Below are 47,228 nucleotides of genomic sequence, written 5' to 3'. Positions count from 1 at the left end.
CTAAAAATTATCCCGAAACTTCGGGACAACAATCATAAACTCCAATGGCAAATCCATTAATTAAAATCACTAATATTAAACGAAATTTTGTACTTGGAAACGAAATTGTTTATGTCTTAAAAGGAATTGATTTAGAAATAAATAAAGGGGAATATGTTGCTTTAATGGGACCGTCGGGTTCAGGAAAATCAACATTAATGAACTTATTGGGATGTTTAGACACTCCGACTTCTGGAACTTATATCCTTAACGGAAAAGATGTAAGCCAGATGAAAGATGATGAATTGGCAGAAATTAGAAATAAAGAAATTGGATTTGTTTTCCAAACTTTCAACCTTTTACCAAGAACTACCGCACTAGACAATGTTGCCTTACCTATGATTTATGCTGGCTACTCAAAATCCGAACGAGTTGTTCGCGCTACCCAAGTATTAAAACAAGTAAATCTTGCCGATAGAATGGACCATCAGCCGAATCAGCTTTCGGGAGGACAACGACAACGTGTAGCAATTGCAAGAGCATTGGTTAACAAACCATCTATCATTCTTGCCGATGAACCAACCGGAAATTTAGATAGTAAAACCTCTGTAGAAATCATGAAACTTTTTGATGATATTCATGCACAAGGAAATACTGTAATTCTGGTTACCCACGAAGAGGATATTGCTGCCTACGCACACCGCATCATTCGTTTGCGCGATGGTGTTGTTGAAAGCGACGCTACTATTAAAAAATAGTTTAACTGTTTATTTGGTTAATTGTTTAATCGAATAAAAAGTAAAAACTTAGTATCTCAGAATCTTAGAAACTCAGCACCTAAAAATAATGAAAGTATATACAAAAACAGGAGACAAAGGAACTACCGCACTTTTTGGCGGAACCCGCGTTCCTAAAGACCATATCCGTATTGACAGTTACGGAACCGTTGATGAACTTAACTCTTATATAGGTCTCATACGTGATCAGGAAATGAATGTGCATTATAAGAACATTTTAATCGAAATTCAAGACCGCTTATTTACCGTTGGAGCAATTCTAGCCACTCCGGTAGAAAAAGAAGTACTAAAAAACGGAGAATTACGTCTTAAAAATCTTGGCATTGTACCTTCGGATATCGAATTACTTGAAAATGAAATCGATACCATGGAAGAATCGCTTCCGCAAATGACCCACTTTGTTTTACCAGGCGGACATCAAACCGTGTCATATTGTCACATCGCGCGTTGCGTTTGTCGTCGTGCCGAACGATTGGCAGTACATTTAAGTCATAATGAGACTGTTCCGGAAATAGCAATACAGTACTTAAACCGACTTTCTGACTACCTTTTTGTCTTGGCACGAAAGTTGTCTTCTGACTTAAAAGCGGATGAAGTGAAATGGATTCCGAGAAAGTAAACTTTCTTAAATTCCAATTTTTTAAAATCCCAAATTCCAAAGAAATAATTTAAAAATTATGCGAATTTAAATCATATACAAAGTTCCAAAATATTGGAAATTTTAGATTCCTTTTGGAATTTTTAATTTAATTTTTGGGGTTTAAAAATTCAAAATATTGCGATTTTACCTTCCCTTTTTGGGATTTGGAATTTAAATATTGGATTATAACAAGAGACGTTCTTAAATTTTACTAAAATAAATCGTTTTTTACTTGTCTTTCTCAGTAAAAAAATTATTTTTGCACAAACTAAATTGACAAAACATGTATTGGACATTAGAATTAGCATCATATTTAAGTGATGCACCGTGGCCTGCTAACAAAGACGAACTTATAGACTACGCTATTAGAGCAGGAGCTCCATTAGAAGTAGTAGAAAACCTGCAGTCAATTGAAGACGAGGGTGAGATATATGAATCAATGGAAGAAATATGGCCGGATTATCCAACAGACGAAGATTATCTTTGGAACGAGGATGAATATTAAAAAGTAACCCCAAAGAAAAAGTCTCAAAAAAGAGGCTTTTTTTTTGTTTAAATTTACACATTTAGATAAATTATAGAAATACCAACAGATCATGAGTTTCATTAACAGTATTATTAAAGTCTTTGTAGGTGATAAATCACAAAAAGATGTCAAAGCTTTACAACCTTATTTAAACAAAATTAAAACTTTCGAAACTAGCCTTATCGCTTTGTCTCATGACGAGCTAAGAGCCAGGACCGTATTTTTTAAACAAAAGATAAAGGACGCAAGAGCCGAAAAAGATGCTAAAATCGCTTCTCTAAAAACAGAAGTAGAAAGCATTGAAGATATCGACAAAAGAGAAGACATTTACGAAGCTATAGATACTTTAGAAAAAGAAGCTTACGAAATCTCAGAGAAAACATTATTGGAAATTCTTCCAGAAGCGTTTTCTGTAGTAAAAGAAACAGCACGTCGTTTTAAAGACAATTCTTTTATCGAGGTTACTGCAACTCCAAAAGACCGCGAATTTTCAGGTTCAAAAACTTATGTTACTATTGAAGGTGATAAAGCTACTTGGGCTAACAAATGGAATGCTGCTGGTAAAGAAATTACATGGGACATGATTCATTATGATGTTCAGTTAATTGGTGGTATGGTATTGCACGAAGGTAAAGTTGCCGAAATGCAAACAGGTGAAGGTAAAACATTAGTTGCTACACTTCCGCTTTACTTAAATGCTTTGACAGGAAACGGAGTTCACTTAGTAACGGTGAATGATTACCTTGCAAAACGTGATAGTACATGGAAAGCGCCTTTATTCGAATTTCACGGTTTAACTGTTGATTGTATCGATAACCACCAACCAAGTACAGAACAAAGAAAGAAAGCGTATGATGCAGACATTACTTACGGAACAAATAACGAATTCGGATTTGACTACCTAAGAGATAATATGGCGCATTCGCCAAATGACTTGGTACAAAGAAAACACAATTATGCAATTGTCGATGAGGTCGATTCTGTATTAATTGATGATGCAAGAACACCACTTATCATTTCTGGTCCAGTTCCTCAAGGAGACCGTCATGAATTTAATGAATTGAAGCCAAAAATTGAAAACTTAGTAAGTTTACAACGTCAATTGGCAAATGGATTCTTAGCTGAAGCTAAAAAATTAATAAAAGAAGGAAACACTAAAGATGGTGGTTTCTTATTATTAAGAGCTTACAGAAGTTTACCTAGAAATAAAGCTTTAATTAAATTTTTGAGTGAAGAAGGAATTAAACAATTACTTCAGAAAACCGAAAATCAATACATGCAGGACAACAACCGTGAAATGCATAAAGTTGATGAGGCTTTATACTTCGTAATTGAAGAAAAAAACAATCAAGTTGAATTAACTGATAACGGGATCAAATTCCTTTCAGGAGATACAGATGCAGACTTTTTCGTATTACCAGATATCGGAACTGAAATCGCTGCAATTGAAAAACAAAAATTAGATAAAGACGCTGAAGCTGAAGCCAAAGAAAGATTATTCCAGGATTTTGGTGTAAAAAGCGAGCGTATCCACACTTTAACTCAACTGTTAAAAGCGTATGCACTTTTTGAAAAAGATGTAGAATACGTTATCATGGACAACAAAATTATGATTGTTGATGAGCAAACAGGTCGTATCATGGATGGTCGACGTTATTCTGACGGATTACACCAAGCGATAGAGGCTAAAGAAAATGTAAAAATCGAAGCTGCAACTCAAACTTTTGCAACTGTTACTTTACAGAACTACTTTAGAATGTACAGCAAATTAGGCGGTATGACGGGTACTGCAGTAACAGAAGCTGGTGAGTTATGGCAAATATATAAATTAGATGTAGTTGAGATTCCTACGAATCGTCCAATGTCAAGAATAGACAAAGAAGATTACATTTACAAAACTACACGTGAAAAATTCAATGCTGTAATCGAAGATGTAACTGAATTATCTAAAGCTGGAAGACCAGTTTTAATTGGAACAACATCTGTAGAAATCTCTGAGTTATTAAGCCGTATGCTTAAAATGAGAGGTGTTACACACAATGTATTGAATGCTAAAATGCACAAGCAGGAGGCACAAATCGTAGAAGAAGCAGGAAAACCTGGAGTAGTAACCATTGCAACCAATATGGCTGGTCGTGGTACCGATATTAAATTATCTCCAGAGGTTAAAGCTGCCGGAGGTTTAGCAATCGTTGGTACAGAACGTCATGATTCTCGTCGCGTAGACAGACAGTTACGTGGTCGTGCTGGTCGTCAGGGTGACCCAGGAAGTTCTCAATTCTATGTTTCTCTAGAAGATAACTTAATGCGTTTATTTGGTTCTGAAAGAGTTGCCAAAGTAATGGATAGAATGGGATTACAAGAAGGTGAAGTTATTCAGCATTCTATGATGACTAAATCTATCGAGCGTGCTCAGAAAAAAGTAGAAGAAAACAACTTTGGTGTTCGTAAGCGTTTATTAGAATATGATGACGTTATGAACTCACAACGTGAAGTAGTTTACAAACGTCGTCGTCACGCATTGTTTGGAGAGCGTTTAAAACTAGATATCGCAAACATGCTTTACGATACTTGCGAATTAATCGTAAGCAACAATAAAGTAACAAATGATTTCAAAACTTTTGAGTTTGATTTGATTCGTTATTTCGGAATCACTTCTCCAATTTCTGATGCAGATTTCAACAAATTATCAGATATTGAAATCACAGGAAAAGTATACAAAGAAGCTTTATCATTCTATACAGAGAAAACAGAACGTAGTGCTAGAGAAGCTTTCCCTATCATTAAAGGAGTTTATGAAGAGAAAAACAATCAATTTGAGCGTATCGTAGTTCCGTTTACAGATGGTATCAAAACATTAAATGTTGTTACTGATCTTAAAAAAGCATACGAAACTGAAGGTGCTCAACTAATTGCTGATTTCGAGAAAAACATCACTTTATCTATCGTTGACGAAGCTTGGAAAAAACACTTACGTAAAATGGACGAATTGAAACAATCTGTTCAATTAGCCGTTCACGAGCAAAAAGATCCATTGCTTATCTATAAATTAGAAGCTTTTAATTTATTCCGTGCAATGCTAGATAACGTAAACAGAGAAGTAATTTCATTCTTATTTAAAGGTGATTTACCAGCTCAAAACGTTCCGGAAATTCATGAAGCAAGAGAAGTTCGTCAGAAAGAAAATTATAAATTAAGTAAAGACGAAATCGAAAATAGTGAAGATATCAACCGCGAAGCTGGAGAAACTCAGCAACGTCAAGTTACAGAAACTATTACTAGGGATATGCCTAAAATAAATCGTAATGATAACGTTACAGTACAACAAGTTGCTACTGGAACAGTTGAAACGATGAAATTTAAAAAAGCAGAAAGCTTAATCGCTTCAGGCGAATGGGTTATCGTTAAATAATCTAGAGTCTCAGTATATTCAGTCTCAATTAACATTTTGAGACTGAAAACTGAAACTGAAAACTCAAAAAAAATCCCCCAATTATACTAATTAATTGGGGGATTTTTTATTCAGGATTCTCTTCAAAATATCGGGCTTCGATGCGCTTGATATCTTTAATTGAGTTTTTGGCCCAAGCCAAACGTTTCTCCAGGATTTCATCATCCGATAAATGCCAATCGATATCTGTATTTCGCAATCTGTTTGTTAGATTCTGAATAATTATCGCTGCCGAAACTGAGATATTCAGGCTTTCTGTAAAACCTACCATCGGAATTTTAAGAAATCCATCTGCTTTTCGCAAAATCTCCTCAGATAAGCCATCTCTTTCTGTACCAAAAAACAAAGCACTAGGTTTTGTAACATCAAAATCTTCCAGCAAACAATCATTTTCATGAGGTGTGGTAGCAATAATTTGATATCCTTTGCTTTTTAATGTATCTACACAATTGGTAATACTATCAAATGTATTAATATCAACCCATTTTTGAGCTCCCATCGCTATTTCCTTATCGATTCTTTTACCATAACGTTGCTCGATAACATTAAGCTCCTGGATTCCAAAAACTTCACAACTACGCATTACAGCACTTGTATTATGCATCTGAAAAATATCTTCGACAACAACAGTAAAATGCTTAGTACGGTTTTCGAGAACTTTTAAAAATTTATTTTTTCGATTTTCGGTTAGGATATTTTCAAGAAAATTGAGGTAATCTATATTAATCATTTCAGTAGTATTTGTGGCAAAAATACTAAAAAAGAGCACAATTAAGGCTATGAAAAACAGTTAGCTTTAAAATCTTATCTATCGAAAGATTTAAAAATAATCTAATTTTTATGAGCTAGTTCTACTAAACTCTCGTCTAATTTTTCATACAAGACATTAGCCTTGGTAAAATCGATTGCCAAAGTATCATTTACATAGGAATCACCTTTAAAATCAACATTTCCATTTTTAGAATGCCTATTTAAACGTTCGCACATTAAATCAATCTCTTCAATAAAATAATCTGCATCAATAAAAGACAAAAACCTTTCTAGAATAGATTTCATTCCTTCTTTATAATTATACATCGAAACATTTTTGTCTGTTGCATAAAAATCAAGGTACGCCTGAAAATATTTCTCCAGAACAACTGCTCCATACTGATGAAAAGAAATTTCCTCAATCTCTTGAGCGCTAATTCCAAAAATAGACAATGGCAACAAATTAGGTACCATATGCATTCCCTTTAATTGTGCATGAGATTTTAATACTTCTGTTGGGTTTCTGTAAAGCAATACAAAAGGTAATTCTGGAAAAATTAATCGCAACTGATTAACTTCGAATATGTGCCAGGAATCTAATTTTACAATTAAATTCTTTTCTTCAGGAAAACGTTTTTGTCCCAATAAAGAAATTACCGCTTTAATAAGAGCTCTTTTTTTATCAAAATCAAAAAGATTGTTTCTTAGGATTTGATCAATAATTGGTGCTTCAGAAATTACAATATTTTGTGGAGAAACAGATAAAGACTGACTCATCATTGTAGAACCACAGCGGGAAACATGAAACAATAATGATTTTAACTCTGTTGTGGCTAATCCTGCAGACCATTCAATAAGATTTTCGGCACTACTCACCACTTTATACCTTGTTGAATTGTTATAATGAACTTTACATTTTATAATGGTTTCTTCAAAAAAAGGATCTACATACCTTTTATCTCCCAGATAAATCCATTCAAAATATACATCATTATCTGTTTCGACTAATTTATAGGGAATCCAATTTAAAAGGGGATGATCTGCGTTTTCCATTTTTATAAAATCTATTATTAAGTTTCCAAAGTATTGCAACGTAAATATATACATTTTACAAAAAACAATCTACATAACAACCTGATAGAAAAATGAGTAATACTTAAATAGTGGCATTAGGTATATTTTCTATTATAAAATAATAAAGCTTATCGGTAGAAACTGATACCGATTCAGAGTCCGTTTTAAGCGTCAAATCTGCTTTCAAAGGAGTTTCAAAAACATCGCTTATTCCTGTAAAATTGCTGATTTTATTACTATCATTATCTGGCAATAATGCTTTTTTATACAATCCTTTTGGATCTCGTTTAATCAGATTATCAATCGAACAATTTAGGAATACTGTTTTTACAAACTCATACTGACCAATTTCATTTCTTAAATCTTCGTAAGGGTTTATTACCGACATTAAAACGATAATTTCTGATTTAACAAAATCCTGCCCGACACTAAACAACCGACGGACATTTTCGCATCTGTCGTCTTTAGAAAATCCTAAGTCTTTGCAAAGGCTTTTTCGATAAACATCACCGTCAATTATTTCGACTTTGTAGCCCTTTTTCAATAATAATTGTCCAACGTTTTCTGCCAATGTGGTTTTGCCTGAACCCGACAAACCTGTAAATTGTATTAATATCATCTAAAATTATCATTATTTAAACTTTCGTCCACAAAACAGCAGTAACCTAAATCCCTATCTTGGTTATTGTTACTTGTAAAAATACTAAAAAAGACTCACTTTAATAAAATCATTTTAACAAGTATTCAAAGCTAGTTTTTAAGCTAAAATTGACTATTTTTATTTTTTTAGAAATAAATCAAAATGAAAAAGAAACTGGTAGTTTTAACTGGTGCAGGAATTAGTGCCGAAAGCGGAATAAAAACTTTTCGCGACAGCGATGGTCTTTGGGAAGGACATGATGTAATGGAAGTAGCTACACCCGAAGGCTGGTACAAAAACCCTGAATTGGTTCTTGATTTTTATAATCAAAGACGTAAACAACTCAAAGAAGTGACTCCTAATTTAGGACACCAGATTTTAGCTGAATTAGAAAAAGATTTTGATGTATATATTATAACTCAAAATGTTGATGATTTACACGAACGTGCCGGAAGCACTAAGGTTTTACATTTGCATGGCGAATTACTAAAAGTGCGTAGTTCTCAAAACCCAAACTACATTTTAGACTGGAATGATGATTTATTCATGAATCACTTGGATGAAAACGGAAATCAACTACGCCCTCATATTGTTTGGTTTGGCGAAGAGGTTCCCGCATTAGAAGAAGCAATAGATATTGCTGAACAAGCCGATTATTTTGCCGTAATAGGAACTTCGTTGCAAGTATATCCAGCAGCAGGATTAATTTCTTATACTCCTGCTAGCGCTCCACTTTTTTATATTGATCCGAAACCTATTAAAATTCCGAATCTGAGAAATAAAATTGAAGTCATTCCTGAAGTGGCTTCTAAAGGAATGGAAATATTAAAAACAAAACTAGCCGAAATAACTACAAAATAATAAAAAGAAAACTATAAAATGATTGTACAGAAATGGCTTGAGCTACTGTCTTATTATAATCTATTTACGGTAACAATATTTTTTCTTATCGAAAATTTATTACTTATGCTTTTAGCTATTCTTATTGGGAAATTAATTGACAGAGAAGCCACAAAAATTAAAAAATCAGATATAAAATGGGTTATTAGCACCTTATTATGTAATACGTTAGTAACTTTAATAGGCTATAAATTATATCAATATCAAATTATTAGAATAGATTTTTCTGTTTCGTTTTTCACAATTGTACTGGATACGCTGTTATTGATTTTCCTGATGGATTTCTTTATGTTTTGCTTTCATTTTTTGGCCCACAAATTAACTTGGTTTCACCCTATCCATAAGCTACATCACACTCATATTGACACAAATGTGTACAGTTTATTTGTTCTTAACCCTATCGAAACTTTGGGTTTTGGTGCTATATGGCTTATTATAATTTCAGTATTAGAGTTTAATTACATTAGTATTATAGTGTATTTAATCCTGAATTTATCTTATGGAATATTAGGTCATTTAAATAATGATATTTTTCCGAATTTCTGGAATAAGAATGTTTTCACAAAATGGATTTCGACCACACAATTTCATTCGAACCATCATAAAAACGAATCCCATAATTTTGGCTTTTATTTTACTATTTGGGACAAAATTTTTAAAACAATCATTTAAAATTGTAATGTTTAACTATAATAACTTGCAACTAACTTTCAGAAGTTTTAACAATAACTTACATTTGCATCTTTCAAAATTAACAACACAACAATGACTACTTTAAACGAATTGAATGCCATATCGCCAATTGACGGAAGATATAGAAACAAAACCCTTTCATTAGCTCCATTTTTTTCTGAAGAAGCGCTAATTAAATACCGGGTATTGATTGAAGTTGAATACTTTATTGCTTTATGCGAAGTGCCATTGCCACAGCTTGCAACCGTAAATTCAGACCTTTTTGAGAGTTTACGTAACATTTATAAAAATTTCTCTACCGAAGATGCTCTTTGGATTAAAGAAACTGAAAAAGTAACCAACCACGATGTAAAAGCGGTTGAGTATTTTATCAAAGATGCTTTCGAGAAACTAGGTTTATCAGAATATAAAGAATTCATCCACTTTGGGTTGACTTCTCAAGATATCAACAATACAGCTATTCCACTTTCTACAAAAGAAGCTTTTGAGAGAGTATATATGCCATCATTAATTACACTTACATCTAAACTAAAAGATTTAAGCGTAGAATGGAAAGACATCCCGATGCTTGCACGTACTCACGGACAACCAGCCTCTCCTACTCGTTTGGGTAAAGAAATTGGTGTTTTTGTAGAACGTATCGAGGAACAAATGCGTTTGTTATTTAATATCCCGTTTGCTGCAAAATTTGGTGGAGCAACAGGAAATTACAATGCTCACCATGTTGCTTACCCACAAATTGACTGGAAAAAATTCGGTGGTAATTTTGTAGAAAACATTCTTGGATTACACCACTCTTTTCCTACTACTCAAATAGAACATTACGATCATTTTGCAGCATTTTTTGATGCTTTAAAAAGAATCAACAATATAATCATTGATTTAGACAGAGATATTTGGACGTACGTTTCAATGGAATATTTCAAACAAAAAATCAAAGCAGGAGAAATTGGTTCATCAGCTATGCCACATAAAGTTAACCCAATTGATTTTGAAAATTCTGAAGGAAATTTAGGAATTGCAAATGCAATATTCGAACACCTTTCGGCTAAATTACCAATTTCTAGATTACAACGTGATTTAACAGATAGTACTGTTTTAAGAAACGTTGGAGTTCCTATAGGACATACTATTATTGCTTTTGAAGCGACATTAAAAGGATTGAATAAATTACTTTTAAACGAATCTAAGTTCCATGAAGATTTAGAGAAAAACTGGGCGGTTGTTGCTGAAGCAATCCAAACAATTTTACGTCGTGAAGCATATCCAAATCCTTACGAAGCTTTAAAAGGTTTAACAAGAACGAACGAGGCAATTGATAAAAATGCTATTCATAGTTTTATTGCAACGCTAGATGTTTCTGAAGAAATCAAGGCTGAGCTAATGAAGATTACTCCAAGCAACTTTTTAGGTATCTAAAAAGTTGGTTTTCAGATAAAAATCCCGTTATTTATAAGTACATTTACTATAAATAACGGGATTTTATTATTATAATATTATCTTAAATTTCACATTAAGGAATCGCATTACTTTCATTTTTTTTTATTTTTTTATATCTTACAACAATTCAAAAATAAATACAAAAAAGTATACGCCTATGAGTCCAAATGAGACTGTAACACATGCCGCTCAACATTTAGAACCATTAATTAGCGACTTAGGATTAATCCTAATGACAGCTGGAATAGCTGTGCTAATCTTTAAAAAATTAAAACAGCCTTTGGTTTTGGGCTACTTAATCGCAGGATTCTTAGCAGGAAATCATATTGAATTTTTTCCTTCTGTAACCGATAATAAAAGCGTAGAAGTTTGGGCCGAAATTGGTGTGATTATTTTACTTTTTAGCTTAGGTCTCGAATTTAGCTTTAAAAAATTAATGAAAGTCGGCGGAACCGCCTCCATAACTGCAATTACACAAATTATAACAATGGTCGCCGTAGGTTATCTGGTCGGCCGATGGATGGATTGGTCCCAAATGGATAGTATCTTTCTGGGTGTAATTTTATCAATTTCCTCTACCACCATTATCCTCAAAACGTTTGATGAATTGGGCGTTAAGGCGCAAAAGTTTGCCGGCATAGTAATTGGCTCTCTAATTGTACAAGATATTATTGCGATTTTAATGATGGTTTTACTATCGACTATTGCAGTAAGTCAGCAATTTTCTGGAAGTGCGTTATTACTTTCGGTATTAAAATTAGTATTTTTCCTTACCGCATGGTTCGTTGGAGGAATCTTCTTTATCCCTACTTTATTAAAAAAAGCCAAGCATTTATTAACCGACGAAATGTTACTTATCATTTCACTTGCTTTGTGTTTAATGATGGTAATCTTAGCTTCAAATGTTGGTTTTTCTCCTGCTTTGGGTGCCTTTATCATGGGATCTATTATTGCCGAAACTACACAAGCGGAACATATTGAACATTTAGTAAAACCTGTTAAAGATTTATTTGGTGCTATTTTCTTTGTATCGGTTGGAATGTTGATTAATCCTGAGATGCTTATCACACATGCTATTCCTGTAGCAATTTTAACTCTTGTTACCATTTTTGGTCAATCGATAAGCTCTACAATTGGAGCTTTGCTCTCTGGACAACCCTTAAAACAATCGGTGCAAACCGGGATGAGTTTATCTCAAATCGGGGAATTCTCCTTTATTATAGCTACGCTGGGAATGTCACTTAATGTAACGAGTGCTTTTTTATATCCTATAGTTGTTGCAGTATCGGCTGTAACTACATTTACAACCCCATTTATGGTGAAATTTGCAGGGCCATTCTCTGAGTACTTAGAACAGAAATTACCTCGCAAATGGATTAAAAACATTAATCGTTACAGTCTTAATACCCAAGCCATAAAATCTGTAAGCACATGGCAAATTGTGTTACGCTCTTATATAACTCAGATTGTAATACACACTATTATTATAACTGCGGTTATATTATTGTCTTCTAAGTTTGTTGCTCCATTAGTAGAGGACACTAGATTTGGAAATACAATCGCTGCGCTTATTACGCTTATCGTGATTGCTCCGTTTTTATGGGCACTTTCATTAAGACGAGTTGCTGTAAAAGAGGTTGAGCTTTTATGGGAAGAAAGAAAATATCGTGGTCCGATTATGATGATGATATTAATACGCATCGGGTTAGGATTGTTTTATGTAGGATTCCTATTAAACATCTTCTTCTCTCCTTTGGTAGCTTTTGTTGCCTTAGTTATTGCGGTTGCCGCTTATCAATTTTTCCCTAAAAAACTAAACGAACAATATCACAGAATAGAGAACCACTTCCTTAAAAACCTTAATGATCGTGAAACAACTAAAATAGATAGAAAGTATGCCAACTTAACTCCTTGGGATGGGCATATGTCTATATTTGAGATTGCCAAAGAATCTAATCTTGCAGGTAAAACTCTTGAAGAATTAAAAATTAGAGAAGAAATGGGAATCAATATCGCTTTTATAAGACGTGGTGATATTACAATACAAATTCCAACCAAAAACGAACGTTTGTTTCCTGGTGATGAAATATGCGTTATTGGTACTGATGCACAGGTTAGTGAGTTTACCAATTATCTGAATAAAAACGAAATTGAAGCTCCTAAAACTACCGAAGAATCGGAGATTGTTTTAAACCAACTAGAACTTTCTGATAACGAGTTTATCAAGAAAAGCATTAGTGAATTTAGACATAAAACAAATGCCTTGGTAGTAGGAATTGAAAGAAACGGAAAACGAATCCTAAATCCAGAGTCTCAATTAATTTTAGAAAAGGACGATATTATTTGGGTCGTTGGAGACAAAAAACGAATGAAGCAATTCGTAAAAAAAGTATAACACACAAAAAAAGGTATAATTTTCATTATACCTTTTTTTATTTAATAGCTAAACCTATTTATTAGGCTGAGGAGTCATTCTTAAATATGGTTTTATAGGATTATATCCTTTAGGAAACTTAGCTGCGATATCGCTATCAGGAATCGATGGAGATATTACAACATCATCACCATCTTTCCAGTTTGCTGGGGTTGCCACACTATAATTTGCTGTTAATTGCAAACTATCAATAACACGAAGCAATTCATCAAAATTTCTTCCTGTAGATGCTGGATAAGTCAATGTTAGTTTTATTTTTTTATCATTTCCGATAATAAAAACTGAACGTACCGTAAATTTATCACTTGCATTTGGGTGTAACATATCATATAAATTTGCCACTTTTTTATCTTCGTCGGCAATAATAGGATAATTTACAGTAGTATTTTGAGTCTCGTTAATATCTTTAATCCATTCTAGATGCGAGGCTAAACCATCTACACTTAGAGCGATAACTTTAGTATTTCTTTTTACAAATTCTGGGTAATAGTTAGCCACAGTTCCTAACTCCGTTGTACAAACAGGTGTAAAATCTGAGGGGTGAGAAAATAACACCCCCCAAGAATCTCCCAACCATTCATGAAATTTTATTGGGCCTTGAGTTGTATCTGCTTCAAAATCTGGAGCTATATCTCCTAATCGTAGTGTTGCCATGAGTATTTATTTAAAATTTTATTTAAAAATAAGTAAAAAAAGTACAAGGAAAACATCGACCCTTATAAAAAAATCATAAAGTTGATAGACTTGATAGGATTATGCTTTCTTTTTGATATTTGGCAAGAAATAAGTAAGAACTCCGATTAAAGGTAAGTATGAACTTATTTTAAAAACATATTCAATCGTTGTTTGATCTGCAACATATCCTAAAATTGCCGAACCTAATCCTCCCATTCCAAAAGCAAACCCAAAGAACAATCCAGATATCATCCCTACTTTACTTGGTTTTAATTCTTGCGCAAAAACTAAAATAGCCGAAAATGCAGAAGCAATTACAACTCCAATTATTACAGCCAGCACTCCTGTCCAAAACAAGTTAGCATAAGGCAACAACAAAGTAAATGGTGCTGCTCCTAGTATTGAGATCCAGATAATATATTTTCGCCCAAAACGGTCGCCTAATGGCCCTCCAATTAATGTTCCAGCTGCTACTGAAGCTAAGAAAACGAATAAATAAAATTGTGAATCCTGAATACTCATTCCGAATTTGTCTATTAAATAGAAAGTAAAATAACTAGACATACTTGCCATATAGAAAAACTTCGAAAAAATAAGAAATAGCAAGACGATAATCGAAATAGTGATTTTTTTATTAGATAAAGGAACCGTAGTCTCTTCTGCACCTATTTTTTTGGCAGCTCGCAAGCTCATATGATTTTCATACCAAACAGCAATTCTTGATAAAATGATAATACCTAATATCCCTGCAATAACAAACCAAACTACGTGTGATTGCCCATAAGGAGCAACTACCAAAGCTACTAATAATGGTCCTATCGCACTACCAGCATTTCCTCCTAATTGAAAAATAGACTGCGCCAAACCTCGTTTTCCTCCTGAACCTAAAAAAGCAACTCTCGAAGCTTCTGGATGAAATATAGACGAGCCAACACCAACTAAACCAACTGCCACCAACAACATCCAGAATGCATTGGATACAGATAACAGGCATAATCCTGAAATAGTAAATATCATACCAAATACTAATGAATATGGCATAGGTTTTTTATCCGTATAAAAACCAATAAAAGGTTGCAGTAAAGATGCTGTAAGCTGAAAAACAAATGTAATTAATCCGACCTGGGTAAAATTTAAATTGAAGTTATCCTTTAAAATAGGATATGTAGCAGGGATTACTGCTTGCATTAAATCATTAAGTAAATGAGCAAATGCTATTGAAAATAATACGGAATAAACTGTTTTTTGAACCAAAACCGAACCATCGATTGTAGCTGAATTACTAGAGGAACTCATAATAAATTTGAACTAAAAAATTAATATATAAACTAAATAAAACTCATAATAAAATACCAAACAATAAGCGTGATGAACGAAATTGGGATTCCAAAACCAATCATCATACTACTTAAGCGGGGTTTTAAACCGTAGGTTGAAGCCAAAATACTTCCTGTAATCATAGGTGCCATAGCCATTTCCATAATTGTGACTTTAATTACTGAGGAATTTTGTTTTAGGATAAAAACGTACAATACCAAAAATAATAGTGGTGTGATAATGAGTTTAAAAACTAATCCTAAGGTTAAAAACTTCCAATGTTTACTATTCTTTTCAAAACGAAGTTGCAACCCAACAGAAAGTAATGCAAGCGGCGTAACCAAACTGCCTAACTTTTGAAATCCAATCTGGAGGTTTTCATCAAAATCATAATTAAAAACGTTCATAAGACAGGCTATAACAAAGGTGATAAAAGGTGGAAAAGTCAATATCTTCTTTGCAATTGCGAGTGAATTAGGGCTTCCTTTAGAATAAAATGCCGCAACAAAAACACCCAATGTCGAAATTACCACGAATGATCCTGGCTGATCTACCAAAATTGCGGTTTCCAACCCTGATTTCCCATATAAAGCCTCTATTATAGGAAAACCAAGAAATGAGGTATTACTTAATCCCGCGGTGAGAATCAAGCATCCTATCAACTTATTTGACCAACCATACTTTTTACCTAATATAGAAAAAAGAAGAAATGCAACTATAAAAGCAATCCATGCCGCACCGATAGGAAATAACAATTCGGTACTCCATTTTATTTTTGGAATAAAATACAACGCCAAAGCTGGAAGACATAAATAAACTACAAGTTTGTTTAACGTTTTGTAGATATGCACTGGGAAACCCTTGATATTTTGCAATATAAGCCCCGCACTAATAAAAACGAAAATTAAAATAAAGTTGCTCATCTTTGAAAAAAAACAAAAATAGCACTTAAAATCTTCTTAAATAGCTTAATTTTAAAGTAAATTATTTTGTCAGTTCAATATAAACCTATAAATTTGTAACATATTTTATTACAGTATGATTTCAGGTAAGTTTGCCATAACAACACATATTCTTACGTTACTCTCTAAATCCCCGAATGATTATTTATCATCGGAATACATTGCGGGTAGTATAAATTTGAATCCTGTTTTGGTACGAAAGGAAATTTCGAACCTGAAAAAAAATCATATTGTAGAAAGTAAAGAAGGCAAAAACGGAGGCACAAGATTATTAAAACCTGCATCAGAAATCAGTTTACTTGATATTTTTAAAATGACTTTTGATACCGTAAATCTTGGTTACGCCAAGAATCAGCCTAATCCTGATTGTCCTGTTGGAAAAAAAATAAACGAAAATCTAGACTTATTATATGCTGATATCAACGAGAAAATAAATGCGCAATTAAGCACAATCACGTTAGAAAATTTTTCAAATCAGTTCTAATCTATTTTTTTACACTAAACTGTAACATTTTTTATTACTAATTAAATTATATATTATGAAAATCGCAATTATCGGAGCTACAGGTTTTGTAGGCTCAACTATCTTAAACGAATTAGCAAATCGCAATCATGAAATTACTGCAATAGCAAGAAATCCAAAAGATTCTGCTAATGTAAATTGGGTAAAAGCAGATATCTTAAACATAGCTGAATTAGCAACTATACTAAAAGGAAACGATGTTGTAATTAGCGCTTATAATGCGGGCTGGACAAACCCTAATCTTTATGATGATTTTATAGCTGGTTCAAAATCTATTCAGGAAGCCGTAAAACAATCGGGAATAAAACGTTTTATCACGATTGGTGGAGCAGGAAGCTTATTTGTAGCTCCTAATTTGCAAGCTGTAGATACACCAGATTTCCCAAAAGAATATCATGCAGGAGCATCAGCTGCAAGAGATTATTTGAATATACTTAAAGAAGAAAAAGATTTGGATTGGGCATTTTTTAGTCCAGCTTTTGAAATGCATCCCGGAATTACAACAGGAAGAACTACTAAATATCGTTTAGGATTAGACAATCCTGTTTTTGATGAAAACCAAAGAAGTATTTTATCTGTAGAAGATTTGGCAGTAGTAATTGCCGATGAAGCAGAAACTCCAAAACATCATCAGGTTCGTTTTACTGCAGCGTATTAATTTGCAGCTACAAAACAAATTCACAAAAAACAGTTTCGAAAGCACTTTTCTACTTTTGAAACTGTTTTTGTTTTGATTACTTTTACCTTTTAAAAAGCAAAGAGTTTGTCAGCACATAAAAAACAAAAAAGCAGTTTAAATGAAAAGCCTGGAATTTCGCAACCTGAAATTACCAGCGGAACTTCAATTGAGCAAATTCAGCGTTTTAGACGAATTCAACCTTCTGCACAAGAATTAGTTTCTGGTATTTTATCTGGAAACATTACTGCACTAAGTAGAGCAATTACTCTTATAGAAAGCACTAATCCGAATCATTTGGCTAAAGCAAATGAAATAATTAATGCCTGTTTGCCTCATGCCAATCAATCGGTTCGAATAGGAATTACTGGTGTTCCCGGAGTTGGGAAAAGTACTTTTATTGAAGCCTTTGGCAAACAACTCACCGGATTAGGAAAAAAACTAGCCGTCTTGGCAGTTGATCCAAGTAGTTCTTTCTCTCACGGAAGTATCTTAGGTGATAAAACCCGAATGGAAGAATTGGTAAAAGACGAAAATGCCTTTATAAGACCTAGTGCATCTGGAGAAACTCTTGGTGGTGTTGCCCGCAAAACAAGGGAGGCTATTATACTTTGTGAAGCGGCTGGATTTGACACCATATTAATAGAAACCGTGGGCGTTGGACAAAGCGAAACCGCCGTTCATAGTATGGTCGATTTTTTCTTATTGCTAAAAATTGCTGGTGCTGGCGATGAACTACAAGGTATAAAAAGAGGTATTATGGAAATGGCTGATGCAATTATCATAAACAAAGCCGATGGGGACAACATAAAAAAAGCAAGATTAGCTAAAACTGAATTTAATAGGGCTTTGCATTTATTTCCTCTAAAAAAATCGGGATGGCAACCTACTGTAAACACTTGTAGCGCCATTACTCATGAAGGAATTCCTGAAGTATGGCAAACTATTCTTGATTATTTTGAAATGGCAAAAGCTAGTCTTTATTTTCAAGAAAAAAGAAAAGAACAAAACCAGTTCTGGATGATGGAAACAATTAATGAGCAATTAAAAACAAACTTCTACAATCACCCAGAAATCATAGCCGAACTTGATAAAAACAAAAAAGCAGTGCAAAATGATGAAATTTCACCTTTTGCAGCTGCTACTATTTTGTTGGAATTATACAAGGAAGGTACAAAGCCACAAAGCAACAAAGGGACTAAGTAGGAAAACCTATGAACCTTTGCTACTTTGTGGCTTTGAACCTATTTCTTCTTAATATCTCTTAATTTATATTTATTCTCTTTATATAAATTCCCCGCGGTTACAACATGTGCCAAAGCATCTTTTGCAAGTTCTTCGTCTAGTTTAACAGGAACTAAAGTAGTGTCGTTTTTAATTTCAAACTGCAATGGTTTTAAATTTGGTTGCATGATTACAACCTTATTATCTACTCTAAATGCGTTGATGTCATTAAATTGCATAATTGACCTTCCTTTTACATCTGGTCCTATTTTAGTTAGATTTCTTCCTATCATCGGCGTTTCAAACTGTGAACCTATATAACTTAATAATGTAGGCGGAATATCAATTTGGCTAGCCAATTTATCATATGCTTTACCTTTAGGAACCCCTGGCCCCATGATTAAAGCTGGAATATGAAACTTGTTTATTGGTACTAAATTTTTTCCGTATGTTCTTGTGTTGTGATCTGCAATTACGATAAAAATAGTATTCTTAAAATACGCTTCTTTTTTAGCCATTTCGAAGAACTTCCCAATCGAAAAATCGGCATATTTCATTGCGTTATTAACCGTTGCAGCTTTCTTATCGTAAGGTTTAATTCTTCCTTCCGGATACTCGAATGGTTCGTGATTAGAAGTAGAAAACATTAATGAGAAGAACGGTTTATCTCCTTTGCCTTTAAAGTAATTGTTTGCTTTTACAACCAAGTCTTCATCCGAATATCCCCAAGTTCCTTTAAATGCATATTTATGTCCATCGGAATCAAAATCTTCCTGATCTACAATATCCTGAAATCCATTTCCGTTAAAAAAGGAAGCCATATTATCAAAATTGGCCATTCCTCCATAAATGAAACTCGTCTCGTATCCTTTTCTTTTTAAAGCATCTGCCAAAGTAAAAAATCCTTGTTGTGAGTTTCCTAATTTCACTACACTTTCTGAAGGCGAAGGCAGGAATCCTGTAACAACAGCTTCGATTCCGCGTACGCTACGTGTTCCTGTACAATATAAGTTCGTAAAAAGTAATCCCTCTTTAGAAAGTTTATCAAACTCTGGAGTTAATGGTTTGCCACCTAAAATCCCAACATACTCTGCTCCTAGACTTTCTTGTAAAAATATAACCAAATTATAAGGTCTTTTTAAAAGTGTATCTGGGTTTTGAATATGAAGAAACGGAATTTCCGGATCGGTAAAATCAGCAGGATTCACTGTCATGTATTTTTTTACACGAGCAATTGCTTCTGCTTCTTCCATTTTACCATACATCTTGGTATTTCCTTCATTCTTGATAGAATAAGCTGCAAAAGCAACTGTGTAAAATGAATTTAATCCTAAACAGTTTGTTAACTGATCTGTAGAAAAAACGGCATTACTTGCATTTATTGGTCGCTTTGAAGTAAGACTTGAACGTGCTCCAAAAAACAACAGAAAAGCTACAAATGGAAACGCAATTAATTTGATTTTATAATTGGCTGGATGTGTATGAAAATATTTTTTTCCTTTTTTGAAAGCAAAATATATTACAACTCCTAAAATTAAGAAGGTTACGATTATAGAAACCAAATAACTTTTAAGAAGCATTCCTACTACTTCTCTCGGGTATATTAAATAATCTAAAAAGATTTTGTTCGGACGTGTATCATATTGTTTTACAAAATCTGGCGTTGCTAATTCTACAAAAAGAATCAGAAACAGAAATAGGAAACTATAAAATACCAGAAATTTGTTTGTGAATTTGATGCAGTTATTAGGCAAAAAAGTCACTAATAATGCTGGTAGAAATGACATATAACAAAGCAATATCAAATCCATTCGCAAACCTATCGGGAATATGTACCAATAGTCCTGAGTCTCAACTACTCGCTCCTTAAATAAAAAAAATAAAAATATTCGACTTAATGTAGTTATCAGTAATCCAATTGCTATAAAATTAAATATAGGTTTTAAAAAAGCGAATTTTTTCATTTAATAAGGAATTTCTAAAGTGTTGAAAAAAATATTTTAAATTAAATTGTGAGCGTTTATTCTTCGTAACGTTTTATCTCACGATCATAAAACTCATTGGCAAGAACAATTAATCCTTCCATTTCGGCATTCAATTCGCCTTCGTCAAGATCTTCAGCTTCTTCCATAAATTCAACCTCATCATCTTTTAAATTGATGATAAACCTTGGATAATCAAGATGTATAATGAAGATATCTTCTGGAAAATCAGTATTGTCGCCGAGTAAAAATTTAGGTAATTCCATTTTTATTTTAGATTTTATGTGTCAAATTTAAGAATTTGAAACTGAATTATTGATTAATTTTTTTGTGAGGTAATGAAAACGAATATACAAAAATATAGCTGCTGCTGTTAGTCCGGCCAAAAGACCTATCCAAACTCCTTCTGCTTTTAACTCTGTATATTCGGCTAAATAGTATGAAATAGGAAATCCTATAATCCAATAAGCTACAAATGTAATATACATAGGTACTTTTACATCTTGCAATCCGCGTAAAGCGCCTAAAACAACAACCTGAATTCCATCAGAAATTTGGAAAACTGCTGCTATTAAAAGTAATTTTGATGCAATAGCAATTACTTCGTTATTGTCTAAAAGTTGTCCTCCGTTTTCCATATTCAAAAAGATATGCGGTAAGAAATCGTGGAAAGCTATAAATAGAATCGCAAAAACAGTTTCGATTATAATTGCAAGTAAAAAGATGGAACGTGCAACTACAACTAGGTTTTTAAAATCATTTAATCCTCGCTGATTACTAACTCTAATCATCGAAGTAACGCTTAAACCCATGGCAAACATAAAGGTCATCGAAGCTAAACTCAACGCAATTTGGTTTGCTGCCTGGCTAGTTTTACCAATATTACCACAAAGCCAGATTGATGCTGTAAACAACACTACTTCGAAAAGCATTTGCATCGCTGAAGGAAATCCTATGCTTATAATTTTTTTAATAGTTTCTTTTTTGATTTCTGAAAAGCTAAAATTCTGAAAATGATGCTTTAATTCTTCTCTCCTAGATATCATAATATGCATGAACATTACTAAGAATATCCTTGAAATTACTGTTCCAAGTGCTGCTCCAACAATTCCCATTTTAGGAAAAATCCAGATACCATATATCAATAGATAATTTATTCCTACGTGTAATACATTTGCCATAACCATAGCATACATAGAATATTTTGTAAGCGAAAGTCCATCGGCAAATTGCTTATATCCCTGATACATGATTAGAGGAATCAATGAAAAAGCTACCCAATCAAGATACGGTTTTGCAAGTGCAATTACATCGGCTGGTTGCTCTAGTAATTCCATTATTGGCTTTGCCAAAACAATTACTCCAAAAAGCATTAATCCTAGAATAGTACACAAGAATAATCCGTGATGAAATGCGTTGCGAATTTTTTTGTCATTCTTCTCAGCATCGCCTTCGGCAACTATAGGAGTAATTGCTGTCGAAAACCCGATTCCTAATGACATTGCAATAAAAATCATACTGTTTCCTAATGAAACGGCTGCCAGTTCTGTGCTTCCTAGTTTTCCAACCATAATATTATCGACAATACCGATAAGGGTATGCCCTACCATTCCTAGTATTATGGGGTATGCTAATTTTAAATTATAAGAAAATTCTTTTGTATATTGAGAAAAGTTCACTCTATATTTTTTTAAGTCTGCAAAGATAATTAGAACCTTTCAATTCTTTCCCTATTATTCAATTTATAACCCTATTTATTATTCATTTTATCAGGAACCTCAATATTATATAATAAAAGCTAATAATTATATAACATGCTCCTTGTACCCAAAATATACTTTTACATCATTAATAAACTAAAACATCTGATACTATGAAAAAGGGATTCAACTTAAAAATGCTATTAATTGCAGTTTTTGCAATTATATACACATCTGCAACGGCACAAAGCACCGAAATAAAAAACTATGACCAAGGTTTCCGTTTAGGTTTTGGTTTAAATGGTGGTATTCCAACAAATAAAGTATATAGCTGGTCGTTGGGTGGAGATGTTAGGTTACAGTATGATTTGTCTATGAAAACATCATTAACCTTAACAACAGGTTTTACTAATTTGTTTGTTAACAAACAGGATCTAAAAGACATCGGATTCATTCCTGCAAAAGCTGGTTTTAAAGCCTTTGTTTGGGAAGATCAATTTTATGTGTTAGGAGAAGTTGGTGCAGGTTTTGCAGTGACAAACGGATACAATGACACCACTTTTTTATGGGCTCCAGGTATTGGGTATGCTAATAAATATGTTGACATAAGTGTACGATATGAAGATTACACAAAATTTAATACCAATCAGGTTGCATTGCGATTGGCATACGGGTTTAGATTGTAAACCAAAATATAAAACATTCATAAAAAGCCTTTCGAAAGAGAGGCTTTTTTAGTTATATACAATTTGACATACATCATATTTTACCATTGGTCAACAGATAATAACCATTAGTCAAACGTTTTTTTAGGATTGGAGAGGAACATGGTACTTCGTGGAAAATTTAATTTAAATCATGAAAAAATCTGTTTTTTACCTATCACTACTGTTCTTATTTCTATTGATTTCCGTTTCGGTAAGAGCACAATCTGGCATATCTGGAGAAGCCAAAATTGATTATGTTCCTTTTTCTAATTACGTTCGACCAATAGACAGTTCTAAAACTGACGCACAGAGCAATTTTAAAAGAGCTCAACTTACTCTGGAGGTTCCTATTTCTTTAAAAATGGACAAATACAATCATCCTAGATTATGGTCGATTGGCGTTCAGGGAGCTTATGCTAAAATGGAAAATAAAAATTATGACATCCCTTCTCTCCCAGAAGCATTACCAAATGGATTTCCTACAGAGATTTTAAATGCACAAATCGGAGTCAAACACTTACGATCAATTTCTCAATCATGGTCTTTATTAGCAATGGCTTCGGTAGGTGTTTATACCGATATGGAAGAAATTAACAAAGATGATGTGTTGATTCAAGGAGGTGTTCTTTTCATTAAACAATTCAATCCAAATTTAGCACTTGGTTTAGGGCCTGTCCTTACTAATAGTTTTGGTGTTCCGATGGTACTTCCTGGAATTTATTTTAATTGGGAATCACGAGGTGCTTTTCACTTTAAAGTTAATTTCCCAGAAGGACTGGAATTAGGCTACCGAATGTCTGACAATTTTGACCTAAAAGCTGTTTTGGAGTTAGGCGGAATGACAGCAGAAACCAACGTAGGCGGCAAATCGATATTATTGGGATATCAACAAATTATTGCTGGTATAAAACCTCAAATAAAACTGGGCAAGCACTGGATATTTGAACCTACTGTGGGATCAACTCTCGTTCGTTCGTTCTCGACTAATAACCGAAAAATAAAAGATATATTTAAAGAAAAAGATTTAGCCGACCCAAGATTTACAACTACTTTTTACGGAGCTCTAGCTCTTAAATGGAAGTTTTAAAATTATCGGCTTAACAAATTCTTATATACTACCTCTTTCAATAATGCTTCGCGGCGTGTTCTTGAAATAGGTAGTTCTTGTCCTTTTATAAACAAACGACCTCCAGAAACAGAATCGATGTGGGTAATGTTTACCAAAAAAGATTTATGAATCCTAAAGAAAATTTCAGCTGGAAGCGTTTCTTCTAATGAAATCATGGTTTGATGAATTACAAGAACCTTATCTTTAAAGTGAAGCTTGGCATAATTTTGCATTCCTTCTATATATAAAATATCTACCCAGGAAATCTTTTGGAATCCTTCTTCCTGGCGTACATAAAGATATGGATCTAGTTGTGATTGTTTAGGAGAACCAATCATTTGATGCCATTGTTTCGCTTTTAGAGAAGCTTGATAAAACCGCTGGAATGCTATAGGTTTTAGCAAATAATCGACCACTTGTAAACGGTATCCATCCAGAGCATGCTCGGAATAAGCTGTGGTAAAAATAACCAACGGCGGATTGTCCAAAGACTCCAAGAATTCTAATCCTGAGAGATAAGGCATATTAATATCCAAAAACAACAAGTCTACCTGTTTTTCCTGAATGTACGAAGTGGCCTCTAGTGCCGAAGCACAAGTACCTATTACTTCCAGAAAATCTATCTTAGAAATAAAATCTACAATTCCATTTCTAGCTATAGGCTCATCATCTATTACAAGGCATTTCATGGTCATATCTTATATTTTTTTATTTTAAAATTAGGTACGTGGACTAAATAGTCGAAAATTAACCGCAGAGTTTGCAAAGATTTACGCAAAGTTCGCAAAGCTTATCTGCAATCTTGCCAGATAATCTGAATCACTTAATGATAATTTGCACGCAGATTTTGCAGATTAAGCAGATTTACCACTTCTACAGCTTGTAAAATCCTTTCAATCCTTTTAATCTGTGGCAGAAAATTAACCGCAGAGTTCTTTCAACACAAAGCTTTGCTCCCGAAGCCTCGGGATTGCGTTTTTATAAAACCATCAGTATGTAAAAACTTTGCGCCCTTTGCGGTAAAAACCTACTTGATGTTTATCACTTTAAATCCAGAACAACCTCAACTGTAAAATCCGAATCGGTTTTATTTATTTTTAATTCATGTCGATTTGGGTATTGTATTGCCAGTCTTTTACGTACGTTTTCAAGTCCCAATCCCTGACTTTTGGATGGGATTTTATATTGCTCTGTATAGGAGTTTTCTATTTTAAAAACCAATTGCTTATTCACTTGTTCGCAAGATAAATGCACATATCCTTTTTGGTTTGGCAATCTCGAAACGTGTTTAAAAGCATTTTCTATTAAAGGAACCAAAAGCAATGGTACAATTTGTAGCTGTCCGTCTTCGATATTCCAATTAGTCTTTACATCTAGCTCATCTCCCCATCGGGTTTTTTCAACCGAAACCAAATCTTTTAGATACTTGATTTCGAGATACAACGCAACATATTCTTTATTACATTCATACAATTGATATCGTAAAATATCCGAAAACTGTATCAACAAATCCGAAGCTAATTTCACATTGCTTTGCATCAAAATATGAATGTGATTAAGCACATTAAACATTAGGTGCGGATTAATTTGATCCTGTAAAATCTTTATCTGTGCTTCCAAATGCACTTGTTGCAATTGCGCATGATTTTTTTCGATAACATTATGTTCCTGATAAAATCGAATACCACAAGCTGTACCATTAATTAAAATCGCTGCTGGAACGCTGCCACAAAACCTTGACCATAAAAAATGAAGTGTAGTCATATTAACCTCATCAGGATATAATCTTGCTCTAAAAGACACATCTGAAAAAGTTGTATATATTAATGCCAAACAAAAAGACAAAAGCAAAACTATAAACAAGCCTTGCATTGCAAATAAGCGCATTTTATTTTTACGCAACGCATTAGGAAGTAAAACATCACTGAGGAAATGTGCTAAAAGAATGGAACATAACAAAACCAAAACAACTTGATAAGTAGCATCCAGGAAATCATAATCTTCAATCATTTGTGCCCAAATAGTAGTACCTAGTATACACCAAAAAAAGACTATAAAAATCCAATGGTATTGATCTTTATTTTTTATTTTCATCTAAAAAAGAATAAGTAATATGAGAAAATTAGTATTCAAAAGTAACTCGATATTTCTAAAAAGAGCAGCAAAGTACCGAAAAGATTCTTTGCTGCTGCTTCTGAGTTAACTATAAAAAGAGGTTATAAAATAAAATATCCGATACTTACATTAAAGGAACTTACTTTGGAGTCAAAGTCTTTGCTTATATTATTTAAGCCGCCTTGATAAGTAAAATCAAGCGTAAACTTCCACATCTCTACTCCTGCTCCAACCTGATATCCGATATTCGACTTATCAAATTTCTTGTATGAATCTTTTAATTGGTTTAATGATGTAATATTATCATCGATAACATAAGAGTAAACTCCTCCTCCAAAAACTCTCACATTAAGAGCGTCAAGATTTACTACTTTATAACCAATAACCAAGGGAACCTCAATACTTTTCCATTTTACATTTCGTGACCCCATTAAAGAAGTCTCAATTTTAGAAGATTTCTCACTATATAAGATTTCATTTTGAATATAAAACCTTCCAATATCAAATCTTGCCATTGCACCACCAAAATAACCTGATGCATATTTAGAACTAAAGCCATCCGAAACTGGCAATTCTGAATAATTTGCTCCACCTTTTATACCTATATGAATCGGTAACGGAGATTGAGCATTTGCTTTGCTAGAAATTAAACCTAATAAGAAAAGAGTAGTCAACAATACTAATTTGTAAATTTTCATGATAATAGTTTTTATTAATTTGATGCAAAGGAGCATAAACTATAATCCCTATTAAAATTAGTTTGATGAACGGCATTACTCTTTTGACCAACGGACAGAAATCTTTTTTTTAGCCACAAATTGCACAAATTAGCACAAGTTGTTTTTTCTCTAGCTCCACCATCTATCCACCTAGCTTCTTGCTTCTCTCATCTTGCTTCTTGCTTCTTCTAATCTATCATCTTACTTCTTACTCACCAAATACCTCTCATCCGTCAACGTCTTCATAAAGGCAATTAATTGTTTCTTTTCTTTTTCGGTTAAATTTAGTTTGTCTTCGGGTAACGTTTGGTTAGGAAGGTCAAATCCTAAACCTATACCACCACCATCATTATAAAAATCGACAACCTCTTCGAGTGTATTATAAACCCCATTATGCATATAAGGAGCTGTAAGTTCTATGTTTCTTATTGTAGGTGTCTTAAACGAAAACTTATGAATGGCTGCTTGCGTTAATACAAACTTCCCTAAATCACCATCAAGCGTTTTGTTTTTATTTGGTACCCCCAATACTTCACTTTCTGACTTGTCAAAATTTGGAGGAACTGTTCCATTTGTAAGCGGAATAAAATGACACGTAGCGCATTTGGCTTTGCCAGCAAATAAATTAAAACCTGCTTTTTCATCTGCTGTAAATGTTGTTTTATTTTGCATATACTTATCAAACTTAGAGTCATAATGACTCAAAGAACGAATGTAAGATCCTAAAGCATTTTTTATTTCAAATTCATTTATTTCACCTTTCGGAAATGCCTTTTTAAACTCCTTTACATAATTTGGATTTTTCTTAATCGCCAATGCAGATTTCTCTAAAGAACCATGCATTTCGTTTTCATTTTTTATAACAGCAACTGCCTGATCTTCTAGATACCCCACTCGGGAATCAGAGAAAAACACACGCTGAAAAGCAATATTAGCCAGTGTTGGTGTATTACGCTGAATCATCGATTTTCCGTCTAGCGAAACTGCTCGTTCCAAACCATCTGTAAATGCTTTCTCTTCATGATGACATGAAGCACAAGAGCGCGTATTGTTTCCGGATAAAATTGGGTCGTTAAATAACTTTTTCCCTAATGCAATTTTTTCTGGTGTTGTTTTATAATCTGGAAATCCCGAAAATGCTTCCGCATCAAATGCGTCCTTATCAAATATAGTTTGTGCCGTTGGTTTTAAACCTCTAGATTCAGTCATAAACGGAATCCCTAGTTCTGTTTGAGTTTTATAAAGTCCTCTGCTCAACGGATTCGTAATTTCTCTGATAAAAAAAGCACGATCAAAAGCATTGAAATTAGTATTTGCTTTTAAGTATTTCTTTCCTTTTTCAAAAACATCAAGCACTTCTTTGGCATTCGAAACCTTCTTATCCTCTATAAAAACGCGATAATATTTTTCGATAGTTTCTAAAGACACCAATGCTTCGGGAATGGAGTTGAAAACAACAGGCGAGTCAAATCCTGTAATTCCCAAAGTAATAATGCGATACACTTGCAATCGCATGGCGTCAAAAACATGCGCATCGGTTAATTCGTTTGTGCTCGAAACTTTTTCTAAACGAGTTAAATTAGCCGCAAGAACTCCCAGTTCCTGAACCAACTCTTTTTTGCTTTCTGCATTATATTTAGGAAAAACTAACTCTTCAATAACCTGAAATCCTTCGGGTGGAACTGTAATTTTATCATTTTCTTCAAACTCACTTATAGCAGGACCGTTAATCGCTTTAGAAACCGTTGGCGAATAATATTCGCTTATCATTTCAACTTTCTTATAGCTTTGGTGTGCTTCTAGAAACTGCCTCTGGATTTGTGCTTCGGTCGAATCCGATTGAACCGAATATTTAAGCTTGGCAACTTTTTGAATTAATAAAGTAATATCTGCTTTAAACAATTCATTTACTTCCTGATGTTTGTTTTTTTTCTGACAAGCAACAAATGCTATTACAAACAACAAACAATATATTTTTTTCATGATTTAATACCGATTAAAAGAGGAATATTCAGAAAAACAGAAACCACTACCTCAATATGAAGTAGTGGATAGCTGTTTTATAATTACTTAAAAAATTTATCTCGCTAAACCTTTAAGTACTAAGATTTGACTTGCTTGTTTTTCGTTAGGACGATTTGTTCCACCATCAACACCTTTGTATTTATCGCCAGTCCAAGTATGTGGCTGTACACTCAACATAAAAGTATCTTCGATACCAACTTGCTCCGAAATATCGATTAAAGCACCATACTCCCAATCTCCAAATTGAGACATTCCGCCTACGTTATATTTAGCAGCATCAGCTTGCGTACGACGGTGATCTAACTCAACTACAACTTTTAAATCTTTAGTTGCAATGTTGTATTGATAAATGTAAGCATCATGAGTTTCGTCTCCGTAACCATTAGCATCTTCCTGAACGTAAACAAAGTTTTTAGTTACACAAATGTTATCAGGGTTTTGAAATTTACCAGCAATTCCAGTACGGTTATCACCATCAAGAACAACCTCTAGAGTTCCTTTTAATGGATCTGCAGCATCAAGATTTAATCTATAAACTCTACCATATTTAGTTCTGGAAGCATCCGCGTTAGTTCCAGTAGTATTTTGTCCAGTTACGTTAAAATACAATTCACGATCAGCAGTACCACCACCTTTGCGGTAATCTAAATCCTCAACACGACCAAATTTAATCGCTTTCAATGTATTAACCGATGCATTAATTTGAGCACCAGTAAGCGTAGTATGATTATCAATTTTCACAAAAGAAACAGGATATGATTTACTAACCTCCATATCTTTCTCTCTTTGGTTATCATCATTTCTTTTTAGCATGTATAAAGAACCTCCAGATAAATCACCCACAGTATTAGATACATACATAAAAACCTGACCTCCGTAAGTTCCAGAGTCATCATCACCAATTACAACAACTGTTTTACCTTTGTAAGCAGATGAACGTAAAGGCAAAGCATTTTCGGCACTTAAACGACCAAAACCTGCCAATTCCTTAGATACCGATGCCGAACCAGCACTTCCGTTAGGATCTAATGCATGCGTACGAGATTCCTCTCCAGATTCTCCACAAGTTAAATAAACAGGCCCAAAACCATGCTCAGCAGGTGTAGCCATTGTAGCTCCACATAATCTCCAAGTTCCTCCGCTAGAGTTTAACAAATATTCTCCTTTAGTAGGTTTAAAAGTTTTGTCAAGAGTAATTCTAGAAACTGCAAAATTGTCTTCGTTGTTTACTAAAAAAGTAAAAGTTCCATCGGTATTTTTTAACAAACCAGAACCATCAGCAGAACCTCCAAAAACAAATTTTGGACTATCTGGAAAAACATCATCAGAACCAAAAAGAGAATAGATTTTTAAGTTTTCAAAACCTGCCTTAGCTTTTAACAAACTTGGCGTAACCGATTGGTCTTTTAATACAACACTATTTGTTGCTACTTCCTCTTGATCTTTAGAATCGTTGTTACATGATGTAATCAGTGATCCCAGAATAATTAGGGGTAAAATAATTCTTTTCATTTTAGTTTTAAGTTGGTTTATATTTTTTTGGCAAAGTAAGCCCCCACTCTTTAACTTAAAATGATTTAGATATTATCAAAAAAACAATAGTTCTACCAAAACACCGCAATAAACTTAAAATTAATTAACATTAAATTAGTAATACAAAACATTCATAAACTTACAGTAACATCAAACCAAAAAAAAGAGCCTTATTTCTAAGACTCGTTTTCTAATTGTTGTTTATACATTTTAATGTTATCCTTGATACTATCAGGCAATTCTGGTTCCTTAATGTCAGCATGTTTTTGCATCACTTCCCAAATAATTCTGGCTACAATATAACGTGACATTTCTTTATCATCTGCAGGAACAACATACCACGGAGCATCTTTGGTCGAAGTTTTATTTATTGCTTCCTCATAATATTGCTGATATTCATCCCAATGACCACGTTCCTTTAAATCCGATACCGAGAATTTCCAATTATGCTTTTCTTTCTCCAATCTGCGCAATAACCTTTGGCGTTGTTCCTCTTTACTTAAGTGCAAATAAAATTTCAGAACAATAGTTCCGTTTTGGGTAATATGCTTCTCAAAATTATTAATTTGTTCAATTCTGTCCTTCCAGAAATCTTCCGGAATATCCTCTACCTTCTCAATTCCAGGCAAATTCTCATTTAATATAAATTCAGGATGTACGCGTGTTACCAAAATATTCTCGTAATGCGTACGGTTAAAAATCGCATACTTCCCTTTTTCAGGCAAAGCAAGATAATGTCTCCATAAATAGTCATGTTCCAACTCAGCCGAAGTAGGCGTTTTAAAACTATGAACCACAACCCCACGCGGATTAAATTCCTTAAAAACTTCACGAATCAAACTATCCTTCCCCGAAGTATCCATTCCTTGTAAACAAATCAAAACGCCGTACCTATTATGTGCATACATCACATCTTGTAGTTTACTCAATTTGGCCTGAACCTTATCCAGCTTCACTTCCTTCTCTTTCTCATCGGCATCTATATCCAACAAAGTCGGGATTTTTGATAATTTTATTTTATCAACAACTTTAAAATTTTTCGGGTCAATTGATTTCATAATTCCTCGTTTTAATTAAAGTAAATATACTATTTTTGGTCAGCTTTTTCCCGCTTTGCATTACAATACTTTTCAGTAAATTGCTTTTTTCTAAAAAGTAACAGGAGCTTCCGCTGGTCGCTCTGTTCCTTCAAGAAAAAACAACAATTTCCTCTCAAAGTATTTTCATTACACTCGGGGCTAAAACAACTACATTTAAAAACAACAATCATGGAAAAATTCACACTCGAAATCCTATTCCAAATCATCGGGATCGGTTCAGCATCAGGACTTATATATCAAGACAATTCATTATATATCATTGGCGACAATAGTGGTTATTTATACGAATACAACATCGATAATTCCGATTTAAAAAAGCATGAGATAATTACAAATCCAACCGAAAATATCGCAAAAAATCTAAAACCCGATTTTGAATCTATAACACATCATAACGATACCTTGTATATTTTCGGTTCAGGCTCAACCGACCAAAGAAATAAAATGGTCGAATTTGATGTAAAATCAAAAACCAAAATCACTACAAACAACTTAACCGATTTTTATGCCGTAATGCAAAACTTCTCAGGAATAAAACCCGAAGATTTTAATCTGGAAGGATCTATTTTTGATGGAGAAAACTGGTACTTATTCAATCGTGGAAACGGAAAAACCAATAAAAATTCCATATTTACTATACATGCCAAAAGTCTGGGAGATGAATTCAGCCTTATATCTGTAGATTATAAACTACCTAAAATAAAAGGAGTTCGCAGCAGTTTTACCGATGCCATACTTGTAGATAATAAAATTTACTTTTTGGCTACAGCCGAAGATACAGAATCAACTTATGCCGATGGAGAGATATTAGGTAGTTTTATTGGGCAAATAGATTTAAAAACCATGAAAATCGACTACACCAAAAAAATCACTTCAACCAATAAATTTGAAGGACTAACACTTTATAAAAAATCTAACAATCAAATTGAGTTTTTACTTTGCGAAGACAATGATACTGAGCTTTTAGAAACTAAAATTTACAAATTAACCCTAAACAATTAAAATGAACCCTCTTTTAAATCAAAACCTTTTTCTAGTAAAAGAACACGTCGGGATGTTCAAAGCTGCTAATAACTATGACATTTACAATCCCGAAAACAATGAACTAATAATGAATTGCCGAGAAAAAAATCTAGGCTTTTTTACCAAAGTATTACGTTTTACCGATTTTAAAAGAGCAACTCCTTTCGACATCGAAATTGCAACTCCAACTGGAGAAAAAATAATCAATGTAAAACGCGGTGTAGCAATTTTTCGTTCTACAGTAGAAATTTTCGACGAAAAAGAACGCTTAATCGGAACATTCAAGCAAAAATTACTTTCTATTGGAGGGAAATTTGAAATTTTAGACAAAAATGAAAGACCTGTTTGTACACTACAAGGAAAATGGACAGGTTGGGATTTTAAATTTACCAAAGACACAAAAATGCTTGGGCAAGTAAATAAAAAATGGGCTGGAATTGGAAAAGAATTCTTTACTAGTGCCGATAATTATGTACTACAAATAGAAGATTCAGTAGCACAAGACGATAGCGTAAGACAACTTATTCTTGCTGCAGTAATGTGTATTGATATGGTATTAAAAGAATAAAAATCAAAGCTAAATATAGTAAGTCACGAATCTCCATTAAAAAGAAATTCGTGACTTTTTTTTTATTATTTGTTATTTTGATATCCTTCCCTATTCTTCTGTTCAGTCAAAATCTTTTCCAGAAAAGGCGCTGTTTGTTTTTCTATCTCTTCTTTCGAAATCTCCAAAGCCAGCGGATCTTTAACTAATTGTAACCAAGGTTTCTTTCCGTCAAAATCATAAGACCCAAAAACAATTACAGGAGTTCCCTTAACCTTTACATTCTCTTCATCAGCCAATACCCATTGATCAGCCCAATCATAAAGATAACGAGCATCTTTTTCCTGAAGTCTCAAGCAAGAATGTGATGCCGGATATCCTGGTAAAGCATATTGATGAAAACCAACACCTTTCATGTTTTCTATATTAAAATTCCAGCGCAACTCCCACTCATCGTTAAAAGTACTAGTCGTTTTTTCGGCTTTCCAATTGGTATAAAAAAGTCCCGTTGGAGTTGGATCTTTTTTTCTTCCCATATTAGTTTGTCCAGTATAAACTAATTGTCCTTTCTCATAAGCAGCAAATGTTTGCGATGGATACGAAAAGAATATTATCTTATCAATATCTCTCAAATAAGGAACAGTCAACGGAAACGGAAGATAATTCTCGATTTTTTCATTTAAATCTGATGGGACAATAATAGAATCCATTTTAGCAAAATTTGCTTTGTCAGTACGATTAATAGCTGCAAGATTACCTAATTGTGCATCACTTGCTGTATTATCCTTCAGCCAATCTTTTCTGTTCTCGATATGATAAGAAATTGCAGTTGGTTTTTTTCGTATTTCTATTTCTTTAATCTCTGGACTCTCCTTTTTTTTACATGAGAAGGACAGAATTGCTATAGTTAAAATAAGAAGTATCTTTTTCATAATAAATGTGTTTACTACAAATTTGGCTTATTAAATAGAGAAAAGCATTACATAATTTCCCCCATATGTTTCTTTATTTAAAGATACCAATAAAAGAAAAAACGAAAACGTAATAGTATTTTAAAAAACAAAAATGCAGTTAATTTTATATTAAGAATCCCTATTAAAAGCCACTTCCAAAGTTGAAAATAAGTATTTTTGTATGACAAACGATTCAAACAAATTGTACTTTATCGTACATTAAAATAACTAATATGAGTAATCTAAAAAATAAAAATGCCCTAATTACAGGTGCAGGAAAAGGAATAGGAAAAGCTGTTGCTATTGCATTAGCAAAAGAAGGAGTAAATGTGATTTTATTGGCTAGAACTCAAGCTGATATTGATCAGGTTGCTACCGAAATAAATGCTCTTGGAGTAAAATCATTAGCAATAACAGCAGATGTATCCGACATTAACTCTGTAAATAAAGCGGTAGAAAAAGCAATAGCCGAGTTTAAAAACATTGATATTTTAATTAATAATGCAGGAATTGCTGCTTTTGGTAATTTCTTAGAATTAGAGCCAGCAGCTTGGGAAAGAATCATTCAGGTAAACTTAATGGGTACCTATTATGTTACTCGTGCGGTTTTACCAAATATGATTGAAAACCAAACAGGAGACATTATCAATATCTCGTCGACTGCAGGATTAAACGGAAATGCATTAACAAGTGCTTATAGCGCTTCTAAATTTGCAGTTCTTGGACTAACAGATTCTTTAATGCAAGAAATGAGAAAACATAATATCCGAGTTACTGCTTTAACCCCAAGTACTGTAGCTACCGATATGGCAAAAGACTTAAAGCTAACAGATGGTAATCCTGAAAAAGTAATGCAATCTGAAGATATCGCAGAACTAATCATTGCTCAACTTAAATTAAACCGTAGAGTTTTTATAAAAAACAGCAGTATTTGGTCTACAAATCCTTAATCAGACCTAACTATTATATACAACAAAACCCCTTGCAAAAGGGGTTTTGTTATTTTATAGAATTTCTATTTTCGTTTATATAAATTTCGACTCCCCTCAATTAGACAAATAAGTTACAATTCATACTTCTAGAATCTCGTAAGTCTTACCTCTTGCTTCTCCTCAGTCTTTTCTCTCTTTTAAGCTTCTGCTAATTTATTTACAAACTCTAATCGTACACTACCATCTTCATCAATCGTAGTCAGATTTATTTCATGTAGCGTATTTACTAATTCAGGATTCCAAGGCGTTTTTACTTTTACGTAATTCTCGGTAAATCCATGAATGTACCCTTCTTTATTTTCACTTTCAAAAAGCACCGTTTTATTAGCCCCTAATTGACTTTCGTAAAAAGCACGACGTTTTTTGACAGATAATCCACGTAACATTTTGCTACGTTTTGAGCGCACATTTGCAGGAACAACTCCAGCCATATTTACAGCCTCAGTATTATCACGTTCAGAATAAGTAAAAACGTGTAAATAAGATATATCCATTTCATTCAGGAAATGATACGTCTCAAGGAAATGTTCATCAGTCTCTCCAGGAAATCCAACAATTACATCAACACCTATACAAGCATGCGGCATAACTTCACGAATTTTATTCACTCGTTCCGTATATACTTCACGAAGGTAACGACGCTTCATTAATTTTAAAATATCATTACTTCCTGATTGCAACGGAATATGAAAATGAGGAACAAAAGTTCTACTTTTAGATACAAATTCAATTGTTTCATTCTTAAGTAAGTTTGGTTCAATCGAAGAGATTCTCAAACGCTCAATTCCTTCTACTTTATCCAAAGCCTGAACTAAATCCAGAAAAGTATGTTCGTGTTTTTTATTTCCGAATTCTCCTTTTCCGTAATCACCAATATTAACTCCAGTCAGAACAATTTCTTTGATGTTTTGAGATGATATTTCTTTGGCATTTTGCAATACGTTTTCCAAAGCATCACTACGAGAAATTCCTCTTGCAAGTGGGATTGTGCAATAAGTACATTTGTAATCGCAACCATCTTGTACTTTTAAGAAAGCACGGGTTCTATCACCAATCGAGTAACTTCCTACATAAAAATCAGCTTCAGATATTTCGCAAGAATGAACTTCGCCCATATCGTTTTTGCTCAAATCATTGATATAATCTGTGATTTTAAACTTCTCGGTTGCTCCCAGAACCAAATCAACACCATCTACCGATGCTAATTCTTCTGGTTTAAGCTGCGCATAACAACCTACAGCAGCAACAAACGCTTTATCATTAAGTTTCATCGCCTTTTTTACAACCTGCTTAAACTGCTTATCGGCATTATCAGTAACCGAACAGGTGTTGATTACATATATATCAGCAACATCTTCAAAATCGACACGATCGAAACCTTCATCTTGAAAATTTCTAGCAATTGTAGATGTTTCTGAAAAATTCAGTTTACATCCAAGCGTATAAAAAGCAACTTTTTTTCTATTTTCCATGGCAATAAACTACGTTTTAAGTAGTATTTATTATAATTTATCTCTTTATAAAAGAGTTTGCAAATTTACGTACAATATTCTTCAAAACGAAATCAATAATTAGCTATATATCAATATTTTGCCTTGCACTAACATTTACTTCCTTCAAAAAATACTTAAAAACCAACATTCATTTCGCTTTTAACCAAAAACGAAACCTAAATTTCATAAAAACCGAAGGAAAAGTGTCATTTTGACTCAATGAAATCTTCATTTACAAAAAAAACTATAAAAAGAAGTCTCAAAAAGAACATAAAAAGCATTTAAACTACAGACAAATCCTATTTTTATACATCTCAAATATTTTTTTTGATGCTATTATCTGCAAATAAAATCCCCCCAATTAAATGGTTATTAACAAGATGCGGGCATTTTAAAAAAATGATTTAAAAAACTAAAGTTTTCCTATTATACGCTTTGTTCGCGTAAATATTCGCCTTAAATTCACACCACGAAAAATGTGGTAAAAACAATACTATTTAACAATAATTGGCGTTAACTATTTTTCATAAAGTTGTTGCAATTCTTTATTCAACAAAAAAACATAAATGGGCAAGCCGAAAACCATACAGAGTAGGTATTTAAATTAATTTAAAAAATAAAATGAAAGCATTTTTCCCCACAATCTTATTAATGCTATTAACTATTTTTGGAGCACAAGCACAAACTGCGAGTACGACTACAAATCCATTTCCTTCTATTGCTACACTTACTTCTTGGGCGAGTTATAATTCTCAATCAAAATTTGATATCGAAATCCGTAGTATCGGATTTAAATTTGAAGTAAAATCTGTTGAAGAAGGTTCTACTGCTTTTACCTACATCAGAAAAGTAACCGTAAACGACATTTCTTATACAGACAGAATCGTTTACAGAATTGCAAATGGTAATACAGCAAGTATCATCTCATTAGTAACTGCTTCGACAGATTTAGTGTCTTTATACACACCACAATTGTCTACCTACAAAAGCAACAACTGTAAAACAGAAATGTCTAAAGATAAAAATACAACTTGTACTTGTTATGAGAATGCTAATTACTCTATTGATGTTTGCGACGAACGTGTGAAACTTACAATGGGAGATGGAAATAAATATTTTATTTCTGTAGCTAAAAAATAAGTCTAAAATTACTTAAGATACCGTTATCTTGTAACGGAACTGTGTCACCCAAATCTTTACATACTAAAACAATCGGCAAAAGTTTGTAAAGATATGGGAACATAATTTTAAAAAAAAATGTCTAAAGATTTGGGTTCTTTAGTTCATACCAAACTTCCTCTTCATCATCAAGTACAAAAGAGTTCACATACTTTAATCCTAATTTTTCTAAGATACTTCTTGAACCACTATTATCTGCATCTGCGTAAGCATAAATCGCTTCGACTTTCATGTCATTAAAAGCATAATCTATAAAAGCTTTTCCAGATTCAGTAGCATAACCTTTTCCCCAATGTTCTTCAATAAAGCGATATCCTATTTCGTAGAAATCTTTATGACCATTGATAGTATCAGTAATAAATTTTATTCCTGACCAACCTATAAAAGTATTAGTTTCTTTAAGAACTACAGCCCAACGACCTGTTCCAAAATCTTTGTATTGTTGGTGTACAAAATCAATATAAGCACGACTTTCATCAATATGAGTCACTGGCTTTTTCCCTACATATCTATGTACATTTGGGTTAGAATCCAGTTCAAACATTCCTCTATCATCTGTAGAAAGGAATTCTCTTAACAATAATCGTTCTGTCTCAATTGATTTTTTCATCTGAATCTAGTTTAAAATATAGCGTTGCACTACTTCTGCAACACCATTATTATTATTTGATGCTACAATAACATCTGCTCTATCTCGCAATTCGGGCGTAACATTATCTACCCAAACTCCTAAACCTGCATATTCTATCATCGATAAATCATTACCTGCATTTCCTACAGCAATAATCTCACTCTGATTAATATTTAACTTCGCTGCCAAAAGTTTTAAACTTGCAGCTTTATCTATTCCGTTTTGAGCTACTTCTAAGAAAAAAGGCTTAGACATTGCTACACTCAAATGAGGCATTTCAGCTTTTAAATCAGCCTCAAGTCCTTTTAAATAACTTGGCTCTTCAAGCAAAATACATTTCACAGCAGCGGTAGTAACAGCTTCTTTAAAGCTTGCTACTTTATGGTGTTTTAAACCAGTAATAGTCTTTTCTATTTCTATAAATTCTGAGTCAGTTTCACTGATAATCTCATTATTTAAATAGGTAATAATATGTGTTTTGTTCTTTAAACTGTAATCATATAATTCGTGAATTTGTTCTTTTGACAAAGTTTGTTCAAAAAGAACTTCATCATCTTTTACATTGCTAATAACAGCTCCATTAAACGAAATCATGTACGAATTATTTAAATCTAATTCTAGTTCTTTTGCAAAAGCAGTCATTGCTGAAGTTGGTCTTCCTGAAGCTAAAACTACATAAACTCCCTTTGCCTGAGCTTTAAGGAGCATTTCTTTATTAATATCCGATATTTTATGGTCATCGGTCAACAAGGTATCATCCATGTCTAAAACCAGCATTTTATATTGCATTTTTTTTTAGTTTTCAGTAATAGATTCAGTCTTCAGTTTTCAGTTACAGTTTTCAGTACTTACTGAAACTAAAAACTGTGACTTTAAGTTCACTGTGATTACTGAGACTGTAAACTGAGACTAATTACTTAAATTAAAGACTCATTCTGAAATCTTCAATAATAGGATTTGCTTTTGCAAAATCAGTCTCTTGAATAAATACCTCAACAGCCAAATCTGTATTTCCAAAACCACCTAAACGAGCCGATTGGATATTGTTTTTAATTACTGTATCTACTTGCGCCTCTTCTAATTTTTGTTGTAACGCTTGCGCTAAAATCTCACTTCCCGAAAACACTTTCATTAATCCCATATCCTTCTATTTTAATAATATTGTTTTTAATTGATTTTGAAAATCTTCATTTTCATTTATTCCAGTATGATTCTGTCCTTTTAAAACATAAAGATACCCATTCGATTTTAATATTTTACTTAATCTAACCGAATTAGAAAAAGGAATCAACTGATCTTGATCTCCATGAAAAATATAAATTGGCGTCTTTATTTTGGCTAAATAATCATGTGTTTCAAAATTAAATTTTTTCATAAAATCAGGAAAAAATGGAACTTTACTACCTGCCAATTCTGTAAAACTATAATAGGGAGCCTGAAGAATCAATGCTTTAGGCTTATTATTTGATGCCAAAATCGTCGCAAGACCACTTCCTATTGAATAGCCAGCAATGATGATTTTGTTTTCACTATATCTCTCACATAGTTTTTTATAAACTACCGAAATATCTTTGTTTAATTGATCTTCATCATCAATCTTTCCTCCGCTTTTTCCAAAACTTCTATAGTCTAAGATAAAGATATCATATCCCAAACTCGTATAAACATTTGCTATACTTCCCCACGTATCCAGAGTACCTGCGTTTCCGTGAAGATAAAAAATCAATCCTTTTGGACTTTCAGTTTTAAATAACAAACCATTCAAATTTACACCGTCAAAAGAACGAATATTGAGTTCTTCAAAATTTTGTTGGTATTCAAATTTAAAATTCTCAGGGAGTTTGGAATTTTGAAAAACCATACCTGCCTGATTAAAATAAATATATGAAACAACAGACAAATAAACAATAAACAGCAATCCTAAAACTATTACAATCAAAAATCTAAGTGTTTTAAAAATTTCCATTTATTATACATCCTCTTATTTTTAATCTAGTCTATTCTTCAATATCCTCTTCTTCGTCCTCATCCTCATCGTCCTCATCGATTTCGAATAAATAAGGCTCAAGTAACATTTTATCTGCCAAAATATCAATACTTTCTGTCAGTTGTTCTGCAAAAATAATACGCTGTGTTTTAGTAATACTATTAGAAATACGCATGATTTTAGTTTCATGACGTAATTTCAAAATTGGGTTTGCATCATCCAGGATAAACATCTTCAAACGGTTTACATTATATCCCGCAGTAGTAAACATATCGCTTAGTTTATTTGGTGTTCCAATTAAAACATCAACTCCTGTTGAGATATAGTTTTTATCATAATCCATATCGCCTTTGTCATGCACACCATAAACCTCAAGATCACTATACTTACCGTATTTCTCAAAAAGTTCTTCCATTTCCAACACCTTTGCTTTATCTTCTACGATAATCAAAGCACGAGGAGATTCTTCATTTTTACCTGTCAATTGCTGAATAACATTTAGAACAATTGTTGTAGATTTTCCACTTCCTTTTGGAGCAACAATAATACAATCTGCACCACTTTTTAGCGTAGAAAAAGTTTCTTGTTGTAATGTATTAGCTTCGGTTAAACCGTTTGCGATTAACGCCTCCTGTAACTTTTCGTTTATTTTTTTTAGTTTCATCTTTTTAATGCTTTAAGCTTTAAGCTAAATGCTTCAAGCAAAAATTATTTATAATAATATTAATAGCTTAAAGCATTTAGCTTAAAGCCTATTGCGCGAAGCATCTATTTACTTGCGAACATCTTTACATCTGTTTCCGAAATTTCGCTTCCTCCTAATATAATAAGGCGTTCTACAACATTTCGTAACTCCCTGATGTTTCCTGTCCAATCATATTCTTGCAAAAGTTTTATCGCTTGAGGCGAAAATATCTTCACCGTATTTCCTTGTTCTGAAGCTATTTTTTCAGCAAAATGAGAAATCAAAGCCGGAATATCTTCTCTCCTGTCATTTAATGGCGGAACTTTAATCAAGATCACTGCCAGACGGTGGTATAAATCTTCACGGAAACGACCTTCGGCAATTTCTGTTTTTAAATCTTTATTGGTCGCAGCAACTACTCGAACATCTACTTTTATATCTTTCTCTGCACCTACTCTTGTAATCATACTTTCTTGTAAAGCACGTAACACTTTGGCTTGAGCCGAAAGACTCATATCTCCAATTTCATCCAGGAAGATTGTTCCTTTATCTGCAGCTTCAAATTTTCCTGCTCTATCTTTAACCGCCGATGTAAAAGCTCCTTTTACGTGACCAAACAATTCACTTTCGATTAACTCGCTCGGAATTGCAGCACAGTTTACTTCAATTAAAGGGAAATTAGAACGTGCACTTTTTTCATGCAATTGGTGTGCTACCAGTTCTTTTCCTGTTCCGTTAGGTCCAGTAATCAAAACTCTGGCTTCCGTTTCGGCTACCTTTTCAATCATAATTTTAATATGACTTATAGCCTCACTATCACCAATCATTTCGTAATTCTTACTTACTTTTTTCTTTAAAATCTTATTTTCTACAACAAGTTTTTTTCTGTCTAAAGCATTACGAACTGTATTTAATAAACGGTTTAAATCTGGTGGTTTTGATATGTAATCAAAAGCTCCAAGACGCATCGTATGAATTGCCGTTTCCATATCGCCATGACCTGATATCATAACCATCGGAATCTCAGGTTTGATTTTTTTTACTTCTTCTAATACCTCAACACCATCCATCTTTGGCATTTTGATATCGCACAAAACCAAATCGTAATCGTTGTTTTTTATCTTTTCAAGACCCGAAACACCATCTTCTGCCTCCTCAACCTGATAGCTATCATTCTCTTCTGATAAAATCTTGGTAAGTACTCTACGAATAGCTGCTTCGTCTTCTATAATTAATATTTTACTCATTTCTTTTGAGGTTCTAAGTTGCAAAGGCCCAAAGGTACAAAGTTTAAAATCTTTGTCGCTTTATAACCTTACAGCTTTATTATTATTTTAATATTAACCGCAAAGGTTAAAAAAGAACAAAGGCACAAAGTCTAAAAACCTTTGTCCCTTTGTTGCTCTGTATCTTTTTTTGAGGTTCTAAGTTGCAAAGGTTCAAAGGTACAAAGTTTAAAATCTTTGTCGCTTCTTACCTTTGAACCTTTGTTATTATATTTTTTTTTATGCCTTTTGTGTAATTCCTATAGATAGTTTAACTTCAAACGTTCAAAAACCTTTGCGTCTTTGCAACTCTGAACCTTTATAACTAATACTTCAGCCATTTATATAATTCCTTCCATGTTGGTTTCTTACCATACATTAATATTCCTACTCGGTATATTTTGGCAGCAAACCAAACTACTGCAAAAAATGAAGCTAACAATAAAGTTACGGAAATAAGTATTTGCCACCAAGGCACTCCAAACGGAAGTCGCATTAACATTACAATTGGTGAAGTAAGTGGAATCATAGAAAACACTACTGCAACTGTTCCGTGTGGGTCATTTACAACAGTAAAGAAACCTATGTAAACACTCAAAATCAATGGCATAATGATAGGCAAAAGAAATTGTTGTGAGTCGGTTTGGTTATCAACCGCCGCTCCAATAGCTGCATAAAACGAGCTATATAAAAAATACCCACCTATAAAATAAACCACAAACCCAATTAGAATGCTTGCAATTGGCAAACTCCATAATTCATTAATATACATTTGAGCTGTACCTACAAGTTCTTTTTGTGCAGTAGCCATTAACTCTGGCGGAATCTTAGCCGTTGGCCCAACATTTACACCAAAAAATGCCGATGCTGCAAACATTAGAGCAAATCCTATTACAGCCCAAATTAAAAACTGTAACAATCCTGCCAATGAAGTTCCGATTATCTTACCCATCATCAACTGAAAAGGTTTTACCGATGAGATAATAATTTCGATGATTCTATTGGTTTTTTCTTCGATTACACTTCGCATAACCATATTACCATAAATAACAATAAACATCATTATTAAGTAACCAAAAGAACCTCCAATTGCGATTTTTATTTCGTTAAGTCCTTTTAAACTCTCTTCTCCCGATGCTTTTGCGAGATGGATATTTACATTTGCCTGTGCATTTTTTATTGCTAATGTATCTAAATTTGCTTCTTGAAAATTAATTCTCGTAATCTCGTCGGCAATTGTATTTTGTGTGTTTTCGATAAAAGAAATACTCGGACTATTATTTGATATAAATTCTATTTTACTTTCTAAATCCTTTATTTTATCAGTTTTAGGAATCAAAAGCAATCCGTCTAAACTTTCTTTAGCAATACTATCTTTTAGCGATTGCAAAGGCATTTTGGATAAATCAAGATATCTAAACTCGACATTTTTTGCATTTTGCTTGGTAAATTCCGAAGCAAACAAACCCGTTTCGTCATAAATTGCAATACGTTTCGTATCGGCTTTCATAGAACTTAAATATCCGATAAAAGCAGCTATTGCAACAAACAATAACGGACTTAAAAAAGTCATTACGATAAAAGACTTATTACGGACTTTAGAAATAAATTCTCTTTTTATAATTAATGATATAATACTCATTTTTTATTTTAGATTGTTAGATTTTTAGACTGCTTAGACTTCTTAGACTTTCTTAAACTTGTTAGATTTTGAGATCAGTCTAAGTAGTCTAACGATCTATTTCGTTACTGTTTGAATAAAAATATCATTTACACTTGGAATTTTCTCAACAAAATGAGTCACTTGTCCGCGTTGTGTTAATACATTCAATAGTTCATTTGGAGTTGCGTTTCCTATCTGAATTTCCAGTTTTAGTTCGTCACCCAATGATTTAAAATGTGCTGGTAAAACGGTAAACTTTTGCGAAATATCATACATCAATCCTTCGATATTGTTTGTTAATATTCCAACTTCAAAACTATTTGTTTTAAATTGTCTTTTTACATCAATCAGTTTGCCTTCTATCAGTTTATTCGATTTATGAATCAAAGCAATATGATCACAAAGTTCTTCAACACTTTCCATTCGGTGTGTCGAAAAAATAATAGTCGAACCTTGTTCTTTTAATGCCAAAATTTCATCTTTTATGACATTGGCATTAACTGGGTCAAAACCAGAAAATGGCTCATCAAAAATTAACAATTTTGGTTTATGCAATACACAAACCACAAACTGAATTTTCTGTGCCATTCCTTTTGATAATTCCTGAACTTTCTTGTTCCACCAACCCTGAATTTCTAATCTGTCAAACCAATATTCTAATTGTTTCTTAGCTTCGGCTTTAGACAATCCTTTCATCTGAGCCAGATACAAACATTGCTCTCCTACTTTCATAGAACTATACAATCCTCTTTCTTCAGGAAGATATCCGATATGTTGAACGTGTTTAGGCTGTAATTTCTCACCATCAAGAATCACTTCCCCACTATCTGGATAAGTAATCTGATTTATAATTCTTATTAATGATGTTTTCCCAGCTCCATTAGGACCTAATAATCCGTAAATACTGCCTTTTGGAACATTTAATGAAACTTCGTTAAGCGCAACATAATCACCGTATTGTTTTACGACATTATGTACTTCGAGTAAGTTGCTCATGCTTTTTTTTTGGGTTTACTACGTCTACTTGACTACTCGACCTTTTTGGTTTCGCGTGTGTAAAAGTAAATAATTAGTAGCGAAAACTTCGTATTGTTACAAAAAAAACCCATCCTAAATAAAGTTAAGATGGGTTTGTAAATTAATTATAACGTTTTATAAAAGATAAGATGTGTTTATGAAAACATATCTTTTACTTTTTCAAAAAATGATTTATCCGTTTTCTCAGGACTTGGAATAAAATGGTCATCTGTTAAAGCATTTTCAAAAAATTGTTTTTGATCTTTGCTCAATGTTTTTGGTGTCCAAACATTCACATGAACCAATAAATCTCCATTTCCGTATCCATTGATACTTGGAATTCCTTTTCCTTTTAATCTTAAGATTTTTCCAGATTGAATTCCTTCTTCTAATTTAATTCTCACTTTTCCGTTAATTGCTTCAATATCTTTAGAGATACCTAAAACAGCTTCTGGAAAGCTTATGTATAAATCGTAATGTAAATTTTCGCCTTCACGTTTCAAGAATTCGTGCTCTAGTTCTTCAATTGCAACAATTAAATCACCTGGAACACTGTTTCCTGGAGCATCGTTTCCTTTGCCAGAAACTTTAAGCTGCATTCCATCAACAACTCCTGCAGGAATTTTGATTGATACAGTTTCATCTTCCTGAACCATACCTTGTGAATCTGCATTGCTAGGTTTTTTATCTAAAATCTGACCAGAACCTCCACAAGTTGGACAAGTCGAAGCTGATTGCATTCTACCTAAAATAGTATTAGTCACACGCATTACCTGCCCTTGACCGTTACATGTAGAACATGTTTTATAAGTAACCCCTTTGGCTTGAACCTTACGTTTTACTTTTACTTTTTTCTCAACACCATTTGCAACCTCTTCTAAAGTTAATTTAACTTTAATTCTAAGATTACTTCCTTTAGTACGACGAGGGCCTCCGCCTCCACCGCCTCCGAAACCACCAAATCCGCCTCCGAAGATGTCGCCAAACTGACTGAATATGTCATCCATATTCATGCCACCATGACCACCACCTCCAAAACCACCTGAACCATCAAAGGCTTGGTGACCGTATTGATCGTATTTGGCTTTTTTATTAGGGTCGCTTAAAACTTCATACGCTTCTGCAGCCAATTTGAAGTTCTCTTCTGCCTGTTTGTCGTCTGGATTTTTATCCGGATGATATTTCAACGCACATTTACGGTACGCTTTTTTGATCTCGGCAGCATCCGCATTTTTTGAAATGCCTAATATTTCGTAAAAATCTTTTTTCATAATTGTTTAAATTCCAAAAAAACAAAACCCAATAAATAACTCAATTCTGAAGACTCAAAACTATTTATTTGGGATTTGGGAGTTATAATTTGACATTTTAGTTTCCTACAACAACTTTAGGGAAACGAATAATTTTGTCTCCTAATTTGTATCCTTTTTCTATAACATCAACGATTTTACCTTTCAATTTATCAGAAGGTGCTGGAATTTGAGTAATAGCTTCAGCATAATCAGCATTAAATGCATCTCCTGCTCTCACTTCAATTTGCTCTAAACCTTTAGCAACCAATGTGCCTTTAAGTTTTTCGTGAATTAACTCAACTCCTTTAGTCAATGTTTCATTTTCAGATTTGTTGATCTCAACCATTGCTCTGTCAAAATCATCTAATACTGGAAGCATTGCCAATAATACCTCTTGATTAGCCGTTTTAAACAAATCTATTCTTTCTTTTGAAGTTCTTTTTTTGTAATTTTCAAACTCAGCAAACAAACGTAAAAATTTATCTTTTTCTTTTGCTAAGTCTTGAGCTAGTTGTTCTTCTACACTTAATTCCTCAATAATAATCTGTTCGCCATTGGCATTATTCTCTAACGTTACGTCATCTATTTCTTGATCGATTTCTGTATTTTCCGTAGTCATATTACTTTTATTTTTAAAAATATTCTTAAACTTCATTTTTTATTCTTTTCTATGGATTGCAAAAGTACTGCCAAACCTTATAAAATGTCAAATTGTCATCTTTTGACAAATTCTTACTCTATCAAGTCTTTAGGCAATGTATCTAAAACTATCATATTCTCAAAAAAATTAGTATAATTTTAAGATAATTGC

The 47,228-nt window shown here is 33.2% G+C and carries 44 protein-coding genes; 17 read left to right on the top strand and 27 right to left on the bottom strand.

The features are described from left to right. Positions 1–44 precede the first annotated feature (44 nt). The 4 genes from B8T70_RS06465 to secA all read left to right on the top strand — a co-directional run bounded on the left by B8T70_RS06465 (position 45) and on the right by secA (position 5,354). Positions 45–737, top strand: a complete 693-nt coding sequence (locus B8T70_RS06465; protein ID WP_039111242.1) for an ABC transporter ATP-binding protein — start codon at positions 45–47, stop codon at positions 735–737. 88 nt (positions 738–825) lie between these two features. Continuing rightward, positions 826–1,395, top strand: coding sequence for a cob(I)yrinic acid a,c-diamide adenosyltransferase (locus tag B8T70_RS06460; protein WP_086894315.1), 570 nt, complete (start codon positions 826–828; stop codon positions 1,393–1,395). Positions 1,396–1,699: 304 nt separating this feature from the next. Continuing rightward, the gene (locus tag B8T70_RS06455) at positions 1,700–1,921 is read left to right on the top strand and encodes a DUF2795 domain-containing protein (RefSeq protein ID WP_007138072.1); all 222 of its coding nucleotides are present in this window, start codon (positions 1,700–1,702) and stop codon (positions 1,919–1,921) included. A 91-nt stretch (positions 1,922–2,012) separates the two neighbouring features. Further along, on the top strand, positions 2,013–5,354 hold the full coding sequence (gene secA / locus B8T70_RS06450; RefSeq protein ID WP_039111245.1) for a preprotein translocase subunit SecA: 3,342 nt from the start codon (positions 2,013–2,015) through the stop codon (positions 5,352–5,354). A 106-nt stretch (positions 5,355–5,460) separates the two neighbouring features. Here the strand turns inward: secA and B8T70_RS06445 are convergent, their stop codons facing one another. From B8T70_RS06445 to cysC, 3 genes are all read right to left on the bottom strand, one after another. Beyond that, the gene (locus tag B8T70_RS06445) at positions 5,461–6,123 is read right to left on the bottom strand and encodes an RNA methyltransferase (protein WP_039111246.1); all 663 of its coding nucleotides are present in this window, start codon (positions 6,121–6,123) and stop codon (positions 5,461–5,463) included. Positions 6,124–6,224: 101 nt separating this feature from the next. Next, entirely contained in the window at positions 6,225–7,196 is a 972-nt protein-coding gene (locus tag B8T70_RS06440; protein ID WP_086894316.1) for a sulfotransferase family protein, read from the bottom strand. Between the two features lie 103 nt (positions 7,197–7,299). Continuing rightward, on the bottom strand, positions 7,300–7,836 hold the full coding sequence (cysC, locus tag B8T70_RS06435; RefSeq protein WP_086894314.1) for an adenylyl-sulfate kinase: 537 nt from the start codon (positions 7,834–7,836) through the stop codon (positions 7,300–7,302). Between the two features lie 183 nt (positions 7,837–8,019). Between cysC and B8T70_RS06430 the strand changes: the two genes are divergently transcribed. The 4 genes from B8T70_RS06430 to B8T70_RS06415 all read left to right on the top strand — a co-directional run bounded on the left by B8T70_RS06430 (position 8,020) and on the right by B8T70_RS06415 (position 13,285). Then, positions 8,020–8,718: an NAD-dependent deacylase gene (locus B8T70_RS06430; RefSeq protein WP_086894313.1), complete on the top strand. Its 699-nt coding sequence runs from the start codon at positions 8,020–8,022 to the stop codon at positions 8,716–8,718. Positions 8,719–8,736: 18 nt separating this feature from the next. Next, the gene (locus tag B8T70_RS06425; RefSeq protein WP_086894312.1) at positions 8,737–9,429 is read left to right on the top strand and encodes a sterol desaturase family protein; all 693 of its coding nucleotides are present in this window, start codon (positions 8,737–8,739) and stop codon (positions 9,427–9,429) included. A 93-nt stretch (positions 9,430–9,522) separates the two neighbouring features. Next, positions 9,523–10,869 carry an adenylosuccinate lyase gene (gene purB / locus B8T70_RS06420; protein ID WP_039111252.1) on the top strand — a complete coding sequence of 449 codons (1,347 nt, stop codon included), beginning with the start codon at positions 9,523–9,525 and terminating at the stop codon, positions 10,867–10,869. A gap of 178 nt (positions 10,870–11,047) precedes the next feature. Further along, complete coding sequence (locus B8T70_RS06415) at positions 11,048–13,285, top strand: cation:proton antiporter (protein WP_039111254.1); 2,238 nt, start codon at positions 11,048–11,050, stop codon at positions 13,283–13,285. Positions 13,286–13,339: 54 nt separating this feature from the next. Here B8T70_RS06415 and B8T70_RS06410 read toward each other — a convergent pair whose 3' ends face one another. The 3 genes from B8T70_RS06410 to B8T70_RS06400 all read right to left on the bottom strand — a co-directional run bounded on the left by B8T70_RS06410 (position 13,340) and on the right by B8T70_RS06400 (position 16,239). Then, complete coding sequence (locus B8T70_RS06410) at positions 13,340–13,978, bottom strand: peroxiredoxin (protein WP_086894311.1); 639 nt, start codon at positions 13,976–13,978, stop codon at positions 13,340–13,342. A gap of 99 nt (positions 13,979–14,077) precedes the next feature. Beyond that, positions 14,078–15,295, bottom strand: coding sequence for an MFS transporter (locus B8T70_RS06405; RefSeq protein ID WP_086894310.1), 1,218 nt, complete (start codon positions 15,293–15,295; stop codon positions 14,078–14,080). Positions 15,296–15,327: 32 nt separating this feature from the next. Continuing rightward, complete coding sequence (locus tag B8T70_RS06400; RefSeq protein WP_039111257.1) at positions 15,328–16,239, bottom strand: AEC family transporter; 912 nt, start codon at positions 16,237–16,239, stop codon at positions 15,328–15,330. A 115-nt stretch (positions 16,240–16,354) separates the two neighbouring features. Between B8T70_RS06400 and B8T70_RS06395 the strand changes: the two genes are divergently transcribed. From B8T70_RS06395 to meaB, 3 genes are all read left to right on the top strand, one after another. Then, entirely contained in the window at positions 16,355–16,762 is a 408-nt protein-coding gene (locus B8T70_RS06395) for an Rrf2 family transcriptional regulator (RefSeq protein ID WP_039111258.1), read from the top strand. 55 nt (positions 16,763–16,817) lie between these two features. Further along, complete coding sequence (locus tag B8T70_RS06390) at positions 16,818–17,459, top strand: NAD(P)-dependent oxidoreductase (RefSeq protein ID WP_086894309.1); 642 nt, start codon at positions 16,818–16,820, stop codon at positions 17,457–17,459. A 105-nt stretch (positions 17,460–17,564) separates the two neighbouring features. After that, on the top strand, positions 17,565–18,683 hold the full coding sequence (meaB, locus tag B8T70_RS06385; protein WP_086894308.1) for a methylmalonyl Co-A mutase-associated GTPase MeaB: 1,119 nt from the start codon (positions 17,565–17,567) through the stop codon (positions 18,681–18,683). 38 nt (positions 18,684–18,721) lie between these two features. On the opposite strand, the gene B8T70_RS06380 is transcribed toward meaB, so the two are convergent. The 3 genes from B8T70_RS06380 to B8T70_RS06370 are packed head-to-tail and all read right to left on the bottom strand — an operon-like array spanning position 18,722 to position 22,362. Further along, positions 18,722–20,665 carry an LTA synthase family protein gene (locus B8T70_RS06380; RefSeq protein ID WP_086894307.1) on the bottom strand — a complete coding sequence of 648 codons (1,944 nt, stop codon included), beginning with the start codon at positions 20,663–20,665 and terminating at the stop codon, positions 18,722–18,724. 56 nt (positions 20,666–20,721) lie between these two features. Further along, on the bottom strand, positions 20,722–20,949 hold the full coding sequence (locus B8T70_RS06375; RefSeq protein WP_039111261.1) for a hypothetical protein: 228 nt from the start codon (positions 20,947–20,949) through the stop codon (positions 20,722–20,724). Positions 20,950–20,976: 27 nt separating this feature from the next. Then, complete coding sequence (locus tag B8T70_RS06370) at positions 20,977–22,362, bottom strand: MATE family efflux transporter (RefSeq protein WP_086894306.1); 1,386 nt, start codon at positions 22,360–22,362, stop codon at positions 20,977–20,979. A 194-nt stretch (positions 22,363–22,556) separates the two neighbouring features. On the opposite strand from B8T70_RS06370, the gene B8T70_RS06365 reads away from it, so the two are divergent. After that, the gene (locus tag B8T70_RS06365) at positions 22,557–23,069 is read left to right on the top strand and encodes a hypothetical protein (protein WP_039111264.1); all 513 of its coding nucleotides are present in this window, start codon (positions 22,557–22,559) and stop codon (positions 23,067–23,069) included. Between the two features lie 172 nt (positions 23,070–23,241). Further along, entirely contained in the window at positions 23,242–24,177 is a 936-nt protein-coding gene (locus tag B8T70_RS06360; RefSeq protein WP_086894305.1) for a DUF6268 family outer membrane beta-barrel protein, read from the top strand. A gap of 2 nt (positions 24,178–24,179) precedes the next feature. On the opposite strand, the gene B8T70_RS06355 is transcribed toward B8T70_RS06360, so the two are convergent. The 6 genes from B8T70_RS06355 to B8T70_RS06330 all read right to left on the bottom strand — a co-directional run bounded on the left by B8T70_RS06355 (position 24,180) and on the right by B8T70_RS06330 (position 31,648). Beyond that, complete coding sequence (locus tag B8T70_RS06355; RefSeq protein WP_039117672.1) at positions 24,180–24,893, bottom strand: LytTR family DNA-binding domain-containing protein; 714 nt, start codon at positions 24,891–24,893, stop codon at positions 24,180–24,182. Positions 24,894–25,239: 346 nt separating this feature from the next. Continuing rightward, entirely contained in the window at positions 25,240–26,292 is a 1,053-nt protein-coding gene (locus B8T70_RS06350; RefSeq protein ID WP_086894304.1) for a sensor histidine kinase, read from the bottom strand. 122 nt (positions 26,293–26,414) lie between these two features. Further along, entirely contained in the window at positions 26,415–27,011 is a 597-nt protein-coding gene (locus B8T70_RS06345) for a porin family protein (RefSeq protein ID WP_086894303.1), read from the bottom strand. Positions 27,012–27,233: 222 nt separating this feature from the next. Beyond that, a complete protein-coding gene (locus B8T70_RS06340) occupies positions 27,234–29,015 on the bottom strand; it encodes a cytochrome-c peroxidase (RefSeq protein WP_086894302.1) in 1,782 nt (593 codons plus the stop codon). A gap of 96 nt (positions 29,016–29,111) precedes the next feature. Next, positions 29,112–30,569: a hypothetical protein gene (locus B8T70_RS06335; RefSeq protein WP_086894301.1), complete on the bottom strand. Its 1,458-nt coding sequence runs from the start codon at positions 30,567–30,569 to the stop codon at positions 29,112–29,114. 197 nt (positions 30,570–30,766) lie between these two features. Further along, on the bottom strand, positions 30,767–31,648 hold the full coding sequence (locus B8T70_RS06330; RefSeq protein ID WP_086894300.1) for a PPK2 family polyphosphate kinase: 882 nt from the start codon (positions 31,646–31,648) through the stop codon (positions 30,767–30,769). Positions 31,649–31,858: 210 nt separating this feature from the next. Between B8T70_RS06330 and B8T70_RS06320 the strand changes: the two genes are divergently transcribed. Both B8T70_RS06320 and B8T70_RS06315 read left to right on the top strand, forming a co-directional pair. Then, a complete protein-coding gene (locus B8T70_RS06320; RefSeq protein ID WP_086894298.1) occupies positions 31,859–32,692 on the top strand; it encodes a hypothetical protein in 834 nt (277 codons plus the stop codon). Between the two features lies 1 nt (position 32,693). After that, positions 32,694–33,281, top strand: coding sequence for a phospholipid scramblase-related protein (locus B8T70_RS06315; protein WP_039111280.1), 588 nt, complete (start codon positions 32,694–32,696; stop codon positions 33,279–33,281). Between the two features lie 65 nt (positions 33,282–33,346). Here the strand turns inward: B8T70_RS06315 and B8T70_RS06310 are convergent, their stop codons facing one another. Further along, complete coding sequence (locus B8T70_RS06310; protein WP_086894297.1) at positions 33,347–34,192, bottom strand: L,D-transpeptidase; 846 nt, start codon at positions 34,190–34,192, stop codon at positions 33,347–33,349. Between the two features lie 254 nt (positions 34,193–34,446). On the opposite strand from B8T70_RS06310, the gene B8T70_RS06305 reads away from it, so the two are divergent. After that, on the top strand, positions 34,447–35,163 hold the full coding sequence (locus B8T70_RS06305; protein ID WP_039117663.1) for a 3-ketoacyl-ACP reductase: 717 nt from the start codon (positions 34,447–34,449) through the stop codon (positions 35,161–35,163). A gap of 179 nt (positions 35,164–35,342) precedes the next feature. Here the strand turns inward: B8T70_RS06305 and mtaB are convergent, their stop codons facing one another. Further along, positions 35,343–36,677 carry a tRNA (N(6)-L-threonylcarbamoyladenosine(37)-C(2))-methylthiotransferase MtaB gene (mtaB, locus tag B8T70_RS06300; RefSeq protein WP_039111284.1) on the bottom strand — a complete coding sequence of 445 codons (1,335 nt, stop codon included), beginning with the start codon at positions 36,675–36,677 and terminating at the stop codon, positions 35,343–35,345. 642 nt (positions 36,678–37,319) lie between these two features. Here mtaB and B8T70_RS06295 point away from each other — a divergent pair. Further along, positions 37,320–37,838 carry a hypothetical protein gene (locus B8T70_RS06295; RefSeq protein WP_086894296.1) on the top strand — a complete coding sequence of 173 codons (519 nt, stop codon included), beginning with the start codon at positions 37,320–37,322 and terminating at the stop codon, positions 37,836–37,838. A gap of 121 nt (positions 37,839–37,959) precedes the next feature. Here B8T70_RS06295 and B8T70_RS06290 read toward each other — a convergent pair whose 3' ends face one another. The 10 genes from B8T70_RS06290 to B8T70_RS06245 all read right to left on the bottom strand — a co-directional run bounded on the left by B8T70_RS06290 (position 37,960) and on the right by B8T70_RS06245 (position 47,072). After that, positions 37,960–38,487, bottom strand: a complete 528-nt coding sequence (locus tag B8T70_RS06290; RefSeq protein ID WP_086894295.1) for a GNAT family N-acetyltransferase — start codon at positions 38,485–38,487, stop codon at positions 37,960–37,962. A gap of 6 nt (positions 38,488–38,493) precedes the next feature. Beyond that, positions 38,494–39,297: a Cof-type HAD-IIB family hydrolase gene (locus B8T70_RS06285; RefSeq protein ID WP_086894294.1), complete on the bottom strand. Its 804-nt coding sequence runs from the start codon at positions 39,295–39,297 to the stop codon at positions 38,494–38,496. 133 nt (positions 39,298–39,430) lie between these two features. Then, positions 39,431–39,649, bottom strand: a complete 219-nt coding sequence (locus B8T70_RS06280) for a putative signal transducing protein (protein ID WP_035622589.1) — start codon at positions 39,647–39,649, stop codon at positions 39,431–39,433. Between the two features lie 6 nt (positions 39,650–39,655). Then, positions 39,656–40,447, bottom strand: a complete 792-nt coding sequence (locus tag B8T70_RS06275) for an alpha/beta hydrolase (protein WP_242667432.1) — start codon at positions 40,445–40,447, stop codon at positions 39,656–39,658. Between the two features lie 58 nt (positions 40,448–40,505). Continuing rightward, complete coding sequence (locus B8T70_RS06270) at positions 40,506–41,159, bottom strand: DEAD/DEAH box helicase (RefSeq protein WP_039111290.1); 654 nt, start codon at positions 41,157–41,159, stop codon at positions 40,506–40,508. A 104-nt stretch (positions 41,160–41,263) separates the two neighbouring features. After that, positions 41,264–42,427, bottom strand: a complete 1,164-nt coding sequence (locus B8T70_RS06265) for a sigma-54 dependent transcriptional regulator (protein WP_039111292.1) — start codon at positions 42,425–42,427, stop codon at positions 41,264–41,266. A gap of 343 nt (positions 42,428–42,770) precedes the next feature. Beyond that, on the bottom strand, positions 42,771–44,087 hold the full coding sequence (locus B8T70_RS06260) for an ABC transporter permease (protein ID WP_039117659.1): 1,317 nt from the start codon (positions 44,085–44,087) through the stop codon (positions 42,771–42,773). A gap of 96 nt (positions 44,088–44,183) precedes the next feature. Continuing rightward, positions 44,184–45,104: an ABC transporter ATP-binding protein gene (locus B8T70_RS06255; protein ID WP_039117658.1), complete on the bottom strand. Its 921-nt coding sequence runs from the start codon at positions 45,102–45,104 to the stop codon at positions 44,184–44,186. 176 nt (positions 45,105–45,280) lie between these two features. Beyond that, the gene (gene dnaJ, locus B8T70_RS06250) at positions 45,281–46,396 is read right to left on the bottom strand and encodes a molecular chaperone DnaJ (protein ID WP_039111295.1); all 1,116 of its coding nucleotides are present in this window, start codon (positions 46,394–46,396) and stop codon (positions 45,281–45,283) included. 97 nt (positions 46,397–46,493) lie between these two features. Next, positions 46,494–47,072: a nucleotide exchange factor GrpE gene (locus tag B8T70_RS06245; RefSeq protein ID WP_039111297.1), complete on the bottom strand. Its 579-nt coding sequence runs from the start codon at positions 47,070–47,072 to the stop codon at positions 46,494–46,496. Positions 47,073–47,228: the final 156 nt, after the last annotated feature.

The organism is Flavobacterium sp. AJR, from assembly GCF_002156885.1.
Taxonomy (GTDB): domain Bacteria; phylum Bacteroidota; class Bacteroidia; order Flavobacteriales; family Flavobacteriaceae; genus Flavobacterium.
Note: the sequence above shows the minus strand (reverse complement) of the source record. Positions and strands in the feature narration are given on the sequence as shown.

Coding starts and splice junctions, on each gene's coding strand:
- B8T70_RS06285 (WP_086894294.1), bottom strand. CDS start 39,297: ATGCAATATAAAATGCTGGTTTTAGACATGGATGATACCTTGTTGACC.
- B8T70_RS06345 (WP_086894303.1), bottom strand. CDS start 27,011: ATGAAAATTTACAAATTAGTATTGTTGACTACTCTTTTCTTATTAGGT.
- B8T70_RS06245 (WP_039111297.1), bottom strand. CDS start 47,072: ATGAAGTTTAAGAATATTTTTAAAAATAAAAGTAATATGACTACGGAA.
- B8T70_RS06405 (WP_086894310.1), bottom strand. CDS start 15,295: ATGAGTTCCTCTAGTAATTCAGCTACAATCGATGGTTCGGTTTTGGTT.
- B8T70_RS06305 (WP_039117663.1), top strand. CDS start 34,447: ATGAGTAATCTAAAAAATAAAAATGCCCTAATTACAGGTGCAGGAAAA.
- cysC (WP_086894314.1), bottom strand. CDS start 7,836: ATGATATTAATACAATTTACAGGTTTGTCGGGTTCAGGCAAAACCACA.
- B8T70_RS06390 (WP_086894309.1), top strand. CDS start 16,818: ATGAAAATCGCAATTATCGGAGCTACAGGTTTTGTAGGCTCAACTATC.
- B8T70_RS06380 (WP_086894307.1), bottom strand. CDS start 20,665: ATGAAAAAATTCGCTTTTTTAAAACCTATATTTAATTTTATAGCAATT.
- B8T70_RS06270 (WP_039111290.1), bottom strand. CDS start 41,159: ATGAAACTAAAAAAAATAAACGAAAAGTTACAGGAGGCGTTAATCGCA.
- purB (WP_039111252.1), top strand. CDS start 9,523: ATGACTACTTTAAACGAATTGAATGCCATATCGCCAATTGACGGAAGA.
- B8T70_RS06460 (WP_086894315.1), top strand. CDS start 826: ATGAAAGTATATACAAAAACAGGAGACAAAGGAACTACCGCACTTTTT.
- B8T70_RS06430 (WP_086894313.1), top strand. CDS start 8,020: ATGAAAAAGAAACTGGTAGTTTTAACTGGTGCAGGAATTAGTGCCGAA.
- B8T70_RS06290 (WP_086894295.1), bottom strand. CDS start 38,487: ATGAAAAAATCAATTGAGACAGAACGATTATTGTTAAGAGAATTCCTT.
- B8T70_RS06330 (WP_086894300.1), bottom strand. CDS start 31,648: ATGAAATCAATTGACCCGAAAAATTTTAAAGTTGTTGATAAAATAAAA.
- B8T70_RS06320 (WP_086894298.1), top strand. CDS start 31,859: ATGGAAAAATTCACACTCGAAATCCTATTCCAAATCATCGGGATCGGT.
- B8T70_RS06255 (WP_039117658.1), bottom strand. CDS start 45,104: ATGAGCAACTTACTCGAAGTACATAATGTCGTAAAACAATACGGTGAT.
- B8T70_RS06350 (WP_086894304.1), bottom strand. CDS start 26,292: ATGAAAATAAAAAATAAAGATCAATACCATTGGATTTTTATAGTCTTT.
- B8T70_RS06375 (WP_039111261.1), bottom strand. CDS start 20,949: ATGGAATTACCTAAATTTTTACTCGGCGACAATACTGATTTTCCAGAA.
- B8T70_RS06365 (WP_039111264.1), top strand. CDS start 22,557: ATGAAAAAGGGATTCAACTTAAAAATGCTATTAATTGCAGTTTTTGCA.
- secA (WP_039111245.1), top strand. CDS start 2,013: ATGAGTTTCATTAACAGTATTATTAAAGTCTTTGTAGGTGATAAATCA.
- B8T70_RS06400 (WP_039111257.1), bottom strand. CDS start 16,239: ATGAGCAACTTTATTTTAATTTTCGTTTTTATTAGTGCGGGGCTTATA.
- B8T70_RS06445 (WP_039111246.1), bottom strand. CDS start 6,123: ATGATTAATATAGATTACCTCAATTTTCTTGAAAATATCCTAACCGAA.
- B8T70_RS06295 (WP_086894296.1), top strand. CDS start 37,320: ATGAAAGCATTTTTCCCCACAATCTTATTAATGCTATTAACTATTTTT.
- B8T70_RS06260 (WP_039117659.1), bottom strand. CDS start 44,087: ATGAGTATTATATCATTAATTATAAAAAGAGAATTTATTTCTAAAGTC.
- B8T70_RS06415 (WP_039111254.1), top strand. CDS start 11,048: ATGAGTCCAAATGAGACTGTAACACATGCCGCTCAACATTTAGAACCA.
- B8T70_RS06265 (WP_039111292.1), bottom strand. CDS start 42,427: ATGAGTAAAATATTAATTATAGAAGACGAAGCAGCTATTCGTAGAGTA.
- B8T70_RS06340 (WP_086894302.1), bottom strand. CDS start 29,015: ATGAAAAAAATATATTGTTTGTTGTTTGTAATAGCATTTGTTGCTTGT.
- B8T70_RS06455 (WP_007138072.1), top strand. CDS start 1,700: ATGTATTGGACATTAGAATTAGCATCATATTTAAGTGATGCACCGTGG.
- B8T70_RS06395 (WP_039111258.1), top strand. CDS start 16,355: ATGATTTCAGGTAAGTTTGCCATAACAACACATATTCTTACGTTACTC.
- B8T70_RS06360 (WP_086894305.1), top strand. CDS start 23,242: ATGAAAAAATCTGTTTTTTACCTATCACTACTGTTCTTATTTCTATTG.
- mtaB (WP_039111284.1), bottom strand. CDS start 36,677: ATGGAAAATAGAAAAAAAGTTGCTTTTTATACGCTTGGATGTAAACTG.
- B8T70_RS06440 (WP_086894316.1), bottom strand. CDS start 7,196: ATGGAAAACGCAGATCATCCCCTTTTAAATTGGATTCCCTATAAATTA.
- dnaJ (WP_039111295.1), bottom strand. CDS start 46,396: ATGAAAAAAGATTTTTACGAAATATTAGGCATTTCAAAAAATGCGGAT.
- B8T70_RS06280 (WP_035622589.1), bottom strand. CDS start 39,649: ATGGGATTAATGAAAGTGTTTTCGGGAAGTGAGATTTTAGCGCAAGCG.
- B8T70_RS06425 (WP_086894312.1), top strand. CDS start 8,737: ATGATTGTACAGAAATGGCTTGAGCTACTGTCTTATTATAATCTATTT.
- B8T70_RS06310 (WP_086894297.1), bottom strand. CDS start 34,192: ATGAAAAAGATACTTCTTATTTTAACTATAGCAATTCTGTCCTTCTCA.
- B8T70_RS06355 (WP_039117672.1), bottom strand. CDS start 24,893: ATGACCATGAAATGCCTTGTAATAGATGATGAGCCTATAGCTAGAAAT.
- B8T70_RS06465 (WP_039111242.1), top strand. CDS start 45: ATGGCAAATCCATTAATTAAAATCACTAATATTAAACGAAATTTTGTA.
- B8T70_RS06315 (WP_039111280.1), top strand. CDS start 32,694: ATGAACCCTCTTTTAAATCAAAACCTTTTTCTAGTAAAAGAACACGTC.
- B8T70_RS06410 (WP_086894311.1), bottom strand. CDS start 13,978: ATGGCAACACTACGATTAGGAGATATAGCTCCAGATTTTGAAGCAGAT.
- B8T70_RS06335 (WP_086894301.1), bottom strand. CDS start 30,569: ATGAAAAGAATTATTTTACCCCTAATTATTCTGGGATCACTGATTACA.